The organism is Verrucomicrobiota bacterium, from assembly GCA_016200005.1.
GTDB lineage: Bacteria > Verrucomicrobiota > Verrucomicrobiia > Limisphaerales > PALSA-1396 > PALSA-1396.
The window spans coordinates 1-57,671 of record JACQFP010000019.1 but is presented as its reverse complement, the minus strand read 5'-3'; the positions used below and the strand labels follow the sequence as shown (position 1 = coordinate 57,671).

The following is a 57,671-nucleotide window of genomic DNA, read 5'->3' as shown; positions in this document are numbered from 1 at the left end:
AGCAGTGCCTCAAACACGGTGGCCAGATGCAGCGCGTCAACCTCGAAGATTTCATCCCGGCCAGCCCGATGCGAGCGGATGAATTGCTGGCCCTGGACGAAGCGCTGGAACGGCTGGCAACGGAGGATGCCGAGGCTGCCCGGTTGGTGGAGTTGCGGTTTTTCGCCGGACTGGGCCACCAGGAAGCCGCCGAGGTCATGGGCATTTCGCGTCGCGCGGCGGACGGGCTTTGGGCTTACGCGCGGACGTGGCTGTTCGCGGAGATGCGGCGTGATCGAGTTGAGAGTTGAAGGTTGGGGGTGCAAATGGTGAACCATCACTGTGACAAAGGAAGTTCGATGCCGGGTTTGGTAGGGCGCGTCACTCCGTGCGCGCCATTCGGTGCGACGATTGCCAATCTGCGGCGCGCACGGAGTGGCGCGCCCTACCAGCCGGCGTTGATCGAGTTTGGTTTGTCGGTGCAAACGGACGCGTGGCGTCGCTTTATCAAATGATGGGCGGGCAACAGAATGGACTGCGGCCATGAAAAAGCAGATTGAACAGAAGGCAACGAAGCCAACGAAGGAGAGCAGAATTCTTCGTTCCCTTCGTTTGCTTCTGTGGATCCGCGAAATGCAACGCTCAACTTCAACTTCTCGTCGCGCCAAAGTGAAACGGCGGCGGATGAACCTTCAACCAGAACCAATCGCATGAAAACACAAAACGCACTTCGGTTAGAATGGCTCGCCAGAGATTTGATGTCCGGGGGATTGATGGCAGTCCTGCTCGGCCTGACGGCAGCGCAAACCCATGCTCAGGCCATCCAAGCCTGGGTGCAGCGCTATGACGGACCGGCCAACAACCTTGACTACGCGACGCAGTTGGCCGTGGACACGAACGGCAACGTGTATGTCACAGGCGGCTCGCATGGCGGCGATCCGCTTTCCGGCGGCAGTGGCATGGACTACGCGACAATCGCCTATTCTAGTGCGGGGGTGCCGTTGTGGACCAATTACTACAACGGCCCGGCAAACAATTATGACCGGGCCTATGCCATTGCGGTGGAGGCGAGCGGCAACGTGGTCGTGACCGGCGGTGAGGGCTCTGCGAGCGGTTCCGTCGTCGCGACGATCAAGTATTCGAGTGAAGGGATCCCGTTGTGGACCAACCGGGCCACTTCTGGCCACGGATACGCCGTGGCGCTGGACGCCAGCAACAACGTGATAGTAATGGGCTTCCCCGCGTCCGGTTTAGGGTGCTTGACGATCAAGTATTCGAGCACCGGGGCTTTGTTGTGGTCGAGAACTTATAGTGATTACATCAGCGTCAGTGGCCCGATCACACTGGCTGTGGACGGCAGCAGCAATGTGTTTGTGGTAGGCAGCATATCCTCAAACGGCCAATACGCCGGCGAATACCTGACGATCAAGTATTCGAGTGCGGGAGCGCTGTTGTGGACCAGAAGGTACAAGGGGCCGGGAACCGGCGCGGGAAACTGGGCCAACGGCGTGGCAGTGGACGCCAGCGGCAACGTGTATGTGACCGGCCAATCGGCTGGGACTGGTGGCAGCGAACCCCATTATGATTTCGCGACGATCAAGTACTCAGACGCGGGCGTGCCGCTGTGGACCAACTGCTACAACGGGCCGGTAATTGCTGACAACGACTGTGCCATGGCCATTGCGGTGGACGCGAGCGGCAATGTAGTCGTGACGGGCTGGTCGGCTGGCGTCGGAGGTTTGGACTACGCCACGATCAAATACTCAAGCGCTGGGGTACCCTTGTGGACCAACCGCCTTAGCGGGGGATCGGATACCTCCGCCTTGGCATTGGACGCCCGCGGGAATGTCTATGTGACGAATCCCTCCGGTGGCGACTACCTGACCTTCGCGTATTCAAGCTCAGGGGTGCCGTTGTGGACCAACCGCTACAACGGCCCGGGAAACGACGAGGACAGTCCCTCCTCAATAGCGGCAGACGCCAGCGGCAGCGTCTACGTGACGGGCCGTTCGGGTGGCAGCGTTGGAGATGCGACTATGGCGGACTGGGCCACTCTGAAATATGTCACCCCGGCCATCATCAGCCGCCAGCCCCTCAGCCAGACCAACGCCGTCGGCACCGCCGTCAGCTTCACCGTCGAGGCCGCGGGCAACGTGCCGCTCGGTGGTTACCAGTGGCGCCGGCAGGGAACGAATCTGGTGAACGGCGGCAACCTCTCCGGCGTCACGACCACGAATCTCCTGATCGCCAATGTGCAACTTGCGGACGCAGCCGGCTACTCCGTCGTGGTCACGAACGTTTACGGCAGCGTGACCAGCAGCGTAGCCCAGTTGACGGTTTACATTCCGCCCAACCCCGGCCGGTTCACCAACTTCTCGTATTCGCCGGTCATGGGCTTCAGTTTCATCTTCCGCGACGGCACCGTTGGCCGGCCGTACCGAATCCAGGTCTCATCCTCGCTGGCGGGCGGTTGGCTTGACTGGCAGAGCTTCAATTACCTCGGCCCGGTCGGCTTCAGCGACCTGGGTGCGCTCGAAACCACGAACCGCTTCTACCGCGCGATCAGCCCCTGACCGTCCGCAACTGGATCGGGAAGTGAATCATGGAAACCCGGATTGAACAGAAGGCCGCGAAGGCAACGAAGCAGGAAAGGATTCTGCCGCCGACATTTAGTCGTCCCGCCTTCGTTCCCTTCGTTTGCTTCTGTGAATTCGGTGGATCGAGTTTGTCAGTGCAAACGGACGCGTGGCGTCCCTTTATCAGATGATGGCCGAACAACAGAATGAAGTGCGGGTGGTCTTTCTCGAAGCCTTGGCTCTGACCGCGCCGGACGAACGCGCCCGGTTTCTCGACGCGGCCTGCCGGGACAAAACCGATCTGCGCCAGCGGATCGAATCGCTCTTGCGCGCCCGCGAACAGGCCGGCGAATTCCTGACGCAGGACGCGCTGGGCGGAAACCTCGACTGCGATGCCCCGGCAATCACCGAAGCGCCCGGCACGGTCATTGGCCGTTACAAGCTGCTGGAACAAATCGGCGAGGGCGGTTTCGGCGTCGTCTTCATGGCCGAGCAGGTGGAACCCATCCGCCGTCGCGTGGCGTTGAAGATCGTCAAGCCGGGCATGGACACCAAACAGGTCATCGCCCGGTTCGAAGCCGAAAGGCAGGCGCTGGCGCTGATGGATCACCCGAACATCGCGAAGATTTTTGATGCCGGAGTTACCGGCGCTCCCGACTCTCAACTCTCAACCCTCAACTCTCAACTTGACAGCGGTCGCCCCTACTTCGTCATGGAACTCGTCCACGGCGTGCCGCTCACCCAGTTCTGCGACGCCAACGACTTGACCGCGCACGAGCGGTTGAAGCTTTTCCAACAAGTATGCGAGGCGGTCCAGCACGCGCACCAGAAAGGCATCATCCACCGCGATCTCAAGCCGTCGAACATCCTCGTCACGCTGCACGACGGGAAACCCGTGCCCAAGGTGATTGATTTCGGCACCGCCAAGGCCCTGCAACAATCGCTGACGGAAAAGACTTTGTTCACCGCCTACGGCAAGCTCATCGGCACGCCGCAATACATGAGCCCGGAACAGGCGGAGATGAGCGGGCTGGACGTGGACACCCGCGCCGACATCTACGGGTTGGGCGTGCTGCTCTACGAACTGCTCACCGGCACCACGCCATTCGAGGCCGAGCGACTGCGTGCCGCGGCGTTCGAGGAAATGATGCGCATCATCCGGCAGGAAGAACCGCCAAAGCCTTCGACGCGTGTCAGTACGCTGGGCGAACGCGCCACGGAGATTGCGAAGCACCGGCAGGTGGAGCCGGCGTTGCTGCGCCGCACGCTGCAAGGCGACCTGGACTGGATCGTGATGAAGGCGCTCGAGAAAGACCGCGCGCGCCGCTATGGCTGTACGGGTGACCTGATCAACGACATCCAGCGGCACCTGGACCACCAGCCGGTGGTGGCGCGACCGGCGAGTCCGGGCTATCGGTTCCAGAAGTTCGTGCGAAGGAACAAGATTGCGTTCGCCACCGCCAGCGCAGTAGCGCTCGCCTTGGTGTTTGGTATGCTCGGAACCACTTGGCAGGCATTGCGGGCGACGGTCGCCAGGCAGGAAGCGGTGCGAGCCGAGCAGAAGGAAGCTGCTGCGCGCAGGGCTGCGGAATCGGCAAAGGTCCTGGAAACGCGGGAACGCCAACTTGCAGAGGCGGGCGAGTATGCCGCGAACATGAACCTGGCGCAGGCCGCGTGGGACCAGAACAATGTACAACGTGTGAGGGAACTGTTGCGGGAAACGGCAGCCTATCCGGATCGCGGCTTTGAATGGTATCACTGGCAGCGCCAGTGCCACTTGGAGCTAAAGACGCTGCGCGGACACCTCGGCGACGTCGAGGCTGCGGCGTTTAGCCCGGATGGTCGGAATATCGTCACCGGCAGTTCGGATGGCACAGCCAAGGTGTGGGAAGCATCCAGCGGCAAGGAAATGTTCACGCTCCGGGGTCACAGGTCGGCGGTGGAGTCTGTGGCCTTTTCCCCGGACGGCCAGCGGGTTCTCACGGGCAGCTTTGATCAGACGGCCAAGCTCTGGGACGCCTCAAGCGGTCGGGAACTACTCACCTTTCGGGGACACACTGCGGGGTTGGAGTACGTGGGCTTTTCCCCAAACGGCCAGCGCATTGTCACCGGCAGCGATGACCTGACAGCCAAGGTATGGGAAACCGATACCGGCCGGGAGCTTCTCACCCTCAGAGGGCACCTCCGCTGGATCCTCTCCGCAGATTTTTCGCGGGACGGCCAGCGCATCGTCACCGGAAGTGGGGATGGCTTGGCCAAGGTGTGGGAGGCCGCCGGCGGTCGGGAGTTGCTCACTCTGAAGGGGCACGATGGCGGGGTAGCGGCCGCAGCCTTTTCCCCAGACGGCAAACGGATTGTCACCGGCAGCGGTGACCAGACCGCCAAGGTGTGGGAGGCCGCCAGCGGCCGGGAATTGCTCACCCTTAGGGGCCACAGTGCTGGAGTGAGGTCTGCGGGATTCTCTCCAGACGGCCAGCGCATTGTCACCGGCAGTGCGGATGGGACGGCCAGGGTGTGGGAGACAGCCAGCGGTCGGGAACTGCTTTCCTTCAAAGGGCACCACAGTGAAATTTGCTCGGCGATGATTTCTGCGGACGGCCAGCGGGTGGTCACCGCCGGCGCGGACCGCACGGCCAGGGTCTGGGATGTGGCCACCGGCGGAGGATTGCTCACTCTCAAGACCGGCAGTTCCGGCCCTTGCCCGGCGGCGCTTTCTCCCGAGTGCCAGCGCATTGTCACCGGCAGTGCGGATGGAACGGTCAGGCTGTGGGAGGCGGCCGGCGGTCGGGAGTTGTTTTCCTTCAAGGGTCACCACAATCGAATTCGCTCGGTGGCGTTTTCCGCGGACGGCCAGCGCATTGTCACCGGCAGTGCGGATGGGACGGCCAGAGTGTGGGAGGCGGGCAACGGCCGGGAATTGCTCGCGCTGAAGGGACACAGCGCCGCTGTTTGGTCGGTGGCGTTTGCTCCCAACGGCCAGCGGATTGTCAGTGGGAGTTGGGATCAGACAGCCCGGGTATGGGAGGCTGCAACCGGCAACGAGTTGCAGGTCCTCAAGGGACACAGCGCGGGTATAAGCTCGGTGGCCTATTCTTGCAATGGTCAGCGGATTGTCACCGGGAGTGCGGATGGCACGGCAAGAGTGTGGGAAGCCGCTGGGGGCGAGGAACAGCTGGTCCTCAGAGGGCACGGCCGGGGCGTTAGTTCGGTGGCGTTTTCTGCCGACGGCGAGCGGATCGTCACGGGCAGCCGTGATGGCACAGCACGGGTGTGGGAAGCTGCGACCGGTCGGGAATTGCTTGCCATCAAGGCGAACGGTAATGGGGTTTCTTCGGTGGCGTTTTCCCCGGACGGCCATCGGGTTGTCACTGCCAGTTCGGACGGCACGGTCAAGCTGTGGCAGGCGGCAAGTGGACGGGAATTGCTGACCCTTAAGGGATACTCTGGCGGGGTGTGCTCTGTGGCCGTTTCCGCTGATGGCGAACGGATTGGCTCTGGGAACGAGGATGGGTCGGCAAGGGTTTGGCAGGCGGCGACACCAGAGCAGGTTGCGTTCTGGGAACAGGAAGAACGCGCCGCCGCCGAGCAGCTTGCCGCCCTGGGGCGTCAGGACGCGGAGACCGCCGAACGCGAGCGCGCGCTTCGTGCGCAGGACACAGGCGCCCTCAAACAGTGGTTGGTGCTGGCCCCGCTCGAGTTTATGGATCATCAGGTCAGCGATATTGAACGGGCCTTGAATGAGGAACAACTACCGCTCGAAAGCCAACTGCGCCCGCGTGAGGGCGAGCGGATCACGATTGGCACGGGCGAGCGGGTGTGGCGGGCGGTCGAAACGGAAGATTGTGTGCTCGATTTCGGTGCCTTCTTGGGAGAGGCGAGCGAATGGAGCGTGGGTTACGCGGTTTGCTATATCAAGAGTCGAGCGGCTCTAGGCGAATTGGTGATTAGGCTTGGCAGCGACGATGGGTCCAAAGTCTATTTGAATGGCAAGGAGATTTATCGCCGCACCCTGCCGCGGGTATTCATCGCGGATGAGGATGCGGTGGCGGGCATTGAGTTGAAGGCTGGCCTCAACGTTATCGTGTTCAAAGTCGTCAACGGACCGGAGGATTGGTTGGGTTCGATCCGGTTCACCGACGCTACCGGTCAGCCGCTCAAAGGCCTCAGCATTACCCTGGACCCAGACGAACAGGGAACGCCCTGAACTCAAGCCGCGCTCTGACGAGATCAACCACGGAGGCTCATGTGGCTACAGTCGGAAGAGTGCGGCAAACTCGAGCAAACAAGTCAGCCGCGTCCATCCGTGGTCAAAAGATTTTCCAAAATTCCCCGTGCAAACCACTTCATGAAATCGCTTGGGACCATTGGAAGCACACGTGTGAATCCATCTACGAAAGGCAAAAATATGAAGACAACATTGAATACCGTTCGCTGGCCCGGGCTGCTTGCCGCAGATCGGGCGAATACCCCGAACACCCAAAAGCTCCCGCTCGCATTATCCGCCATCGCGCTGGCGGCCATCGTCGCGTTTTCCGATACGGCCTTGGCCGGCAAGCCGGCGCCCGTTCCTCCCTCGTACACGCTGACGCAACTCAGCGGGCTCCCGGGATTCACCACCTGCGACGCGGAGGATCTGAACGACTCCGGCCATGTCGTCGGTCGCATGCAGACGGTCAATGGCCAATGGCACGCCGTCGTCTGGGAGACTGCCACGGCCGCACCTACGGACTTGGACAACGGGTGTGACTACAGTGAAGCCTCCGCGATCAACAATTCTGGCCAGGTGGTGGGTCGATGCAGACTTAATACGGGCGCTTCACCGCGTCCGACGGTGTGGATTCCCGACGCGAACGGCTATGTCCCGACGGACCTGGTTGGGAACGCGTATCCCAATGGATACGCATATGACATCAACGACAAGGGATTCGTCGTGGGCTATTTCCCACTTAATGGCGTTGAGATGGGGTTCGTGATTTGCCCGGAGACGGACGAAAACGGGGTGCCCGTTACCTGGTTCCGCGACGGCAACAGCGACGGAATCAATGACCTGATGTTCGTGCTTGAACCCCATCCGAACGCCGATGGCATCGAGCCGTATGCGATCAATGACTTGGGATGGGTGGTCGGGCTTGATTATAAACTTTCTGGTTATGGCGCCTTCCTGATCATCCCGGATTACACGCTGCCCAACCCCTGGTTCGCGGATGAGAACGGGGACGGCATCAACGACTTGATGATCTACCTGGACGCCAGCCACGCACATGACGTCAACAACGCGGGGCAGATTGTCGGGAGCGATGACTGGTCGTGGGATTCGCGCATGTGGACGGTCGTTGTCGCGCCAAATGGCTCAGTCACGATCACGACGACGACCTTGCAGAAGCCGAACACGATGAAGCATGGGCCCTCCAGCGCCATCAACGACCGCGGGCAGGTGGTAGGCACCGGGCAAAACCGCACCAAGGATCTCGACAACCGTCCGCTCCTCTGGGAGCAGGGCAAGGGGACCATGCTGCTGGAGAGTCTATTGTCCGACCTGGACGGGTTCAGCGACTTGGACACTGCTTCGGCGATCAACGAACGAGGCCAGATCGTGGGCGAGGGCACCACCAGCGCCGGCCAGCGCGCATACCTGGCTACGCCCAAATGATGGCCCTCAACCGAGGCCGGGCGGGTGGGCCCGGCAAAACAGCGACTCAGGGCGGGCCGAAGCAACCTGCTTCGCCCGCCCTGAATCCGCATCCCGCGGGGGCAAAGAATCTTCCAAAATTCCCCGTGCAACCCGCCCCGGAAAATCGCTTGGACCCATTAGAACGGCATGAACAACGAAAAAAAGGAAATCATCATGAAGACAAGACAGAACCCAACACGCTGGCTGGGGCTGGCCCTGGCCTGCGGCGCACTCACGTTTGCCGTCACCACCCAGGCCGGCAAACCGGTCAAACCACCGCCTCACCCCAGTGTCGAGCCGGGCATCGTGTTCTACGCGCAGAACGGCTACGTCAAGATGGCCAACAGCGACGGCTCGGGCATCCAGAACCTGTTCGCGGTGTTGGACTGGCGCGAGTTCCCTCGGCCGAGCGACTTGTCGCACAGCGGTTGCTACTGGTTCTTGACGGTTCGGGACGACGGCAGCGGCCCCGTGCTGTTGGCGATTGCCGAGAACGGCGCCCAAGTGCGATTGAGCACTGGGCCCCCGGTGCAAGTCGTCAACTACCAACCCTCCTCTAACCAGCGCTGGCTCGTGAGCGACGGCAAGGTCGCCTTCATCGGCAGCGTCCCGGACCTGAGCACCGAGACGAATCTCGTCGTCGGGCTCTACCTCATGGACATTAATTGGTCATCGGGGCTGCCGGGGGCGGCTGGTGAGCCGCAGCTCCTAGCCTGGACGGTGGATATGGTTACCGCCGGTAGCTGGGCCTACAACGGCTGCGACTTCTCGGCGGACGGGAGCACCATCTACTTCTCGTTCAATCGTGACCTGTTCAAGGCCGAGGTAGCGACCGGCAGCGCGGTGGGGCCGCTCGCGTCGAATTTCGCAGGGCCGGAGCTCTCGGCCGATGGGAGCAAGCTCGTGGGCTACTGGACGCCGAACGGCGTGCGGACGATCAACGTTGACGGCTCCGGACTCACCACCGTGTTTCCGGGTTCGGGCAGTACGGTTTCGGGCCCCAGCGACAACGGGTTCTTCGCCTTTTGGTCGCCCACAGGACAGAGCATCGTTTTCACTCGTGACGTGTGGCTGAACAAGCGGCTCAATAGCATGAGCGAGCAGGTTACAATTGTCTCGGCCTCCGGGAGCGTGCTCGGCACGGTGGGCGACAAGCCGCAATTCACGACTACGCTCGGCTGGCGTCCGGCCCGGTAGCGAGAATCCGGGTCGCAGGGCGGGTGGACCGAAGTTACCCGTTCCGCCCACCCCGGTAACTCTTCCGGCTGATTTCAACCTGAGCCAATCGGAGAAAGAAATCCCATGAAACCGAACAATGTAAACCGACGATGCACAACCAGGCTTCCGGCGTTGCCAGGACTGTTAACCGCCTTGCTCTGGCTGCTGCCCACCCCTGCGCAATGCGGGTCTCTTTTTGCTTGGGGAAAGGAAGTGATACCATTGGTTCAACCTGACGCCCGGTTCAAGGCCATCGCGGCCGGTGGCTCTAGCAGCTTGGCTCTCATGTCGAACGGCACTGTTGTCGCTTGGGGGCAGAGTAACCGTGTCACACGCGCTGTGCCGGCGGGTTTGAGCAATCTGATGGCCATCGCGACGGGCGGAGGACACTGCTTGGCACTCAGGTCCAATGGCACTGTCGTGGCTTGGGGAATTAATAGTGATGGCCAATGCAACGTACCGGTCAATCTGACCGACGTTGTGCGTATCTCAGCGGGCGGGCGTCATTCTGTGGCCCTCAAGTCCAATGGCGCCGTCGTGGCGTGGGGATACAATTCGTCGGGCCAAGGCAACGTGCCGGCGGGTTTGAGCAACGTGGTGGCCATCGCGGCAGGCGCTGAATTCAACTTGGCCCTCAAGTCCAACGGCACCGTTGTGGCGTGGGGATACAATTCGTCGGGCCAATGCGATGTGCCGGCAGGTTTGAGCGACGTGGTGGCCATTGCGGCCGGTGCCTACCACAGCTTGGCTCTCATGTCGGACGGCACCGTCGTGGCTTGGGGGGAGAACTACTCCGGCCAAATCAATGTGCCGGCCGATTTGGCTGGCGTTGCGTCTATCTCAGCGGGTGGGAGTCATACTGTGGCACTCAAGTCCAATGGCATCGTCGTGGCTTGGGGGGGGAAACAACTGGTCTGGCCAAACCAATGTGCCGGCAGGTTTGAGCAACGTGGTGGCTATCGCGGCGGCCCAGCAGGGAAGCCACAGCCTGGCGCTCAAATCCGATGGAACCATCGTGGGCTGGGGAGATAAATCGTATGGCCAATGCCTGGCGCCAGGTAAGCCCCTCGTGGCTTTGGACGGGGGTAAACTGTCGCACAGTCTCGCCCTCGCTGCCGACGGCAGCGTCGTCGCTTGGGGAAGTGACAACTACTGGGGCCAACTCACGGTCCCCAGTGGTTTGAGCAATGTGGTGGGTATCGCGGCAGGGGATTTTCATAGCCTCGCGCTTAAGTCCAACGGGGCGGTTGTGGCTTGGGGAATTAATAGTGATGGCCAATGCAACGTGCCGGGCGGATTGAGTGGCGTCAGAGCCGTCGCCGCCGGCCGCTACCACAGCTTGGCGCTAAAATCAAACGGTACCGTCGTGGCGTGGGGATCTTGGTATACAAACGTGCCGGCCGGGTTAAGCGGTGTCGTCGCCGTCGCGGCAGGGGATGAGCATAGCCTCGCGCTAAAATAGAACGGCACCGTCGTTGCATGGGGCGACAACTACTTCGGCCAGAGCTTGCCTCCGCCCTGGCTGAGTGGAATCGTGGCGATCGCGGCAGGATATAACCACAATCTGGCGCTCCGATCCAATGGCACTGTGGTTGCCTGGGGACGCAATGAGTCCGGCCAAATTTACGTCCCACTTGATTTGACCAACGTGATCGCCATCGCCGCTGGTGATGACCACAGCCTTGTGTTGCAATCGAACGGAACGTTCGTGGCTTGGGGAGCGAATGACTATGGCCAATGCAATGTGCCAAGCGGATTGACCAACGTCTTCGCCATTGCGGCGGGATCGGATTTGAGCTTGGCGCTGGTGACGTGGCCGGTGGAGCCGCCAATATTGAAGACAAAATTGTCAGGGGCCGACCTCCTTCTTTCCTGGCCGGCTGTGGCGCAGAATTTCACGCTGCAAACCACCACCAACTTCGCCGATCCAACCGCGTGGGTCACGAACGCCAGCAGCATCACCGACGATGGCACCAACAAATGGGTGACCGTTCCGGCCACGAATGGCGCGCAATTCTTCCGGCTGAAGTCAGATTGAGATCGACCCGGGGGATGGAGACCTACATAAAACAGACAGCACTCGTTTTGACTACCCGCCGGCTACTCCGTCGTGATCACGAACGCCTACGGCAGCACGACCAGCAGCGTGGCCCAGTTGACGGTGGTCAACCCCGGCCGCTTTACCAACCTTTCGTATTCGCGGGAGACCGGTTTCAGCTTCATCTTCCGCGACGGCACCGTTTGCCGGCCCTATCGGATTCAAACCTCCACCTCGCTTGCCCCAGGCAGTTGGGTGGACTGGTTGAACTTCAATTACACCGGGCCGATGGCACTGACCGACCTGGGCGCTCTCGATGCCACGAACAAGTTCTACCGCGCGGTCAGCCTGTGATCGTGCCCACATGAACCGGGAACTGAACCATGAAGGACCGGATTGAACAGAAGGCAACGAAGGCGACTGAAGCTCTTCGTTCCTTTCGTGTGTTCTTGCGAACCCAAGAAACCCAACTCTCAACCGGCAACTTTCGACACTCAATCGAAATCAAACGTATGAAAATCAAAACCCCCGTCAGTCTCCTCGCACCGCTACGTGATGACCGGGAAGGGTCGCAACATCATCACCGCATTTTTGGCCGCGCGCCAGGCGGATGTCGAACAACTCACGGCACTTGCCGCGTGAAATAATCCTCTCAGAATGAAACGATGTCATGGGATAGCACTGCAAGGGCCGGAGCGCGGACAGCCTTGTCCGCCAGTCCAAGGCCGAGAGAGGAAACGCGCGGACATGGCTGTCCGCGCCACGAGTTTCAAAGCGATGGATCAAAGTCTCGACACAGAGTCTCCGCACCTTGGCATTTTTGCGCCTTGGCGTTGAATTCCGCTCGCGCCGCGGCGGCGTACCGGCCACGGCGGGGACGGGCTACGGAGTTAATCCAACGGACAGCAATTATGTTGGCTCGGAACTGGATTTGCTGGCCAGCTACGCCATCAAACCGTATGCAAACGCCCAAGTCGGCTACGGCCATTTCTTCGTGGGCGATTATGTGAAGAGTTCACTCTCCGCCATCGGTTCGAGCGACGCGGACTTTGTGTACGTTCAGGTTTTGTTCAATTTTTAGGATTTCGACGGTGGTGGGCCAATCGACCACACCTTGTGGGATGCCGATTGAGGCACGCCGTGACGTGCTTGGGCTTCAGGATTATTCGTCTGATGATTTTTCGACGGCGGACAATTCGCCCGCCAGTTCACGAATTTTGCGCAGGTCCAGTTTGCCGGTGCCGAGATACGGGATGGCTTCGACGCGGAAAAATTGATCAGCGCGCGGCTTCCACAAATTCGGCAAATCTACCTGGGCAAATTTTTCCAGGCTCGCCTTTAGTTGCTCGTCGGAAAGCTTGTGCAGGACAACCAATCGCTCTCCTTTCTTTTCATCGGGCACGCCGGTGACAACAAAAGTCTGCTCTGTCACGCCCGCTGTTTCGTGCAGCTTCTCCTCCACTTTGATGTGCGGCACCATCTCGCCACCGATCTTGCTGAACCGGCTCAGGCGGTCGGTGATTTGCAAAAAACCGTCCTCGTCCAGCGCCGCGATGTCGCCGGTGACATACCAGCCGTCGCGCAATACCTCCGCCGTTTTTTCCGGGCGACCGAGATAGCCTTTCATCACATTCGGTCCGCGGACGAGAAGCAGACCAGGTTGATTCACGGGCAATGGCTCGCCGGTCTGCGGATCGACGATGCGCACGCTGACTCCCGGCAGCGGATGACCAATCTTGCCACGCTTGGCGCCCACCTGCCGAAAGCCGGCGGCGCGAAAGTCGCGGGTGTTGACCGTCACGGCCGGCGCGCATTCGGTGCAACCGTAGGCTTCCAACGGCCGCACACCGAATCGTTCTTCAAACGCGTTGGCCACGCGTTCCGGCAATTTCTCCGCGCCAACCAGCACATATTGCACGCTTCCGAAATCTTCCGGCGAACAACCGCGGATGTACATTTGCAAAAACGTCGGCGTCGCCACCAGAAACGTGACGGCATAATCGCTGACGAGTGGGCCGATGGATTTCGCATCCAGCGGATTGGGATGATAGACCACGCCGACTCCATGAACCGCCGGCAATATCAACGCGCCGGTGAAACCAAACGAATGGAAGAATGGCAACACGCCTAAAATGCGGTCGCGACGGCTAAACGCGAACGTCTGGCCGAGTTGCTCGACATTCGCGCCGATGTTGTAATGCGTCAGCATCACGCCCTTCGGGTCGCCGGTGCTGCCGCTGGAAAAAATAATCGTCGCCAGATCGTCGAGCGTGAATTGCTTTTCGCGACCCAGCGCTCGTTCCAGCAAACCAACCGGCAACATCCAACTCATCAGCAGCGCGAGCAGTTTTTCAGCGACGGTTGGATTTGCCGCCAGTTCCTCCAAAAAAATTGTCCGGCACGGGATAGTGAGTTCGACCTTGTCCAAAAAAACTTTCGACGTGATCACCGTCTGGATCTCGCACTGGCGCACGCACGAGGCGAGGGTCTCGTCGGATACGGTGTAGTTGAGGTTCACCGGCACTTTTCCCATCAATAAGGCGGCGTAGTTGACGAGCGCGCCGGCGACCGATGGCGGCAATAGCAAGCCTACCATGCTCTGTCCGGACCAAGTTTTTCTCAAACGCCGGGCCAACAAAATCGTGCGGGTGAGCGCGGCGCCAAAGTTCAGTTTGCGAACCTGCGCATCGGCCATGGCGAAGCGAAACGGATGTCGTCGTGCCGAGGAAACAAATTCGCGGTGCAACGTTCTCATGCGCGGCTTGCGGTGTTCCCACGCCTTGGCCGTGAGTTCCTGCACGGCTTGGCGCACTTCGAACGCCGTCGCGCTGGCTGGCATCGGTTTCCCGAAATGTACCGTGACGGGATATGGAATCCGCCGCGGCCATTTCCACAGAAAGCGACCCTGCTCGAAGCTGAAGATGCTGCCCCAAACACCTTCGAGCGCCACCGGAACGATCGGCGCATCGACATCTTTCATGATCCGCTCGAAGCCGCGCCGGAATGGGAGCATTTGACCGATGCGCGTGATCTGGCCTTCGGCAAAGATGCAGACGACCTCCCCATTCTTGATCGCCTCGCTCGCCGTCTTCAAGGACTGGATCATTTCGCGCGGTCGCAGTTCTGACGAGATGGGAATGACGCCCAGGAGGCGCGCAAACGGTTTGATCCACGGCCGGTCATAAATTCCTTTGTACATCAAGAAGCGGATGCGCCGGTGCCCGGCCGCGAACAGCAGCATCGCGTCCGCCTGCGATAGATGATTGCAGACCAGCAGCATCCCGCCGGTTTCGGGAACGTGTTCGCGCCCGACGACTTTGATGCGATAGACCAGGTTGGTCAGCACCCACAAAACCGCGCTCAACACCCAACGCAAGAAAAACCAATCTCGTTGTTCAGGATTTTTCACAAGCAACCGTTACACTTGAAGTTTCTTTCGATGTTCGCGCGCAGTTTTCGCCGCCAACGTCAACCAGAGCGCGCCGCTCACCACCAGGGCCGCCGGCAGGATCAACACCGCTCGTTGCAGACTCGAATAATCTGCCAGCCAGCCGACAATTTCCGGCGACCAGACATCGCCGAACAAATGGATCATGAAAATTGAGAGCGCCATGGCGCTGGCGCGCAAATTCACCGGCACGGTTTCAATGATCAACGTGTTGACCGGCCCGGTGGACAAGAACAAGGCGAACATGGCGGCGGCGAGAAAGCTCATCGCCAGCGTCGTGTTCGCCGCCCAGAACGCGCCGACTGCCAGCGGTACCGCCAGCCACACCGAACTGGTCAGCAACCAACCGTAACCCGCGGGATTTCGTTTCTGCCAGGCAGTGGCCGCGAACCCGCCGAGCAAGGTGCCCACCAGTCCCGTAGCCACGAGCACTGACCCGAAGAAACGATTAGCATTGGCGTTGGAGAGATGATGGATTTTTTCGAGAAAGGTCGGTCCCCAGAAAGCGAATGCGCCAATGGCAAACGTGTACGCCACGTAACCCCAAATCACCAGCATGTAATTCAGGTTGCGAAACAGTTTGAGAAAATCGCGGAAAGTCGGTTTGGACAGCGTTTCGCCCGCTTTCAAATCCGCCTGACCGCGCCGGGGTTCGCGGAAGGGAAGCAGAATCAAGGCGAGGATCAGCCCTGGCAATCCGGCCCAGATAAATGCCTGGCGCCAACCGGCGAGTGCCTGGATTTCACCGCCGACGATATAACCCAGCGCCGAGCCGACCGGAATCGCCACGTAAAAAATCGTCAGCGCGTTATTGCGTTTGAGCGGGCCGAAAGTGTCCGAAATGAGACTGGGGCTGATCGTCGCATAACTCGCTTCACCGAAACCCACAAGGACGCGGAAACACAACAGCGTCGTGAACCCGCCGGCAAATCCGGTCAATACCGTGCCGAGACTCCAGACAAAAATCCCGACCGCAATCAGCCACTTCCTCGGCAGCCGGTCGCCCAAGTAACCGAAGAACGGCGACGTGACAAAGTAACCGATCATGAACGCCGTGAACGCGCGTCCCGATTCGCCGTAGGTCAGACCGAAATCCGTGGCCAGGGGCGTCCGCACCGCGCTGAGCACCGAGCGATCCAGATAGTTCAGCAGATTCAGCCCGGTCAGGATGAACAGCAGCCAGAATGGAGAGAGGCTTTTAGTCTGCATGGCGGCCAGCTTCACGCGACGTTGGTTTCATGCCGCGATATGTATCCGACCCGGCCCGCAATTGGAAATTGATAAAACTGGGCGCGGCATCGTTTGCTTCAATCAAAGCGTGCCCGGCGAACCTCTCAATTTTTTGCCGCCGTGCCGCTCCGCCAGATCGCAAACTTGCGCATGGAGCTGCCGCGCCAGTTCCTTGCGATCCGGTCCCGCCTCGATCGACGCCGCGTAAGCCACGTGCACCGTGACGCGCCGCTTGGACAGCAGATTCAAAGCGTGCAGACCAAAAGTCATGTCGCGCCAGTAACAAATCTCCTCCTCCACCAGTCCGTCCTCCAGCGAATAGCCGATCCACGTCGGCGTGATCGCCCACTGTTGTTCGACCGCCGGCGCCAGCACGGACGAGCGAAAGGGCAAAAGCGTGTTGCCACCGGTGCTGGTGCCTTCGGGAAAAATTGCCAGCACCAACCCCTGCTCCACCACCGTCGCGAACTGCGCATTGACGCGCGCCACGTCCGACTTCTGTTCGCGCTGGATGTACAACGTGCCGGCGCAGCGCGTCAGCCAGCCGATCAACGGCCAGTCGCGCACCTCGGCCTTGGACAGAAACACCATCGGCTGCGCCTCCGCCAGCACCAAAATGTCAAGGTAGCTGAGATGATTGCTGACCAGCAGACCGCGCGCGGGGGGCTGGCCGGAGCGTTGGATTTCCGCGTTGATATTGCGCAGGTGCCGGCGGCTCCAGCGTTGCAGCCAATCGGCGCGCGCGCGGGCCGAACTTGCCTTTCCTCTCAACCAGATGCAGAAAATGAACTCGAGCAGACACAGCAGAATGAGAACGGTGAAAACAAAAAACCGGCGCAGCACTCGCAACGGATGACGTTTCATACCTGTTCCAGCACGCTACTTCATTCCTCCTGGCCGCGACAGCGTTTGATTGAATCCTTGCCCATCCGTCGGAATCCGGCTGGACGTTTGCAACAGCCAAACTGTTTGAGGTCACCCAAGCCGGGCAATTTGGCCGCGCCACATCGCAAGCAGTTTCTTCATGCTCAGGAGCAACCCACTTGCTTCTACGACTTGGACCACTGCTTCAGTTTTCCATCCGGACCAAAGGTCAGTCGCAGGACATGGTCGCCGGTCGAACCGACCGGCGCCGCGACGCCCACACCCGTGCTGGTGCCCACGCCACCGCCATAGTGGCTGTAACCAGTGCCCACCCCAAGCGAGAGGCCGGACGATTTTTTCCTCGTAATCCAGTCGGCCACCGTCGAGCCGTCGGACAGCTTGGTGGATTTGTCGGGCGGTCCCAATTCCGCCACCGCCTGGTCGTAAGTGAAATTGCCGACGCGCGCGTTCCAATCGACTTTGGGAGCGGACGCGCAACCGGCGAGCATCCCGGCAAACAACAACGGCGTGATGAACACACCAACGCTATGGGCAAGGCGAATGTATGGCTTCATGAAAGGACTTTATCCGAACCCACAGTGATTGCAACCCTCAGAATCGATAGCTGATCGAGAGCATGTGCAGATCCAGTCCTGGATTGTGCTCGCTGATGCTCGCGTTGGACATGTGCTGAAAGCGGTAGCCGATGCTTAACTGCTTGTAAACGCGACAATCGAAACCAGCGTGACTGGTAAATTGAAACGGGATGCCGAAATTTTCAGATCCGAATTCATCGCGGCTCAGGATCGTCGGACTCGAACCCCCTTCAAATGTCAGGGGAAAATCTCCCTTGCCCAAGACCAAAGCCGGCCCCAACGTGCCGACGAAACCCTCCTCGCCGCGTCCGTGGAGGACGCCTGCGGACAAATCCAACCGTGTTTGCAAAAACCATCCGGAAGCCCACTCCCAGCGCCAGCGCAGGTTATGCGTCGCGAACGCCTCGCTTTGCCAGAAGTTATCGTTGCGACTGGTCGCCGAGAAGCCCGCCCGCACCCCGGCTGAACCCCAACCGGCGTCTTCGGCCCAACTCGACTGTAAACTGACCACGCCCAACAACACCACCAGCCAGATTGTTTTCATTCCCCATGCGCCCTTCAAATTATTCCGAAAACAGTTTCACGTTGAACTTCTCACCCAGCGCTTCGATTTCATTTCAAACCGCGGCAACGTTCCGGGCGAAACAGCCGTCACAGGTACACGCAGAGCGAACGCCTTGTCAAAACCTTTCTCCAATTTCCGCGCCAGAGCCGCAACGTCCCGGCAGTTCGCCACCGGCTCCATCTGGACACTGAGTTCCACCAATGAGTGGGCGGTGTTGATGTGCACCTGATACTCGGCCACTTCACCACTGGCCTGGACGATCTCTTCCACGGCGGTGGGATAAACGTTGACCCCGCGCACCACCACCATGTCATCCGTGCGACCGAGAATACCGCCTTCAAGGGCCAGCTCAATCCGGCCGCAAGCGCAGAGCGTTCCGTGCTCCGCATTCCGCGCGCCGCACTTCACGAGATCGCCCGTGCGGTAGCGCAGCAACGGCGAACCCGTGCGCCCGAGCGTCGTCAAAACGAGTTCGCCGTTCTGACCGGCGGAAACGTGACGCCCGCTGGCTGGATCAATCACTTCGGCGAAGTAGGCCGATTCGAGGACGTGCAGCACCCCCGGTCGTTGCGGACATTCGTAAGTCACCGGGCCGACTTCCGTCATTCCGTGATGATCAAAGATGCGCGCCCCGTGCCAAAGCTCCGTCAGCCGATTGCGCGTGGCCAGAATACTGCCGCCCGGTTCACCGGCGACGATAATCGTTTCCACTTTCGCCAGTGTGAGGTCGATGTTCTCTTTGGCGGCAACTTCCGCCAGACGCATCGCATAGGTGGGCGTGCAGCACAGCACGGTTGCTTGATTGTCAATCATCGCGCGCAACCTGGATTCACTGCTCAAGCCGCCGCCCGGCAGACAAAGACATCCGATCCGCGCCGCCGCCTCGAACGCCAGCCAGAAGCCGATGAATGGGCCAAACGAGAACGCGAAAAAAATCCGATCGCCGCGCTCAACGCCCGCCGCGTCGAAAATTTTCATCCAACTCTCGACCATCCAGTCCCAGCTTTCCGGTGTGTCCAGCCAGCGCAAAGGAACGCCGCTCGTGCCGCTGGTTTGGTGACAACGTGTGTAGTCCGCCAGCGGATACGTCAGGTTCGTTCCGTACGGCGGGTGATGGCGTTGGTCGCCCACCAATTCTTGTTTCGTCGTAAAAGGAAAACGTTTTGAAAAATCTTCGAGCGAAGCGATGTCGAAGGCGACGCCGGCCGCTTGAAGCTTTCGCGTGTAAAATGGATTGGCGGGAAACAATTCGGCGACGAGCGAACGGAGTTGCGCCAGTTGACCAGCGGCAATCTCCGCGCGAGAAGGGTGAGCGGCACCGGCCATTAATTCTCCTGGTGCGCAGCAGGCGAAACGGGCGCGGTTTGAGCGGCAACGGGATGCGGCTTGGGCGGAGGCGGTTTGTAGAAGGTAACGAGGCAGCCGCCGAGCGCCGCCAAAACAATGCCAAGATAAAATTGCGGTTTGATGGCGGCGAATCCTCCTTCCGGCGGATGCAGCATGATGGCGGTGACGGCGTTTACCACGGGCGCGCCGGCAAAGACAATCGACATGACCACGCCCGGCTTGCCATCCGCGCCAAACGCCAGCAGCACACAAAACGCGCCGATCGCGCCCACAATCCCCGCCAGCAAAGACCAGCCCATGCCCGCCGTTGGAAAACTCCAGTTGGACTTTCGCATCAGCAACATCCCCAGCGGCGCCAACACGGCCGTGAGGAAGTACGCCAGCCCGACAAAGAGAAACGATTTGTAAAGCGCGTTGCTCTTGTCCGCCATCGCGGTTTGTCCGTTGTGCAGAAAAATTCCGTAGAGTCCCCACGAAACCACCGTCATCAAAGCAAAGGTCAGCCAGTTCATAGTGCGCCAAGTTTAGTGCGGAGCGGCGCGGACTTCAAATGGTTTGTCGAATCAGGCTGTGGTATGTTTCCACTGAACTCTTGGATACAACGTCAGAAGAATCATGAAACATTTCAGCTACATTTTGTGGATGACGCTGGCTTTGACCGGCTGCGCCACCAGAACCGTTGAATCGCGTAAGCACGAACGGATGGCGGCTTATTCCAGCCTGTCGCCGGAAATGAAAAGCCTGGTCGATCAGAAGAGAATCAAGGTGGGCATGAGCATGGACGCAGTTTACATCGCCTGGGGCAAGCCTTCACAAATCTTGACCGGCGAATCATCCCAAGGCAACACCATCACCTGGCTTTACCACGGGACTTATCTCGAAGAGCATCGTTACTGGAGTTCCCGCCCCTATTTCCACGGCCATTATTGTTATCCGGAAACTTATTTGGAGAGTGACTTTTACCCGCGCAGTTATGTGCGCGCGGAAATCGTTTTTGAAAACGGCGTGGTCAAGGAGTGGCGCAGTTTGCCCCAACCGCAGTTTTGATTGTGTTCCACTTAAAACGCGTAGCTAAGCGACAGTGCAAAGCTATGGGTACGCGGCGACTTCAGCAGAAAGAGTCCATTGCCAGGATGCAAATCAGATCCCACCAAGTATCGGTAACCGAATCCGAGAGCGAGATGTTTGTTCAAGCCGTACTCAATGCCGCCTATGATCTGGTATCCGAATCCAAACTCACTATCAGACTGTTTCGGGCCGGCTGTTGTCTCCGCGTAAGTTTCAATTCCGCCTAGACCAATTCCAGCATACGGCTTGAAACGCGAAGAGTTAGGCCACGCCAGCTTAAGGTTGACCATGATGGGGAATTGGATGAAGTCATGTTGGCCAACATCCTCAAGCTTCGCGATAACGCAACCGAGTTCAAACTCTGACGAAAAATATGGCGTCAGACGATATCCAAAGTCCATGTCGGCGCGGAATCTGGATTTGACTTTAACGTCACCTAAAGGCACGCCCGACCTTTTCACGGGGATATCTTCAAGAAACGCAGGGCCAATATCAGCCATCATGTACCATCGCTGTGATTGAGCGACATTCTCGGCGTAACCCGCAGGTAATACACTCCCTAGACAACAAATAGTGAGACTTAGATGGGCCAATTTCTTCCACATATCGTGCCGCTTTAATTGGGACGGCGACATCTTATGACAACAACTCCGGCGGTGCCACCTCAATCTTGTCCGCCAGAGATTTGGGAATCGCCGTGGCAGCCATCTTGCCGTCGGAATGGCGCAGGACGCACACGACAGTCAATCTGCCGCGCGCCACTTCCAACACCGGTGACGTGTTCAACTTGCGAAAGCGAAACACGTAACTCAACGAGCGTGACTTCTTTTCGCTGACCAGCAGATGGATTTCGACTTCGTCCTCGAACCGTAGCGGATGCTTGTAATCGCACTCGGCATGGACGCGCGGCAAACCAAGCGGCAGTTCAAACTCATTCAGCAAGACGGAGAAACCGAGCGAGCGGAAAAAGGCGTGCTCCGCCGACTCCATGTAGCGGAAGAAATTCGAGTAATGCACGATGCCCACCATGTCGGTGTCGGAAAATTCGATCCGCCGTGTGACTTTGAATTCGTAGGCCATTCAGTGTGGTTGCAGGTTGAGCGTTGAAGGTTGAGTATTTTTCGCGGTCACGTCACGGAAGACGTCCGCCATTCCTGTGGCCATGCTTTCGGCGCTGAATTTTTCCAGCACCGCACGCCGGCCGGTTTCGCCGAGCTGGCGGACTCTTTCGGGCGACAAAAGCAATTGCTCAATGGCATCCGCCAACGAATTCACATCCCCAGGTTCGCACAGCACACCGCCCCCACTCGCCTCGAGTAACTCCGGGAACGCCGCGTGACGCGGTTGCACGACCGGCACTCCCGACGCCAGCGCTTCAATGACATACAATCCAAACGCTTCGCCGTAAAGCGCCGGCACGGAGAAAACAGAAAGTGAACGATAGAACTCAAGTTTCGCCGCTCGATCGAGGTTGGGATGAAACTCCACGTCGCCCAGAAGCCCGTTTGATTTCAATCGATCGCGCAAAGTTTCAACGAAAGGTTTGTCCGACGGCCCGCAGCCGCCGCCAATGCGCAACTTGAGATTCTTGACGCGATCCCGCTGCTTCAAAATGATGAATGCCTCGATGAGCGTATCGAGTCCTTTTTCCCGGCACATTCGCGCAAAGTAACCGAGCACGGGTGCGCCGTCGTGCCGCGCTTCGCGTTCCGCGTTCCGCACTTCGAAGCCCTCAAGATTGATTCCGTTGTGAACCACGCACACTCGGTCGGCAGGAATACCGAGACGTTCACCCATCCGACTGGCAAAGTATCGGCTCGGCGCGACGAACAAATCCGCTTCCGCCGCGCGTTCCGCGAGGGTTTTCCAAGTGAGATCGCGATGCGCTTCCGGCAGCGCATCGAGGAATGTGTCTTCGCCCTGCAACATGCAAACCACCGGCGCTTGGAGTTCCGCCTTCAAGCGGCGAACCAGGCCAATCAGAAGCGCGTTCGAGAGACAAATCACGTCCGGTTTCTCCTGCGTTTTCAACCAGCCGATCAGTTCTTCCAGTTCGCGGGCTTGATTGCCTTCCTCGCCGCGAATCATCGAGAGCGTGATTTCGCCGACGTCGGCGGCGCGCGTTTTGGCGGCGCTGCCGGCGGCCAGCTTGAGCAATGAGCGCGACGCCAGCAAATGATGCAACCACTGCGGTGCATGGCGGAATAACGACGATTTTTGTTCGAGGTAAACGTTGATGCCGCTGAAAAAAATGGGCGTGCCGGTGCTCTGGTCTTCCTCCTCCAGCGTCATCGGCAGATACAGCGGCAACATCAGCGTGTGATGTCCCAACTTGCGGAGTGCCGCGACGAGTGCGTTGTCGCGGAAACAATTCCCGCAATACATGCCGCCGGCGCCGGGAGTGATCTGAATGATGTTCACGTTCGTTCCTGCCCGTAACTAGTTGGTCATTCGCAAACAGGTCATCAGTAATGCCAATTGCATGAACCCAAGCTGGTCGAACGGGAGATAAAAATCAAGAGTTCCGGCTGAAGAGTTCAGAGAGGGAATTCCCGGAGCGAAATTGTCGGGCATTGAACCCTTGAACCCACCCCCAGCCCCTCCCACGAGGGGAGCAATGCACGGTCGCTTGTTCCCCGCTTGGGAGGGGTGAGGGGTGGGTTGGGTGAGCCGCGAGTTCAGGGGGAGGTTTATTTGGATTTTCGCCAGGGTGAGTGTAGGCTGAACGACACAGTTTGAACCATGCGCTTTGCGTCATCCATAGTCGTTCTCGCGGCCATTGTCATGGTGACATTCCATTACTGGCAGCGACTCGCTGAAGAGGTGGGTTCGCCCCATCGTCGCTGGCTCATCGCCTGGACGGTCAAAGGGGTCGGGGTGCCGCTTTTTGTGTGGATCATTTTCAACTCCGGGATCGTGCCGGGAGTGCCGTCCTTGATGACCGAGATTGAGCTGGCCCGCGCTCGTGGCGGCTTTTGGCTTCCGGCTTTTCTGCGCGTCATGGCGCCGACGGTGTTGGTGATCGGCACTTACTGGGCCGCGGTCAGTTTCGGTTGGATGGTCGCCGACATCGCCTCCAATGTCACTGGGGAGAATCGCGGAGAATTCATCGGGCTGATCAGTCTGGGCAGCTTCGTGCTCGTTCCCGTCGCCGCGCTGGTCTTGTATTCTAACGGGTGGGCCGCAGCCGGGTTGGCGGTACTCATCTGGCTTTTTCCACTTGCTCATTTCACCGTGCCGCTGGTGGTGACGAAGAAGCTTCCACCGATGTATTCCCGCGCCATCGCCAAGATGAAGTTCGGCAAATATAAAGAGGCCGAAATGGAGGTCATCAAGGAACTAGAAGAATGTGAGGACGATTTCGAAGGCTGGATGATGATCGCCGGGCTTTATGCGACGCACTTCCACGACATGACGACGGCAGGTCAGGTGATTCAGGAACTTTGTGAGCAGCCCAATCTCACTGGATCGCAGGTCTCGGTCGCGTTGCATCGGCTGGCCGACTGGCAACTCAAAGTGGGCGGTGATCCGACCGCGGCGCGCCGCGCGCTCGAAGAGATTCACCGAAGGTTTCCCGGCAGTCACGTTGATAAGATGGCCCGGCTGCGCATCAACCAGCTCCCGGCCAGTCGCGATGAATTGCGTGAGCGACAGCAAGGCAAACCGATTCACCTGCCGGCGCTGGTGGACATCTCCGACGAAGCGGGCGGGCGCCATTCAACGGAGATCAGCAAAGAGGAAGCAGCCGCGCGGGCCAATCAATATGTTGAAAAGCTCAAACAAAACCCGGACAACGTGCCGGCGCGGGAGGAGCTGGCCAGAATTTGGGCGGAACAACTTGGCCGTGTCGATCTGGCGGTTGAACAACTGGAATTATTGTCAGCCATGCCGGATCAACCGGCTCGAAAACTGGCGGAATGGCTGAGCCTGATGGCGGCCTGGCAAATCAGGTATCGTCCCGGTTCGGACACCGGCAGGAAACTTCTTGAACGAGTGATTCGTGAATTTCCGCAGTCGCCGCAAGCGTTCGCGGCTCAGCGACGCCTCAACTTGATGGACGTTGAACAGAAGTTTCGAAAAACAAGAACTGCGGCAATCAACCCGGCAGATGCTACCGACGTCGCGCCTCGGTCAGCGTGAACTGCTGGTGAAACTGTTCGCTCAAGCTGGCTGATGTTCCAGCGCTTCCTTCACCAGGGGTTTGCCGTAGGGCAACGCCTCCGGCACTTCGGCGAATTCTCTTATCCCTTCCCAGAGACGCGAGAAATCCTTGTTCACGTCGCCGGACAGACAATCGGTCACGTCGCCCGCAAGCTCAGGATGTTTGTCGGTCAACAGGCGGAAACTGAAGTTCGGATTGTAAAACGCGTAAACCAGTTTGCGCATGTTTTCAATTCCCTGTCGCAATGTCGTGGCATATTCCCCGAAGCGCGCCGGCGAAAAATCACCTGCGTCGAAAGCCTCATTCAGGGCGTCGCCAGCCATGACGCCGCTTTTGAGCGCCGGCATCAGACCGGATGAAAATACGGGATCGAGAAAGCAATAGGCGTCGCCGGCCAGCAGCAGTCCTTCCGTGCCGCAGTAACGCGCGTGATACGAGAACTCGCTCGTGAGATAGTAAGGCCCGATTTGTGTGCCAGTGGCGAGGTGATCTTTGATCCAAAGGTTCTGTTCGATTTCGCGTTTGAAAATCTGCTCCGGATCTTTCACGCGACCCCGCGAAAGATATTTTCCCTCCGCCACCACGCCAACGCTGACGAGGTCGTTGTGCAACGGAATGTACCAGAACCAACCTTTTTCCGGAACGAACGCAACCGTGGTGGCGCCCGCGTCGATGCCCGGGTCGCGCTTGGCGCCGTTGTAATAAGTCCAAACCGCGACCTTGTGCAGTTCCGGGTCGCCGACACGCCACGCGTTCCGCACCGCCGCAAATGCTTCGCGACCGGAGCAATCCAGCGTCATCGGCGCGCGATATTCGGTGCTCCGGCCGATCTTGTCCTCAGCGCGAACACCGACCACGCGCCCGCCTTGCTTGATCAATTCCTTTACCGTGACTTCTTCTTTGATCAGCGCTCCTTTGTCGCGCGCGTGATTCATCAACATCAAGTCGAACTCCGAGCGCAAGACCTGCCAGGTTTGGGCGATGGTGTCGCGGTCGTAGCGGTCAAAAAAGTAAAACGGCTGACTGGCCTTGCCCGACGGCGAAACGAACTGGACGCTGTACTTCTTGACGAACGCCGACTGGCGCATCTTGTCGATCAAGCCGAGTCGTTGCAGCGGTTGAAACGTGAACGGCAACATCGACTCGCCGATGTGATAACGCGGAAATGTTTCGCGTTCCAACACCAGCACGCGCCGTCCCTTCTCCGCCAGGATGGTCGCCGCGCTGCAACCGGCCGGCCCGCCGCCGATGATGATGATATCGCAATTCTTTTGCTCACTCATGGCGTCGCACATTCGGAATTTGAAAGTTGAAATCTGTCATCATGTCGGGCGCGGTGGCGGCGGTAATATTTCGAAGATTTCAGCAAGGGAATTGCCCTGCGGATCAAGGAGTGTGTTGCGCCGCCCGTAGAGCACGTGGGCGCCGGCGAGTTTCAGTGCATCGTTAATCAGCGGGTCAGACGCCACGCGGAGAAAGGCGCGCGGTCGGCTGCTGTGGGGAATCCGGCATTCCTCCAAAATATGTCCGAGCGGGCGGCGTTCTTCCAGGATTTGATGGCACGCCGCCGGGGGAAACAAACCGAGGTTGATCTTGATGGCGCCGAACTCCACGGGCTGATCGTTGCCATCCAATAGCAACACCACTTCGCGAAAATACTCGTCCCCATTCCGCCGCCGCCCGATGACCCGCAAATGAATGCTCTGCTGATGAAATTTCTCCAGCGTCGGCGTCATGTCGTTTTGATGGACCAACAGCGTCTTAAACGGCTCCGGCACCGCTTCGCCATCGACTTCATTTAAGGGCGGCAACGGCTGGCCGGCGCGTGCATAAAAATCGTCGAGCGGATGAACGAGCGAAAATCCATTCGCCATTTTGTCCGCCGCCAGCCGCGCGGTCAGAGTTGGATTTTTGTCAGACATAACGCGTGGTTTGATGTTGCGGCAGAAAGAATTCATGGAGCAGCCGGTCCACTTGCAACAGCCCTTCGCGATTCAGCAGCACAAGATCGCCTTCGATGCTCAGGAAACCCCAGTCCTTCAATCGCCGCAATGGCCCGGCAAAACGTTGCTGCGGGTCCACGCCAAACTTGTTGCGGAAATACGCAAGACTCAAGTGGCCGAGCTTGAGTTGCAGAATGAACTCGCGGATCAGCCGCTCATCGTCGTTCGGCGTGAGTGCGCGGTAGATCGGCAGCTTCCCCTGCTGGATTTGGGCCACGTACGGATCGAAGTCCGCATGGTTCTGATAATGCGTACCGCCGATGTGACCGAAGGAAGCGACGCCGAGCGAAAGCAAATCCGCACCCGCCCATAAAAGATCGCGGTAAAGGAATTTCGTCTGCTGCGGATTCTTGACCGCCGTGTAAGCGCTGGCGACCGTGTAACCAACTTTCTCCAGTTCCTTGAACGCATAGTCAACCCACGCTCGCTTCGTCTCCCAATCCGCCACCGGCGCCACCAGTTTCCCTTCCGCCTTCATCTTTTGATAGATGGTGGTGTTGTAAGGGATTTCCATTTCGTAAACCGTGACGCTGTCGGGCGACATCTGGATGGTTTTGCGGACGCATTCGCGCCAATTCGCCTCCGTCTCCTCGACCATGCCGGCGATGAGGTCGATGTTGATCTGCGGAAAACCGACTTCGCGCGCGAAGTTGTAGGCGCGGGTGATCTCCTTGCTGTGATGGGCGCGCCCGTTGATTTCCAAAATGTGATCGTCGAAATTTTCCACGCCGAGACTGAGGCGTGTGACGCCGAGGTCACGAATCGCCCGGAGCTTGTGATCGGTCAACGTCCCCGGCTCGGCTTCGAACGCGACCTCCTCCGCTTCGTCCCACGGCAACAATGCTTTCAGGCCATCGGTCAAATGTTTGAGCTGGTCAACGGAAAGATATGACGGCGTGCCGCCGCCAAAATAAATGAAGCGCGGTTTGCGTCCGCCGATGAATGGCTTGCCCGCATAAATGGCGAACTCCTTGAGCACCGCGTCGATGTAGCCGCGGATGGCTGCCGAATCCTTGTCGGTATAAACCTTGAAGTAACAAAAGTGGCAGCGCTTCCGGCAAAACGGAATGTGGACGTAGAGGCCGAGAGGAAGGGTTGAGAGTTGAGAGTTGAGAGTTGAGGGCGGACGTTCGAGTGCGGCGAGAATGTCCGGCACGAACTCCGGTTTCCAGAACGAGAACGGCGGATAGTTCGAGACAAAGTAGTTGCCAACCGTCGTCTGCTTTTCCAGCGGCGGGGCTTTCGGAGTTTCGGATTCAACAATTGCTGTGCTCATTACGAACCTATCAATCTCGAAATTTGGCTTTATTCTGTTCGAACCAATTCAAAAACGGTGACCAACTCCGATATGAGACTTTCCCTTCAGAAGTGTTTTCAAAGCAGTCGCCATCTGATTTCGGAGCATTGGTAAGACTTTCCAAAGTTCTTAACGCTTCATCTCGAACTGTGAAACGCAGTGGCCCGCCCATTCCCATAGTTTCCGAAAAGGAAGGATCACGACGGAATTCAAAAAGTTTCGAATACTCGGAACGACGAAGAAATATCGACGAACACTTTAGAGCAGTTTCGCGAACTTCTTCGTAAGGGTGAGAGAGTAATTTGATGCATGTGTCGCGATAGTCAGCGCGACGATTGCCCCAAAAAACAAAAATCAAAACGACTTCGGCGATAATTTTTGCGTCGGAATCAGGAATGCAGTCTGCAATGGCATCGGCGGCTCGTTGTCGTAAATACTCGGGAATCCGATTTTGCTGTCCCTCCCAAACAAAAGAACTTAACCGGAAGAGCACTTCCGAATCAATTGGACGCTCTTTGAGTTTCGTCACTATCTTTTCGAAATCGGAATCGGTGTAAGTCTGCGCCACCACTTCACGACTGCTCAAGCCACGCACGTTTGATTGATCGTTGCGTTCCAAGTGCTCGCGCATTTTCTCGTAGATTTCGTTCATTTCCTACGTTCTCCAAAACAATACACGCTCCCATCATCGCTCCCAACGATCACCTTGCCGTCGTCCACCGCCGGTGAACTGCCGACCGGCTGTCCGATTTCATACGACCAAAGTTCCTTCCCCTCCTTCAGCGAGACGATATACAGCCTTCCGTCGTCCGAACCCACGACCACTTTGTCGCCTACGACCACCGGCGAACTGTCCACTTTACCGCGCGTCGCAAACGTCCACAGACTTTTGCCCGTGTCACGCTGGACGCAATGCAGCAGTTTGTCGCGTCCGCCGAAGAGGACGCGGTCGCGCGTCACCGCCGGTGACGAAAAGAACGGGAACGCGCGGTCCTTGTAAATCCAGACGTTCGTTCCCTTCTCCAAGTCAACGCAGTGAAACTCATTTTCCATGTGGCCAAAATAAGCGCAGTTGTCCACGAGCGCGACCGACCCGGCGACATACGCACCGGCGTCCACCTCCTTGGTCTGCTTGCCGTCCGCCAGGGAAATCACGTGCAGCATCGCGTCGCAACCGCCGAAGACGGTGACGCCGTTGGCGACGGCGGGCGAGCCGTTGATGAAATTGCTGGTTTCGTAAACCCAGTTGGTCTTGCCGGTTGTGGCGTCAAGGCAGTGCAGCTTGAAATCGTAACTGCCGACGAGCACCCACGTCGCATCTCCTTTCGGCGATTTCACCCAATTCGGCCCGCCGAGAATTTTGTCACCAGTCTGGTATTTCCAAATGAGCTTTCCATGGGTTGCATCGAGCGCATAAAGCCAGCCGTCGGTTGAACCCACAAAAATCTTACCATTCAAGACGAGAGGTGAAGACTCGACGCCTCCATCGGTTTTGTAAGACCAGATTTTTTTTCCGTTGGTCAGGTCCAGCGCATAAACATTTCCATCATCCGACCCTATAAAGACGCGCCCATCGACGATGGCGGCAGAAGATTTGACCGGCCCACCCGTTTTGAAACTCCAGAGCAACGCCGGCTTGTCGGGCAACTGGCCAGCCGCCACGCCCGACAGCGACGCGTCGCCGCGAAACATCGGCCAGGCCGCCGACGCCGGCAGCGTCGCGTCCGCCACGAGCAAAATACAAACAAGGTAATGCCGCGCGTTCATCAACGGATGAAGTTGTTTTTCAACGACGAAACTATCGTGCACCCCAAACGGCTTGGCAAACGAATAATACTTATACGTATAATCCCAAACCGGCAACTCGTGAATAAGTAATTAACAACTTTTCCCACGAACAACTTGATTCGCGGATTTCGCCCCTCTAAGCTGGGTCGAGTATAAAAAGAAAGCTACCCAATCGCATCCTCGTCACTTGTCGGGAGTCCGTTAAAACGCACGCCACGTCTGGTTCTCGAGTGCATGTGGATCGCTCTCGCAAACCATTGTCGGCGTTCACACTCATCGAACTTTTGGTGGTCATTGCCATCATTGCGATTCTGGCTGGGCTGTTGTTGCCGGCCCTGGCCAAAGCCAAAGCCAAGGCGCAGGCCATCGCCTGCCTGAACAATATGCGGCAGTGGAGCATTGGTTACCGGCTCTTCGCTGACGACAACAACGACGAAGTGCCGGAGGAAGGGAACACGGTTCTGCCCATTGTCGATCCGGCAAATGCAGAGGCTTGGTATAACCAGGTTTCCACTTTCATCAGCCAGCCCACGATGGTTTACCTCTATACCAATGTTCCGCCCCTCGCTCCGCTTCCGAATACCAAGACCCTCTACTCCTGCCCGACCGCGCCCAATCCAGTTTCGCCGCCCAGCAAGTTCAAAGCCTATTTCATGTATGGCGAGAACGGACGCATCTGCATCAACCGATCGACCCGCGACTCCGGTATCGGCCAGACCAAATTCTCCACCGTGAAGAAACCCACAGACACAATTCTTGTGGCCGAGGCGGACGGCAACTCCCCCACCGCAGGGCCGGCGCAATCCAACGTGACCGGCCAGTATGCCGTGGGGCGGCATGATCGGCGCGGCAATTTCGCGCTGGTCGATGGCAGCGCCCGCCCCACCCGCACCAATGACTTTATCCGGACATCAACCGAGTCAAACAACGCGGCCGAGGAATGGAGATTCCCGCGGGCGATTTATTGGTATCCTTCCGATAGCACGCCGAACTGACGCACTTGATTTGGCCGATCGAATGAAAACTCTGATGACAGAAACGGGAAGACATTTAACTTGAAAACCATGTCTGCATGATCTTATCCACAATAATTGCGGATTACGTTTCAGAACGTAGAGAACTGAAGAACGCCACGCTCAATTTCATCCGGTTCAACTCCCTGCAACCCTCAATCAAAACTGCCTCATGAAAAAAACCATCCTCACCATCCTTACGGTCAGTGCATTAACAACCGGCACCCGCGCAGCCATCGTCCTCAACGAAGATTTTAACGGCTATACCAACGGGCCAATCGTCGGTAATTCGGGCAACACACTCTGGGCAAGCCATAGCGGAACGTTGAAGCAAATGCAGGTGCTCAATCAGCAGCTTTCCGTTTTGGGTTCCCAATCTGAGGATGTCAACGCCACCTTTACTCTCAATCCTCCGTACGACACCACGAATAACCCGACGGTTTCTGCCTTGTATGCGAGTTTCACGGCCAAGTTCACCTCTACACCCAATGGCGCAGGTAATTACTTTGCGCATTTTAAAGATGATGGCACCGTGAATTTCCGCGCCCGGATATTTGCATTAACCAATGGCGCAGCCGCCGGAAAGTTTCGTTTGGGAATCGCCAGCACCAATTCTGCATCAACCACGGCGGGGTTTACGAATTATCCGGTGGATTTGGATCTCAACACTACCTACACAGTGGTAACTCGTCTTGACCTCACGAACGGCATCTCAACTTTATGGATCGATCCCACCAACGAAACCGATCTCAGTGTCACGGCCACGACCAGCATCTCAAATGTTTTGGCCGTCAGTTCCTACGCCTTCCGCGAATCCGGCGGTGAAGGAAACAAACTAATTGACGATCTCGCCGTCGGCACGCTGTTCAAAGATGTGGCTGGCACCAACCGTCCGCCATCGATTACAGCCATTCCCAACCAAAACATCGCGGCGAACTCTGCAACGGCTGCCATTCCGTTTACGATTCAAGACAAAGAAACACCCGCCACGAGTTTGGTGCTTTCCAGTAATTCATCGAACACCCTCCTCGTGCCGGACGAGAACATCGTGATTGGCGGTAGCGACAGCAATCGCACCGTCACCGTCACCCCGGCAGCCGGGCAGCAAGGGGTCACCACCATCACCCTTTCCGTCAGCGACGGCGACAACGTCACCACTACGTCATTCCAGTTGACGGTTGGCGCGCCAACGATTTCTGCCATTCCTAATCAAAGCACGCCGACCAATACGCCAACCGCAGCGATTCCGTTCACGATCAGCGACGCCGAAAGCCCGGCCAGCAGTTTGACGTTGAGCGCGAGTTCGTCCAATCCCACGTTGATCACCAACATCGTATTCGGCGGCAGTGACTCCAACCGGACCGTCACCCTCACACCAGAACCTGATCAGGCGGGCATTTCCACCATCACCATCACTGTTAGCGACGGGACCAACACCGCCAACACCAGTTTTGTGATCACGGTGTTCCCGATCTTGGGCATTGTTCTCGCCGATAATTTCGACAGCTACTCGGACGGTTCACTCTATCTCGCAGCGGGCAGCCCCTGGCAACATCATAGTCCAACCGCAACGAACTTTGGCGACATTCAGGTCATCGGCGGCCGGATTCAACTCAGCCAGTCGCTCTTCGAAGACCTCAACGCCGCGCTCACCTACAGCCCCTTCGCCCCCAACAGTGGAGTCATTCTCTACTCCGGTTTCAACATCAACCTCAGCGCGTTGCCCTCGCCCTCCGCCTTGGGAAATTACTTTGCGCACTTCAAGGATTCGGGAAACGGTTTCCGCGCACGCGTCTTTGTGAGCACGACCAACGCGGCGGCCGGAAAATTCCGCGTCGGCATCGCCAACCAGGGCGGTAACTTCAGCGCGCAGGTTCCCACCGACTTGAGCACCAACACCACTTACGGGGTGGTCACCCGCTACAACGTGGGCACGGGCGAAAGCCGGATCTGGCTCAATCCCGCGGTGGAATCCGATCCCAGCTACGACGCCACCGACAGCAAATCAACGGCAACGATTACTTCCTACGCCTTCCGCGAGGACCTCAACATCGGCACCAACAACATCGACAACCTCAAGGTGAGTACTGCGTTTGCCGACGTTGTCCCGCCGATTCCGACTGTGACGCAACCCAACATCACCAGTATTCAAATCGTCGGCGGCAACGTGCAGATCGACTTCACGGCTGGCGCGGGTGACACGACCGGTTTGTTCACGTTACAAAGCGCCGGCACGGTCAATGGCACTTACGGAGATGTGGGCGCCGTCATCAGCCAGCTTGGGCCAGGTTCCTTTGAGGCCGTCATTGCGCCCAGTGGCGACACGCAATTCTATCGCATCAAACGGTAAGCATCTCCAGCAATCTCACCGAGGCATCCGTTTGGTCGGGTGCCTCTTTTTGTTTTCCAACCCACTTTTGAGTTTTCATTTCACCCGTCCCTCTCTATCAATCAGCGATTGAATCGAAACCTGCACCATGCCGTTTTCCTCGATCGCGATGGGACGCTCATCGAGGAAAAGGAATATCTGCATCGCCCGGATGACGTGGTGATTTTTCCGGGCGTGGGCCAGGCGTTGAAACGATTGCAGAACGCGGGCTTTCTGCTTTTCATCGTCACCAACCAATCCGGCGTGGGGCGTGGCTATTTCACGATGGCCGAGGTTGAAAAGGTTCACGCGCATCTGCTCAAGCAACTCGCTCGCGATGGTGTGCGAATCACGAAGATTTACATCGCGCCCGAAGCGCCCGATCAGCCGAGCCGTGGACGCAAACCTTCACCGCAATTTCTGTTCGACGCGCGCGACGAGTCCGGCCTTGACCTTTCGCAAAGCTATCTGATCGGTGACAAGCTGATTGATTTGGAATGCGGCTGGAATGCCGGCTTAAAAAAATGTCTGCTCGTGCGGACTGGCTATGGCAAGGAATGGGAACAGCAAGCCGCCGATAAACTTGGCAGAGCCGTGATTGTAGATGGTTTGGTTGCAGCAGCGGAGGGGATACTGAAAGCGTCCGTTTAGTTGGTGGGTTGAAATTCCTAGCGAGCTCTGATTCTAGAAACAGTCCCAACCGCATGTCAGGACTCGACAGCGTCTCGCCCAACCGCGAATGAAATGACAGGAATATTCTCGCCATTATTTCACCGCTTGCGGGCGGGTAGTGTTTGAGATAAAAGTATTTCCATGAGCGCAATCACTTTGAAAGCTCACTTTGACGGAAAACAAATTTGCCTGGACGAGCCTTACGAACTCCAACGCGACTCGAAGTTGATGGTGACGGTCCTTCCTGAATCGGAAGAAACCTTCGACGAAGAAAGAGCTGCCTGGCTCGCGTTCAGCCAGCAGTCGCTCGCGCGCGCTTACGGCGAAAATGAGCCGGATTATTCCCACTGCATCGGCAAAATGCCTCCGTCCGAGTGAAGCCGGGCCATATCATCATAGCGGCGTTGGCACAGGCCGACAGGCAATCCAAGCCGCGTCCGGTGCTGATTCTCCGCGAAGCAAAACCATTTGGGGATTTTCTCGTTTGCGGTGTCAGTACCCAACTCCGTCATTTCGTGCCGGAAGTGGACGAGTTCATCCGCCGGGCCGATGACGACTTTGCCGGAAGCGGATTGGTGGAAGATTCTCTCATTCGCATCGGATTTCTGGCAACCATTTCAAATGCCGCCGTACGCGGTTATGTTGGGCGGATCAGCAATACAAGATTGCAACGCCTTCTGTCGCGGTTAAGCCAAACTTTACAACCACAGCCTGCGGAAATTCGACGCATCCTCGGCATCATCCCCGCCCGCTACGCCTCGACGCGTTTTCCCGGCAAACCGCTCAAGTCCATCGCCGGCAAGCCGCTCATCCAGCACGTCGTCGAGCAATGCAAGAAGGCCAAGTCGTTGAGCGAAGTCATCGTGGCCACGGATGACACACGCATTCGCGACGCGGCGCAGAAGTTTTGCCGCGTTGAGATGACGCGCGAAGATCATCCGAGCGGCTCGGACCGGATCGCAGAAGTCGCGGCGCGTTGCGATTGCGATGCCGTGGTCAACATCCAGGGCGACGAGCCGTTGATCGAACCAGCGGTGATTGACGCCGTCGCGGCGGCGCTGGCCAATAACGAGATGTCCACCGCCGCCACCTGGATCAAGAACTCCGCCGATTATGACAATCCGAATGTCGTAAAAGTCATTGTCAACGCCTCCGGTCGCGCCCTATACTTTTCCCGGCGCACGATACCGTATCTGCGTGAGGCCGCAAGTCGTTCGGTCAGCGAACAGTTGGCGGCGTTTCCTTTTTTGAAGCACCTGGGCATTTACGGTTATCGGCGCGAGACGTTGTTGCGGCTGGTGAAATTTCCGGTTTCGCCGCTGGAAGCAGCGGAAAAACTGGAACAATTGCGCGCGTTGGAAAACGGCATTCAAATCGCGGTCGTGAAGGTTGATTACGATAGCGTCGGCGTGGACACGCCGGAGGATGTTGCGCGGGTGGAAAGAATTTTGAAAACATGACTTGCGGGGCGAAAAGCTGAGGGGAAAGGGAGAAAAGGAGAAAGGGGGAGGCATTACCATCTCCCTTTCTCCTCTGCTCCCTTTCCCGGTCGCTTACTCCAAAGACTATGAAGACAGCATGAAATTCATTTTCGTCACCGGCGGTGTGGTCAGTTCGTTGGGCAAGGGCCTGACAGCCGCCGCGCTCGGCACGTTGCTTGAAAATCGCGGCCTCAAGGTCGCGCTCCAGAAGTTTGATCCCTACCTCAACGTCGATCCCGGCACGATGAGCCCTTATCAGCACGGTGAGGTTTACGTGCTCGACGACGGCGCGGAGACCGACCTCGACCTCGGTCATTATGAGCGCTTCACCAACGTCAAGCTCACGCGCATCAACAATCTCACCAGCGGCCAGGTTTATCAGACCGTCCTCAATAACGAGCGCGAAGGAAAATACCTCGGCAAAACCGTGCAAGTCATTCCGCACGTCACCGACGAAATCAAGAATCGCATTCACCTGCTGGCGGAACAAACCAAGGCCGACGTCGTCATCACGGAGATTGGCGGCACGACCGGCGACATTGAAGGGTTGCCGTTCCTCGAAGCGATCCGCGAATTCGCGCTCGAAGTCGGCTACAACAACGCCATCTTCGTGCATCTGACCTACGTGCCGTTCATCAAGGCCGCGGGCGAATTGAAGACGAAACCCACTCAGCAAAGCGTCGCCAAGCTGCGCGAAATCGGCATCGCGCCGCATATTCTCGTGTGCCGTTGCGAGAAACCGCTCGACAAGGAATTGCGCCAGAAGATTTCCATGTTCTGCAACGTGCCTTACGACGCGGTCATCGAGGAGCAGGACGTGGAGCACAGCATTTATGAAGTGCCGCTGATGCTGCAACGCGAGCGGCTGGACGATTTGATCTGCCGCCAGTTGCACCTCGACACGCCGCCCGCCAACATGACGCACTGGCAGGAAATCATCCGCAAACTCATCGCGCCCCGGCATCGCGTCCGCATCGGCGTCGTCGGCAAATACATCGAGTTGAACGACGCTTACAAGTCGGTCTATGAGGCGATCATCCACGGCGGCGTGGCCAACGATTGCGGTGTGGAGTTGCAAAAGGTGGACGCCGAGGACCTCGAACGCGACGGCGCGGAGAAACTATTGAAGGGACTTGGAGGAATCCTTGTGCCGGGCGGTTTTGGCGAGCGCGGCGTGCAAGGGAAGATTTTGGCCGCCAAGTACGCACGCGAAAACAAGATTCCCTATCTCGGCCTTTGCTTGGGAATGCAGATCGCGACCATCGAGTTTGCGCGAAACGTTTTGAAACTGGAGAAGGCGCATTCGACAGAATTCGACCCGACCACGCCACACCCCGTCATCGCGCTGCTCGACGGGCAGACCAAGGTGACGAAGAAAGGCGGCACGATGCGGCTGGGCGCGCAGCCGTGCCAGTTGGTGATGGGCACGAAGGCAGCTCAACTTTACGGCGCGTTTGTCGTCAACGAGCGACATCGCCATCGCTACGAATTCAACAACGCCTATCGCGAGCGATTCGAGAAGGCGGGAGTTGTGTTCAGCGGTTTCACGCCGGATGGCAAACTGGTCGAGGTCATGGAACTGGCCGATCACCCGTTCTTCATCGCGAGCCAGTTCCATCCGGAGTTTCACAGCAAGCCGCACCAGCCGCATCCGTTGTTCAAAGGTTTCATCGCTGCCGCGCACCAGCAAATTCATCAGAAGCCGCTGTGATTCAGGGATGACTTTGAACCGGTCATGAAAAAGCGGTCGATTCTGTTGCTTCTTTGTGTGCCATTGGCCGCTGGACTGTTCATGTGTTTCGTAACATCCCGTCCGAAGCCAAAGCTACTGATTCAAGGACGTCCGATTAGTGATTGGGTTAGAGATGTAGAGCTTGGTGCTTTCCCCGGAGAAACGAATGTGGCTTTCGAGGTTCTAATCTCGACTGGACCGCGAATCATGCCGGACTTGTCGAATATTTTGCTTGCCTCCGAAGCGTTGAAAGACATCGCCATTCGCCTGCCCATTACATTCGTTCCAGCCGGAACAAAAAATCGCCGCGCAAACGAATCGGAAATACTTGTTTTGAAAGCCAAGGCGGCGAATGTAATGGGAGCCATCGCCTACCGGAATTCAGACACTCCGGAAGTGAGAGCTTCGATCCCGTCGCTGATTGCAGCGCTTCATAGCGGCAGCCGGGAAGTTCGAGCATTGTCCGCCCAGGCGTTGGGCGCAATTGGCAAGGGAGCGAGCAATGCGATTCCTGCATTGATCTCCAAAACGACTGACGAAGATTCCGGCGTGCGGATGAGTGCAGTGGATTCGATTGGGCGCATAGGGCTGAACACTCCAGCCGCTATTGGCGCAATCACGCAGGCGTTATCAGACACCAATCGCGACGTTAGCGTAACCGCTATTAGGAGTCTGCAAACGCTTCAGCGAATTACGCCAAGTGGCAGGTTGAACAAATGACCTACGCCGACGACATTCAATTCCTCTACGACCTGCGCTGGTTCGGCGCGAAGCTGGGGCTGGAGAACACGTTCAAGCTCGCCGCGCTGGCGGGCAATCCGCAAAACAAACTCCGCTTCATTCACGTCGCCGGCACCAATGGCAAAGGCTCGACGTGCGCGATGCTGGAAAGCATTTATCGCGCGGCAGGCTTGCGCGTCGGGTTGTTCACATCGCCCCACCTCGTCTCGTTCAGTGAACGGATTCAGGTCAATCGCCAGCTCATTGCTGAATCGGAAGTGGCGCGGCTGGTTGAGGAGATGCGCGGAAAATGTTCGGAGTTCCGCCTTCAGGCGGCATCGGAGCCGGCTAGAGCCGGGACTCCAAACGCAGACGATGCTCACCCTACGTTCTTCGAGGTTGTGACCGTCATGGCGCTGCGTTATTTCGCCGAACAGAAATGCGATATCGTCATCTGGGAGACCGGCATGGGAGGGCGGCTTGATGCGACGAACATCGTCACCCCGCTCGCGTGCGTCATCACCAACGTGCAGCTTGATCACCAGCAATGGCTGGGGGAAACGGTGGAAGCAATCGCGTTCGAAAAAGCCGGCATCATCAAACCCGGAGTCCTGGTCAGCACTGCGGTTGACACCACGGAAACCCTCAAAGTCCTGCTTGAGGTCGCGCGCGAAAGGAACGCGCCGCTCAATCTGATCACGTGGACTCAAACGGAGCGGCAGCCGATGGGTGACTTGGAACTTCCGTTGTTGGGCGAACATCAACGCCTCAACGCCGCGCTTGCCGTCAACACCGTGCGCAAGCTCGCCGCGCAGATTCCGGTCTCCGACGAAACGATTCGCCAAGGACTGAGGTCGTTGAGCTGGCCGGGCCGGCTGCAATTGATCAAGAGAGATTCCGGACGGAACATTATTCTCGACGCCGCGCACAATCCCGCAGGCGCGGAATCGCTGGTGGCGGCGTTGCAAAAATATTTTCCGTCAACCCAGCCCACTTTGATCCTCGGCGTCTTGCGCGACAAGGATTGCGCGCGGATGTGCGAGATTCTCGTGCCGTGGGCCGGACGCGTGTTGCTTGTGCCGGTCAAAAGCGAGCGCAGCGCCACGCCGTGGGAGTTGATCACATTCTGTCAGCAGGCAAATCCACAGGCCGAAGTGAGGGCGTGTTGCTCACTCGACGAAGCGTTGCGCCTTGCTGCCGACGATGCCTTCACTGTCATCACCGGTTCGCTTTATCTGGTGGGCGAAGCGATGGAGTTGTTGAAACTCGCTGCCGCACCGTCCGGCGATGAGAAGGGCTTGAATGAGTGGAGCGGCCAGCGGTGAGGGCGGGCAACTTTCATGAAAGAATACAGACCATCATCCCTTGGGCAAGCAACTTTTTCACGGAGACGCTTTTCCGGCGCGTGCGCGAGGAGTTCGGAATTGATTTCTGGGGCTTTTGGATGCTCGGGGGCATGGCGGGCGGCGGCATGGGTTTCATTTTCGAACCGGAACACAAAGCCCGTGCGCAGGAGCGGCTGCAAATCATCATGTCGGAGACCAAACGCGAGTTGCAACACGCCTTGCCGTTCGCGATGGAGCCGGTTGTTTATGATTTTGCCATCAATGCGCGGGCAGCAGCTCAAGGATCAGGCCCAACTCGATGGCTGGCTGCGCGATGGCTCGGCGGCCTACGTCGAGTCGCTGTGTGAGTGGACGTAGGCGCGGGCAGTAGGGAGCATGATTTCAGATGCGGCGCATTGGTTGTTCGAGAGACCGACCGGAGTGATTTGAGTTCAGAAGTTCCCCCGATCCAGTGCCACGCCGGCAACTTCCCGCTCTGGCGGTGAATTACGCCAGGTCCATTGTGAACGAACTGAGCGTGCAAGCTGGCCTCTCGACCACCAACCTTAGCGGCAAGCTTCAGGAAACCGGAACGGGAAGCGATCCAGAATAATTGGGCGGCGCCGTCTGGCTCGCCATAAATGCGGCGATGACATTGTAAGCGAACCGCAGTTGCAGCTTGAACTTGGCGAAGTTTTCTGTCTCAATGACAGAGAGAGAAATGACCACAGTGCGATTTGGCCGTTGCGCAGGAATTTTCCTGGTGGCGCTTTCGTTCTGCGATGGGCAGGTTTTAGCCGCCCCCTCGAATGACAACTTTGCAAATCGGCTTGTGCTTTCGGGTCATTCTGCGGCGGCGACCAATAGTAATTTTGACGCGACCATCGAGCCGGGCGAACGAATTCCAACGAAGGGCATGGCCAAAGCCTCGCTCTGGTACGAGTGGACCGCGCCGGTTGATGGATTCGTGCGCATGATCGCCCAAGGCGATGGCTTCGTCCCGGTCATCTCCGTTTATCAGGGCAGTTCGCTCAACGGACTCAAGCGGGTGGTGAATTCGCTGGCGATGAGGGAAACGGCGAGGGTCTTCTGCTCTTTCCTGGCCACGGCGGGAAGCACCTACGTCGTTTCCGTGGACGGACTTTTTTCTGATGCACGAGGCACCATCGTCTTTGGGATTGATCTAACGACACTGCGAATCATCAATCCACTGGCCAGCGCAACCATCAGTGCGGCGGACCCTCCACCGTTCCAAGTGAACCTGCCGCAGGCGTCGGTGGATGGAGTGTTGCAATCCGTGGGATTGCTGGCAGTCCAAATGAACGGGGTACAATGGCCGGTAGGTTTGTCAACGGCGTCGCCATTCGCTGTCGTTCCAACAAATCTTCCGTTGGGACTCATCACCTTCTATGCGCTGGCGACGAACACTCTGGGCGAGCCGCGCGTGTCCCCACCGCTGCTGGTGAAAGTGCGGGCGGGAAACGATGATTTCGCCCAACGCCAGACGCTCGAAGGTTATCAATGGGAAGCGTTCGGCTACACCGCGCAAGCAAGCCGGGAACACGGCGAACCCAACCACGGATCGGCCTCCGTCTGGTGGACGTGGACGGCGCCGTCCAGTGGCGAGATGGAGATTGAGACGCAATTGGGCGAAGAAGCCAGTGCGTTGCGCAAACGGAAATTCGTCGTCTATACCGGATCGGATGTTAGTCATCTTACGCGAGTGCCCTGGACGAGCGTCATCGATTATCCGGATGCCTCCAAGTATTACCATTTCAACGCAGTTGGCGGAACGGTCTATTATCTTGTGGTCGCTGCGAAGAAACCGGACCTGGATCCGGGAACGTGGCCGTTCGTGCTAAGGGGAAAGCTGCGTAGCGTGACTTTGGTTCAACCCACCTTTACGGACATCACCGAACCGGTTGATGTCCCGCTGGCCATTTCGACGACGGAATCCCCCAGTAGCATCCAGCGCGTGGAATTTTATGCGACCGACGGATTCGCCGGCGCGCAACTCATTGGCAGCGTCACCGCACCACCGTTCACGATGGTTTGGAGCAACGCACCTTCCGGAAACTACATGCTCGACGCTCGCGTCGTGAGGTCGGACCTGCTGACTTCGCTGCCGAGCTTGCCCAAGGGACTGACCATTCATCCGATCAACGACAACTTCACCAACCGCATCGTGCTCCACACCAATTTCGCGACCCTTGCCCGACGAATTACTGGCGGAACCGCCGAACCTGCGGAGCCGAATCACGCCGGCTGGTTCGTGACCGAGCCATCGATCTGGTGGTCATGGACCGCGCCGGCTGATGGGCGGCTTTTCATCGGCGAACCGGAGGTTCGGAACCTTCCCCCCACGGTGGCGGTTTACAGCGGCAACGCCCTCACAAACCTCCAACTGGTTGCCAACAATCTTGGTAGGCTCTACATCCCGAATGAGGTCGCTCTTGACACAAAAGCTGGCACGACTTACCAGATCGCGGTGGCGACAGAGTCCGAAGCGGCAGTGGATCTGCGCCTGCGGTTTTACACACCACCGGTCAACGATGACTTTACCAACCGTATCGCTGTTGACGGTCCTTTGGCCGTGCTTGAAGGACACACCGTGGGGGCCACGCGCGAGTCCGGGGAGCCGGATTATGCGGGCTACAACCTATCCCACTCAGTGTGGTGGAGTTGGAATGCGCCGGGCCGCGGTTATGTCACCTTGCGGCAAAGCGACGGGACATGGTTGCTCGGAGGAGTTTATACCGGCAATTCACTGGATTCACTACAAACAATCTTATCGTTCGGAAGCCTGCTCCCGCCGGCAGTTTTTGAGGTCACTGCCGGGACGACATATCAAATAGCGCTCGCCACCTACTGGGGCGATGAGGAACACATCCGGGTGGATTTGGATTTTACGCCGACTGCCATGAACGACCAGTTCGCCGATCGGGCGTCGCTAGCTGCCAGGGGGCCGGGTGGAGACGACCTAGTGCTGCGTTTGGATGAAAGCGTGACTGGTCAAAAGGCAGTCGAAGCCGTTGTTGAATCGAAAGCACCCGGCCGATTGGCTGATGGGAGTTTCAACTTTTACATCTCTGGCCCCGCCGGAAGCCGCTATGTCGTAGAGTATTCGTCAAACCTGTTCGACTGGTATGTATTACAAACCGGCACATTGTCCGGTCCGAAAAAGAATATTGTAGATCAGGGGTGCACGAACGCACCAGTGCGTTTTTATCGGGTCAGATCCTTTTGATCGGATAGCTCCCTACTCCCGTGCGAACATTCAAAGGCCATCAATGGCCGATGGAGCCGCTTGTCATCAGTTCAAATTCTGTTACCTTTTAGCCGTCCTTTTCGTCTGTATCGTCATTGTTGGTACAAGTAAATTGCGAATACTATGAACGATTGTCTTTGCAACCATCGGATGCGACCAGAGGAGTTTTGTTCCCGCCGTGATTTCCTGGCCCGTTGCGGTTTGTGCTTGGGCGCGCTGGGCCTGGCCAGTCTGCTTTCCGATAATTTTTTTGCTGCAGCTACGCCGGCGGCGACGGCAAAACCGACGCAATTCCCGGCCAAGGCGAAACACGTCATCCACATTTTTGCCCAGGGCGCGCCATCGCATGTGGACACTTGGGACCCGAAACCGGCGCTTGCCCAGTACGCAGACAAATCCCTGCCGGATCTCAACGGCGTGGCGATGCCCTCGCCGTTCAAGTTCACCAAGCACGGTCAGTCCGGCATTGAAGTCAGCGAAGTTTTCCCGGCGTTGGGCGAACATGTGGATGACATGGCGATCATCCGCTCGATGTACACCGACATCCCGGCGCACGACGTCGCCACCGTGTTCATGAACACGGGATCGTTGCGGATGGCCAAGCCGAGCATGGGGGCGTGGGCGCTTTACGGTCTGGGCAGCGCGAACGAGAACATGCCCGGCTACATTTCGCTGCGACCGGGCGGCGGCCCACCACCGGGCGGCGCGATCAACTGGGGTTCGTCGTTTCTTCCGGGCGATCTGCAAGCCACAAGCATCAACACGTCGGCCTCGACCGTCGAGGGGATGCTGCAAAACATTCACAACGAATATTTTTCGCAGAAGGAGCAGCGCCGTCAGCTCGATCTCGTGCAGAATCTCAATGCGGTCCACAGCCGAAGCCTGCAAAAGGATCCTCAGCTCGAAGCGCGCATCCATGCGTTTGAAATGGCGTATCGGATGCAAATGGAAGCGACTGACGCCTTCGACATCGGCAAGGAACCGCAGACTGTCCGCGATCTTTATGGCAACACGCCACAAGGAAAGCAGTTGCTCATCGCGCGGCGGTTGGTCGAGCGTGGCGTGCGCTTTGTGCAAGTGTGGGCCGGCGGCTGGGATCATCATCAAGACCTCGAAGACCGGTTGCCGGCGAGCGCGGCGGAGATTGATAAACCCGCGGCGGCTTTGCTCGCCGATCTCAAACAACACGGGCTGCTCGACAGCACGTTGGTGATCTGGGGCGGTGAATTTGGCCGCACTGTCACGCGCGACCGCAACGGAAATGATAATCCAGGCCGCGACCACAACAACCGCGCCTTCAGCATCTGGTTGGCAGGAGGCGGCGTCAAAGGCGGCACGATTTACGGCGCAACGGACGAGTTCGGCGCGCGCGCGGTCGAGAACAAAGTGCACATCCACGATTTGCATGCGACGATCCTGCGCCTGCTCGGTTTCGACCACGAGAAGCTGACGTATCGTTACAACGGACGTGATTTCCGGCTGACGGACAACTTTGGAAAAATTGTAAACGGAATCATCGCCTGACATGAGAAGCTCCAAATTCCAAGCTCCAAGCTCCAGAGAAATTCCAACTTCCAAACACCGAGTGACTGCGCTGCGAGGATTGATGTTTGGTGCTTGGTGCTTTTTTGGAGTTTGGATGTTGGCGCTTGGATGTTTGACTGCCGCCGCCGAACCAAGCAAAACGCAGCTCGATTTTTTTGAGAGCAAGGTTCGCCCGATCTTCACGGAGAATTGTTACAAATGCCACAGCCCTGGCCGAGGCAAAGTCAAAGCCGGGCTTGAACTCGATTGGAAAGGCGGTTGGGAAAAAGGTGGTGATTCCGGTCCGGCAATCATCCCCGGTGAGCCGGAGAAAAGTCTGCTGATCAAGGCGGTTCGTTACACCGATCCCGATCTGAAAATGCCGCCGAAGGGCGACAAGCTCTCGGCCGCGCAAGTCAACGACCTTGTCGCCTGGGTAAAAATGGGCGCGCCCGATCCGCGCGCGACCCGTCCGGCGGCCGAGAAGATCGAATACGCCGGCGATTCGAAGGATCATTGGGCGTTCAAGCCGGTGAAGAAGCCGGCCCCGCCGACCGTGAAGAATGAAGCCTGGGTCAAGAACGACATCGATCGCTTCATCCTCGCCAAGCTCGAAGAAAAGGGAATGAAACCCAACGAGCCAGCGGAGAAACACACGCTGATCCGCCGCGTTTATTACGACCTCATTGGTTTGCCGCCGACGCCCGAGGAAGTGAGCGCTTTCGAAAACGACAGTTCATCCGATGCCTATGAAAAAGTCGTGGACCATCTGCTGGTCTCGCCGCATTACGGTGAACGTTGGGCGCGCCATTGGCTGGACGTCGCGCGGTACTCCGATTCGAAAGGCCAGTTCGACCGGCGGCGCGAAAGCTCCATCTATCCTTACGCTTGGACCTATCGCGATTATGTCATCAAGGCTTTCAACGACGATAAACCTTACGACCGGTTCATCATCGAGCAACTCGCCGCCGACAAATTGAGCTTGAGCAGCGACAAGAGCGCGCTGGCGGCGCTCGGTTTTCTCACCCTCGGCGACCACTTTAACGGCAACCAGAGCGACATCATCAACGACCGGATTGATGTCACGTCAAAGGCGTTTCTTGGCCTGACGGTTTCCTGCGCGCGTTGCCACGATCACAAATTTGATCCCATTCCGCAGGCTGACTATTACTCGCTACACGGCATTTTCGCCAGTTCCCAAGAGCCGCCCCTACGTCCGGAGATCGGTGATCCGAAAGCGAATCCCAATTACGAAGATTACCTCGTCAAACGTCGCGAGCTGGACACGCGTATCCAAACCGCACGCGCGGAAAACATGAACACGGTGTTTGGCGACTACAAGCGGCTGGGCGGCGTTTATCTTTATGCCACGCAGATGCCCGTCAAAGAGCGCGCCGCTTATCTCGCCAAGACCGGCGCAGACGCGGATGTGCTCAAGAACTGGCAGCAGGTGACACGCGGCGGCGGTCGTCAGGCGGCTTCGGTTTTCGGGATTTGGAACGCGCTGGCGAGAATTCCCGAGGGCAATTTTGCGGCGCAAGCACCGCGCCTGATCGCCAACCTGGAGCGAAGCGAGCGGGCGCGCGAACTGAATCCCTATGTGTTGCAAGCCTTCAAGGCCAAACCACCGCACACGCTCGCGGAGGCCGCCGCCATCTACGGCGCCCTGTTCGTAAAAAACGATCCGGCATGGCAGAACACCCTCGCCATTTTGCTGAATGACGCCATGTTCCGCTTCCTCTCCAACCGGCAGCGTGGCCAGTTTTTTGCGCTACGCGAGCAGAGCGACATGCTGGAGATGGTGCATCCCGGCACTCCCGCCCGCGCTCCGGCTCTGGTGGACGGCCCGGCGCCAAAAGATTCACCGATCTTCATCCGTGGTGAATTGGAAAACCCCGGCAATATTGTGCCCCGTCGGTTTCTCGAAGTGTTGTCCGGGACGAGCCGACCAACGTTCAAGAACGGGAGCGGACGGCTCGAACTCGCGCAAGCCATCGCGAACAAGAACAACCCGCTCACCGCGCGCGTGATGGTCAATCGCGTCTGGCAGCACCACTTTGGCGAAGGGTTCGTCACGACGCCCGACGATTTTGGCAATCAATCCACGCCACCAAGCCATCCAGAGTTGGTGGATTATCTCGCCAGCCGGTTCATGGACGACGGCTGGTCGCTCAAGAAACTGCACAAGTCGATTCTCCTTTCCGCAACGTATCAACAGAGCACGAAGAACAATCCGACCTATGCCGAGAAAGATCCGTTCAACCGGCTGTTGTGGCGGGCGAACGTGCGTCGGTTGGAGTTCGAACCGTTGCGCGATTCGATTCTCTATCTTGGCGGTGAACTCGACTTGACGGTGGGCGGCCATCCTGTGGATCTTTCTGAAGGCACACACAAATCCCAGCGGCGCGGTCCGGCCATGAACCGGCCCGGCGCGTTCCAATTACCCACGGCCCCTCGCCGCAGCATCTACGGTTACATCGACCGTGCCGATCTGTTGGAGGCGCTGAACACATTCGACTTCGCCAATCCTTTGTCCTCGATGGGCAAGCGTTACGAGACGACCGTCCCGCAGCAGGCGCTTTTCCTGATGAACAGCCCGCTGGTCATCGAACAGGTCCGCCGCGTGGTCAACCGCGACGAGTTTCAAAAACAAAAGACCGCGGAAGGCCGCGTCCGTTTTCTCTACGAACTTTTTTTCCAGCGCCCGCCCACGCCGGAGGAGATTCGTTTCGGCGTGGAATTTGTTTCAGCGCCCCAGCCGGAAGAGAAATCGGACCTGCGATTCCCAGAGTTTCAAACGGTTGCCAACGTCGTCGGGCAGGTAAACAAACCTCGGCGACCCAACCAAGCCAAGCCTTCGCCGGTGCGTCAAACTCCCAAGACGCTGAATCGCTGGCAGGAATATGCCCATGCACTCCTGCTCAGTAACGAAGCCTCGTTCGTGAACTGAGGAGACGCGGACTTTCTTTGAACGTCAAAGAACTCAGCATTGCCCCCGCCGCCATTTTCCGTGTAAATAGAGCGCGTGCCTATCTCCTGGAACGAAATCCGCCACAACTCGATCAAGTTTGCCCGCGAATGGGCGGGTGTCAAAAGCGAGAGCGCCGAGAAACAAACCTTCTGGAACGAATTCTTCCAGGTTTTCGGCATCAAACGCCGCGTCGTCGCCAGCTTTGAAGAAGCGGTAAAGAAAATTTCGGGCGACTATGGGCGCATTGATCTTTTCTGGCCAAGCATCCTCGTGGTCGAACACAAATCATTCGGTGAAGACCTTCACAAAGCAGAGACTCAGGCTTTTCAGTACATCCGCGATCTGGCCAACGACCCGGCACGGCACGACGAAATCCCGCGCTACATCATCGTCTCCGATTTCGCGCGCATTGCGTTGCACGATCTTGAGCCGGAAGACCAACGCGACCTGCCGCTGCTCGACAGGAAGCGCGGCGTCACGCACGAATTCCCGCTCGCCGAATTTCACCGCCACGTCCAGCACTTCACCTTCATTCCCGGCTACAAGCAACACACGCTTCAGGAGGAAGACCCGGTCAACCTCGAAGCCGTCCAGATCATGGGCGACCTTCACGATGCGCTCGAAGCCGGCGGCTACACCGGGCACGACCTCGAACGCTTTCTCGTCCGAATCCTGTTCTGCCTCTTCGCCGAGGATACTGGCATCTTCGAGCGCGAGTCCTTTCACCTGTTCATCGAGAACCGCACCAAGGAAGACGGTTCGGACCTCGGCCAATGTCTCGCCCGCCTGTTCGAGATTCTCAACACACCGCCGGAAAAGCGTCAGAAAAACCTTGATGAGACGCTCGCCGCCTTTCCCTACGTCAACGGCGACCTGTTCGGTGAACACCTTGGCTTTGCCGATTTCAACCGCGACATGCGCAACGCGCTGCTCGGCTGCACGCGCAAGGATTGGTCGCGCATTTCGCCGGCGATCTTTGGCTCGCTCTTTCAATCCATCATGGAGCCGAAGGAGCGACGGCAGATCGGCGGCCATTACACGAGCGAAACGAACATTCTCAAAGTTGTCCGCTCGCTGTTTCTCGATGAGCTGCGCGCGGAATTTGAGAGCATCAAGGCCGACCGCTCGACCCGACGCCGCGCGCGGCTGGAGGAGTTTCACGCCAAGCTTTGCCGCCTCCACTTTCTCGACCCGGCCTGCGGCTGCGGCAACTTTCTGGTTATCACCTACCGCGAACTGCGTCAATTGGAGTTGGAGGTGCTCATGGAACTTTTCCGCGGCCAGCGGGAATTGACGCTCGACGAAATCAACCGGCTCTCGCAGGTGGACGTGGACCAGTTTTACGGCATCGAGATTGGCGAATGGCCGGCGCGCATCGCCGAAGTCGCGCTCTGGCTGATGGACCACCAGATGAACCTGAAAGTCTCCGAAGCCTTCGGCCAGCTTTACCAGCGCCTGCCGCTCAAGAAATCGCCGACCATCAAATGCGGCAACGCACTGCGGCTCGACTGGAAAACCGTTCTGCCGCCGGACAAATGCAGCTACGTCCTCGGCAATCCGCCGTTTGTTGGAAAACAATTCATGTCCAAGGAGCAAAACGCGGACATGGAAATGATTTGCGGCGATGTTAAAGGACACGGGCTTCTCGACTTTGTAACTGCGTGGTATTTCAAAGCGGGGCAATACATTCAAGGCACGCGTGCTGTGGTTGGGTTTGTTTCAACCAACTCCGTAACGCAGGGCGAGCAGGTTGGCGTGTTGTGGAACGAGTTGTTTGCGCGCTACCATCTGAAAATTCATTTTGCACACCGGACATTTGCATGGGAAAGCGAAGCGCGTGGCAAAGCGCATGTTCACGTCGTCATCGTTGGTTTTGGCGGTTTCGACAAAACCGGCAAGCGCATCTATGACTACGAGGCTGGGTTTGCGCGAACAAAACAAGCGGAGCAAAAGCGGGCGACTGAAACGGTTGTCGCCGTCAGAGAAGCGCCAAACATCAGCCCCTACCTAGTTGCCGGGTCAGATGTTTGCATTTCTGCGCGGAGCAAACCGCTTTGCGCCGTGCCGGGAATTGTGTTCGGCAGCATGCCGAACGATGGCGGCTACTTGCTGTTCACGAGATTTTCTAAAGAAGATTTTCTCAAGCGACAGCCTGACGCCGCCAAGTTTCTGCGACGATTCGTGGGAGCGGAAGAATTCCTGAATGGCACGGAACGATGGTGTCTTTGGTTGCACGGTGTAAATCCGGGAGAATTTCGCCCGATGCGAGCGGTCATGGATTGCGTTGAGGCAGTAGCGATTCACCGCAAGAACAGCCGCCGTGAAACAACAAAGAAGTTGGCTACGTCTGCCGCTTATTTTGGCGAGAACCGTCAGCCGGAAGTTCCCTATTTGCTCATTCCATCCGTTTCCAGCGAACGTCGTCGTTATATTCCGATTGGCTTCCTGCGGCCAGACATCATCGCTAGCAACCTTGTTTTGCTCGTGCCCGGAGCGAAACATTATCACTTCGGCGTGCTTTCCTCAGCGATGCATATGGCTTGGGTGCGTCAGGTTTGTGGGCGATTGAAGTCGGATTACCGCTACTCGAACAAGATAGTTTACAACAATTTTCCATGGCCGGACGGTGTGAGCGATGAGCGCTGGGTGCGCATTGAAGAATTGGCACAACGCATTTTGGATCTGCGCATTGAACTTGGCGATGGCCGGGCAGGATTTCTTCCCGCCAACAAGAAGGATCATCCCTCTGCCTCACTGGCAGACTTGTATGATGGCCAAAGCATGCCGCCCGAATTGCTCAAGGCGCACACGGAACTGGATCGCGCTGTGGAGAAATGCTATCGCCCCGAACCGTTCCACTCCGACCGCGAGCGCGTGGAATTCCTTTTCTCGCTCTACGAAAAACTCACCGCGCCGTTGCTGCCTGTCACACCCAAGACCAAAGGCCGGCGGTCACGGACCGCCGCGATAACAAAGCAGGCGGGCAAACAAAAGACGCCGGGATTGTATGCCCAAAAGATCCCGCCCGGCAAAAGCACCCCGGAATCCGAAGCCAACGCCGCACATTTTTATTCCGCCAAGGAAGAAGCACCGAAACAGGAATAAAAAAGCGGTCTGACTGACGTGCCGGGCAGCGGTTCAACGCCGCCCAGCCATGTGATCAACGCAGGGCTAGGGCAACAAGAGCCGGAAAAACCGCTCGGGCTCGCTCACGTCGAAAAAGTTTGTGAAACTGAACACGCCGAGTTGATCGAACTGGTTTGTCCGAATCGGTGTCCAGGCCGCCAAAGGCGTGACGATATTGGTTGCGGTCAAAAGAACAAAATTGCTGGCGGTCATGCCTCCTGCGCCGCTTAGAAACAGATTCGTTCCCGAGATGACCGGCTTACAGAGTATCAACCCCGTTGAGACGCCGAGGCCCGTCAGTTGATAAGTTCCCGTGCCTGTTGGGCCGCTGCTGCCGCCCCCACCATCAGCCACCAGCACCGCGAAGGTGCCATTGTTCGCCGCCGTGAACGCATACTCGTCCACACCGCCTGTCGCTCCGTTGTAAATCAACACCCCGTTGGGATCATACACTCGCATCCATGCCGCAAATCCGTTCGTTGCGCTCAACTGCGTTCGTTGCAGTGTAATTCCGTCTCCTTGGCAGGCATTGAATGACCAGAGGTCCATGTCTCCTAGAGAGATAGTCCCCAAGGAGTTTACAGCATCTGCCAGCGCGCCGCCGTTGTCGCCCGGTGGAATGATGAACGCACCGGGCAGCTTGACGAAGTGAAACTGGTAGGTGCCCGTCCCCATCGGGCCGCTGCTGCCGCCCCCACCATCAGCCACCAGCACCGTGAAGGTGCCGTTAGTCGCTGCCGTGAAAGCGTATTCTCTCACGCCGCCAAGCGAGGACGTGACCAGCAGCGTGCCATCGGGAGCATAGACCCGCATGGAAGCCAAGTAACTATTCGTCTCGCAAGTCGCAACACAATCCGTTCCTCGTTGGTCGCCGAAAAAGTCCACAGGTCCAGATCGCCCAGTTCCCCGATCACACCGTTGGTCGCACCACCGCTGCCGGACAGTTCGCCGCCGTCATCGCCCGGTGGAATGATGAAGGCACCGGGAAGCTTGACGAAGTGAAACTGGTACGTGCCCGTCCCCATCGGGCCACTGCTGCCGCCGCCACCATCAGCCACCAGCACCGTGAAGGTGCCGTTGGTCGCCGCCGTGAAAGCGTATTCCCGCACCCCGCCAACGAGTCCGGGCGTGTACAGCAGCGTGCCATCGGGAGCATAGACCCGCACGCAAGTCGCAACACAATCCGTTCCTCGTTGGTCGCCGAAAAAGTCCACAGGTCCAGATCGCCCAGTTCCCCGATCACACCGTTGGTCGCACCACCGCTGCCGGACAGTTCGCCGCCGTCATCGCCCGGTGGAATGATGAACGCACCGGGAAGCTTGACGAAGTGAAACTGGTAGGTGCCCGTGCCCGTCGGGCCATAAGTCACGCGCACCGTGAAGGTGCCGTTAGTCGCTGCTGTGAAAGCGTATTCTCGCACCCCGCCAGCAAGCCCGGGCGTGTACAGCAAGGTGCCATCGGGTGCATAAACCCGCATGTAACCGGAACCGTTCGTCGCACTCAACTGCGCCCATCGCAGCACGATTTGCTCCCCGTTGGTAGCTAAGAAGGTCCAGGTGTTAGTTTCTCCCGGTACGGAAATACTGCCGTAGTAAACACCGCCGCTCGCAAACTGCGCACGGGCAGTGCTGTTGCAGAGCAACATAAGGCAGAGCAGGAAAAGGATGCGGATGGCAGGTTTTAAGCGGCGGGCGGCCGAATGCGGTTGGCCTGCGTGCGTTGACGATTCCGTGGAGTTTCGATGTGTCTGCATATTAATAGCCTTTCGCTGAATTTGGCGGTTGTGCTGGCTTCATCCTTCAGTGCGACGTGGCGGCGGAAAACCCTTCAAGAAAGATGAAAAAGTTTCCAACCAGCAGCAGGCGAGAGCAGGCTTTGACTTTTTTTCGTTAAACAGGCGCATCTCGACAGCCGGGTGCTGAAGCGGCCTGAAGGCCGCGCGCCGGGAACTGGGCCGCGATGCGCCGCTTGAGAATTGAGCGGACAGACGTCCGCTGCTATGATTATTGATAAGGGAGCTTCTATGGATTGGGAACGACGGCTGGCTTCTGGCGTTCGCCTTGGTCGAACTCGGCCAGCTTCTGTTTCCACTCGGCGGCCTGTTTTGCCTGCCCCGTTTCCTCGTAGAGTTGCACCAGTTGCTGGAGCACCTGTTTCAGAGTCCCCTCGTAACTGACCGGGGACTGGTCGCCTCGCTGTTTGATGCCCTCGTAACCGGCGAGCAGCAAGGGTTCGGCTTCTTCATATTTTTTCTCTGCGAGCAGGATGCCGCCCAACTTGATCCGGTTGGAGAAAGTCTCCCAACTTCCGGGAGCAATTTTGTCGAAAATCGCCAGCACTTCGCGAACAGCGGTTTCGGCTTCGGGCAGTCTCCCTTGGGCTTTGAGCACATTGGCCAAGACCGAGAGGGCTTGGGCGGTCTCGCGATGTTGATCGCCGAAGACTCGCCTCCGACCCGCCAATACTTCGCGACTGACTGCCTCTGCCTCGTGCAACCTGTTCTGGCTGATTAGGAATCCCGACAAATCGAAAAGGCCTCCGCCAATAGTGGTTCTTTCCACTTCCGGCAATTGCATCCGCAGTGTTCCCGCTTCACGGATGACGGACTCGGCCTCGGCGTACTTGCCTTGGCGCATTAGGATTCCGCGCAAGCGCCCCATTATTCTGAGGATTTCGTGGGGCTCATTGTCCGATGCCGCGCGCCGGGTTTCCAGCAGTTCGCGCGTCAAACGCTCGGCCTCGGCATACAGCGTGACGGCTTCAGCAGACTTGGCTCCGTCCTGACCGGCCAGCACGCTCGCAAGACGGTGGAGTGATCTGGCAACATCAGGATGGTTTGTATCAAGCAGTTTCCGACGTATGGCCAGGGCTTCGCGAAACAAGCTCTCGGCCTCGGCATACCGGCGTTGCCGCTGGCGCAGATCCGCGAGGAAGTACAGCGAAACCGCAACATCCAGGTGCTGGTCGCCATGCACTCTCTTGCGCAAGTTCAGCGCCCGCTCGTACATCGCGGCAGCATTCGTGTAGTCGTCCAGATCAAGATAGATCTGGCCCAGCACTGCGCGCAGGTCGGCCTCCACGTCGGGCTGACTTGCCAGTTCCTTTTCCAGCCTGCCTGCCGTTCGATCCAGAATTTCCCGCAGGATCGTGGTGTCGCGGCCTTGGGCGATGGCGGGACTCGCGCCGCCCAACATATCTTTCAGGAATTTCGCCACTTGTGCGCTGCGGGCGGCTTCCGTCTGGGCGATTTGCTGTTGAGCTTTCGCCTGCCTTTCCGCTGCCAGTGCCCGGTCCCGTTCTTGCCTTGCTTTTGCAAATCCGATCACTGCAAAGACCAGACCCACTATCAGCGCCGCCGCAACGCTCGCCGCAAAGGCCACCTGAATCCGGTTGCGCCGGGCAAATTTGCGGAAGCGGTAAAGGTTGCCGGGCGGACGGGCGACGACAGGTTCGTGATTCAAGTGCCGCTGTAGATCCATCGCGAGGCCATTGGCTGTTTCGTATCGGCATGCGCGGTCTTTCTCCAGGCACTTCATCACGATCCAATCCAGGTCGCCACGGACGAAACGGATCGTTTCCTTCAGTTGTAGGAGCCGACGTGAGGAGGCCCTGACTTCCTCTTCGGATTTCGGGGTAGGGCGCGTCACTCCGTGCGCGCCATCAGATATGCTTTCATCCGACGACGACGCGCGCGGAGTGACGCGCCCTACCTTATCGGCTGCTACGAGTTCCTGGGTGAGTCGCGTGGAAGGTGGGGGCGGGTCGGTCTCGCGGATCAGCCGCCGGATTTCATCCAGACCGGCTTTGCGCAGGGTCTCCGCATCAATCGGCGGTGTGCCGGTCAACAGTTCATAAAGCAACACGCCCAGCGAATAGATGTCGCTGCGCGTGTCCACATCCTGCCCGCTTAACTCGGCCTGCTCCGGACTCATGTAGGCCGGCGTCCCAATCAACTGGTCGTAGCGGGTGAAAAGGGTTTTCTCCGTGAGCCGTTGTTCGATGGCTTTGGCAACGCCGAAGTCAATGACCTTGGGAACAGGCTGCCCGTCCAGCATCGTGATCATCACGTTGGAGGGCTTGAGATCGCGGTGAATGATCCCTTTCTGATGGGCGTGCTGGACGGCCTGACAAACCTTGATGAACAATTCGAGGCGCTCGCGGGCGTTGAGCTTTTTGCGGTCGCAGAACTCGGTCAGTGGAATCCCTTTGACCAGTTCCATCACGAAGTAAGGCCGGCCCGTGTCCGTCTCGCCGGCGTCGAAAACGCGTGCGATGTTCGGATGATCCATCATCGCCAGGGCCTGCCGCTCGGCTTCAAAGCGGGCGATCACCTGTTTGGTGTCCATCCCTGCTTTGATGACTTTGAGGGCGACCTTGCGTCGGATGGGTTCGTCCTGTTCGGCCATATAGACGATACCGAATCCACCTTCACCGATTTTCTGGAGAACCTTGTACGGGCCGATGCGGGTGCCGACGGTTTCCGGATCGTCTGTGGAGGTTTGGACAAATGGAGGTTCGAGAAAATCTCCCAGCTTGAGCTGATCGGCGAGGAAGGATTCCACCTGCGCACGCAGCGACTGATCGCCTGCGCAGGCTGAATCGAGATATGCGGCACGCTCCGCCGGCGAAGCCATCCCGGCGGCTTCTGTGAAAATCGCTTTTACTTTCTGCCAGTCCATAAATCGTGACGCTTCAATTGAATCCCCAACGTCTAAACCAAAGGAGCGCGGCATTCATGCCGCCTCACCGTTCACAGAGAAAGGCGTGCAAATCCATCCTGATGCTTCGTTCCGGACCGCAGTTGAAGCGGCATCAATGCCGCGCTCCGACCCCCACGGAAGATCATTTCATTCAAGCGCCCTCGGAGTATCCCATTCTAACGTGCGATGTATGGGGCATTTTCCCTTCACAAAAACGCGCGATTCTTCAGTCCTTCACTCCTCGGCCGCCGACTTGTTCAAACAGCCAGACTCGACTGAAAGCCCAGGAGCGCTCGACGCTCGTCAAAGAGATACCCAGCGCCTCGGCAATTTGCGGGTGCGTCAGGCCGGCGAAAAAGCGCAACTTCACTATTTGCGCACCCGTAGCATCCAATTGTTCCAGTTGACCCAAGGCTTCGTTCACGGCCAGCAGTTCTTCGGAAGGCATCCCACAAGCCACCTCGACTTCATCAACGTCAACCCGTTGGAGGCCGCCGCCGTGCCGGAGACGGTTCTTGCGGCGGGCGTTTTCAACGAGAATGCGGCGCATGGCCTCGGCTGCGGCCGAAAAGAAGTGGCCCCGGCCATTCCAAGACGATTCAACTGGACCGATCAACCGCAACCACGCTTCGTGAACGAGCGCGGTGGCCTGGAGGGTTTGTCCCGGCCTTTCGCGAGAAAGTTTTTGGGCAGCCAGTTGCCGCAGTTCATCATAGACCAGCGGGAGCAGGTCGGCAGAGGCATGTTTCTCGCCCTGCTCAATCGATTCGAGAATGCGGGTCACTTCGCTCATAAAGAGAGGCAAATTCGAAGACCTCGCCTGGCGCCTTGCCTGAGTTGATGGCCGCCAGGATCGGCGCAAGAGTCAACCCGGACGGACGGACCCGATGGTGCAGACTTAATCACCGATCTCTCGTACCACCATCTGACTCAATCCGAACCAGTCCCATTATCACCGCGTGGAGGCTGGAGTTATTCCTGCAAGAACCGGAAGAACCTTTTCGGCTCGGTCGGGTTGAACACGTTGGTGATTGTGATGTTGAACACGCCGAATGAGTCGAGTTGATTTGTCAAAATCGGCGTCCAGGATGTCACCGGAATCGTGAGGTTCGTGTGGGTGAACACGACATAAGTGGCATTGGAAATTCCGCCGACGGCGCCGAGGTTGACGTTCATACCAGAAATGATCGGGGTGCAAAGTCTCAACTCATCGGAAAGGCCGTTGCTGGTCAGACGGTACGTGCCGGTGCCACTGAGGGCACCATTGCCGTCGCTGACAATTGCAATGAATGTGCCGCTGTTGGTCGCGGTCACGTTGATTTGCGCGGTCGTCGCCCCGCTAACCGATCCCAGCAGCGCGCCGCCAGGACCGTAGAGCCGCAACCAAGGAGTAAAATTGCCGCTGGTGTCGGTCAGTTCATCAAGCTGCAAGGTGATGTGCTCTCCTTTGCAGGTCGTAAACGCGTAAACGTCCAGATCACCAATATTGATCACCCCTTCTGGATTGATCCCGTTGCTCATCGATCCGCCTTCGTCGCCGGGAGCAACCGCAAGGCTTGCACCCGTCTTGGCCAAGGTCAGACGGTAAGCACCTGATCCGCTCAATGCGCCATTGCCGTCACCCACCACCACGATGAACGTTCCGGTATTCGTTGCCGTTACCGCGACTTCTCCCGCGACGGCTCCAAATCCAGAATCCAGTAGCGCGCCGCTCGGACCATACAAACGTATCCAAGGCGTGAACGTGTTGGTGTCGGAAATCTCACCGATCCGTACCACGATGCCTTCCCCGATTTGCGCCGTGAACGTCCATAGATCCAGATCGCCAGTCAGAATCGCACCCGTGTGCAGCACCCCGTTGGTCATCGGCCCGCCATCATCCCCCGCGGACACCACGACCGGATCGCCCGTCTTGGCCAGCGTCAGACGGTATGTACCCGATCCACTCAAAGCGCCATTGCCGTCACTGGCAACCACGATGAACGTCCCGCTGTTGGTCGCTCGGGTGGACACCTCGCCCACCGACGCACCGAAGCCTGAACTCAACAGTGCGCCATTCGGACCGTACAAACGCAACCAGGGCGTGAACGTGTTGGTATCGGTGATCTCACCCACTCGCACCACGATACTGTCGCCGTTGGTGGCCGTGAAAGTCCACATGTCCAGATCGCCGGTCAGAATGGCACCGGTGTGCAACACCGCGTTGGTCATCGGCCCGCCATCATCCCCCGCAGACACCACCACCGGATCACCCGTCTTGGCCAGCGTCAGACGGTAAGTACCCGATCCGCTCAATGCACCGTTGCCATCTCCAACAACTACAATAAACGTGCCGCTGTTCGTCGCCCCTATCGACACTTCGGCTGCCAAGCTTCCAAAGCCGGAATCCAGTAACGCACCGTTCGGACCATACAAGCGCAACCAGGGCGTGAACGTGTTGGTATCGCTGATCTCGCCAAGCCGCACAATAAGGTTGTCCCCGTTGTTGGCCGTGAACGTCCACATGTCCAGGTCGCCGGTCAAAATGGTTCCAATGTGCATCACCCCGTTGGTCAACGGCCCGCCGTCGTCCCCCGCAGACACCACCACCGGATCGCCCGTCTTGGCCAGCGTCAATCGGTAATTGCCTGAGCCGCTCAACGCACCGTTGCCATCTCCAACAACGACAATAAATGTCCCACTGTTGGTCGCCCGTGCGGACACTTCGCCCGCCAACGCGCCAAAGCCCGAGCTTAGCAACAAGCCACCCGGACTGTACAAACGCAACCAAGGCGTGAACGTGTGTCGTGTAGCAAACAAAGTTGGAAAAGAGTGTGCGATCAAAGTTGGAATGGATTCAGAACACTGGGCAATGGAGCAGAACGATGGGTTTGGCTTCTGGGTCTGGAGCGTGGCGGAGGTAGTAAATGTCTCCATCGGGG

At 58.0% G+C, this 57,671-nt stretch carries 44 protein-coding genes and 2 pseudogenes (1 of these 46 running past the window's edge); 26 read left to right on the top strand and 20 right to left on the bottom strand.

The genetic code is table 11. The annotated features are described in order from the left end of the window. From HY298_06015 to HY298_05965, 11 genes are all read left to right on the top strand, one after another. On the top strand, window positions 1-290 hold the 3' portion of the coding sequence (locus tag HY298_06015) for a sigma-70 family RNA polymerase sigma factor (protein MBI3849831.1). 277 nt of this gene lie to the left of the window's left edge; 290 of the gene's 567 nt are visible here — the last part of the coding sequence; the start codon falls outside the window, past its left edge; it ends in the stop codon at window positions 288-290. Window positions 291-338: 48 nt separating this feature from the next. After that, window positions 339-494 carry a hypothetical protein gene (locus HY298_06010; GenBank protein ID MBI3849830.1) on the top strand — a complete coding sequence of 52 codons (156 nt, stop codon included), beginning with the start codon at window positions 339-341 and terminating at the stop codon, window positions 492-494. 195 nt (window positions 495-689) lie between these two features. Beyond that, complete coding sequence (locus tag HY298_06005; protein ID MBI3849829.1) at window positions 690-2,552, top strand: SBBP repeat-containing protein; 1,863 nt, start codon at window positions 690-692, stop codon at window positions 2,550-2,552. Between the two features lie 172 nt (window positions 2,553-2,724). Beyond that, window positions 2,725-6,759 (top strand): protein kinase, encoded by a 4,035-nt coding sequence (locus HY298_06000; GenBank protein MBI3849828.1) that lies wholly within the window; start codon window positions 2,725-2,727, stop codon window positions 6,757-6,759. Window positions 6,760-6,960: 201 nt separating this feature from the next. Beyond that, a complete protein-coding gene (locus tag HY298_05995) occupies window positions 6,961-8,205 on the top strand; it encodes a hypothetical protein (GenBank protein MBI3849827.1) in 1,245 nt (414 codons plus the stop codon). A 168-nt stretch (window positions 8,206-8,373) separates the two neighbouring features. Further along, complete coding sequence (locus HY298_05990; GenBank protein ID MBI3849826.1) at window positions 8,374-9,423, top strand: PD40 domain-containing protein; 1,050 nt, start codon at window positions 8,374-8,376, stop codon at window positions 9,421-9,423. A gap of 306 nt (window positions 9,424-9,729) precedes the next feature. Further along, on the top strand, window positions 9,730-10,476 hold the full coding sequence (locus HY298_05985; protein ID MBI3849825.1) for a hypothetical protein: 747 nt from the start codon (window positions 9,730-9,732) through the stop codon (window positions 10,474-10,476). Then, a complete protein-coding gene (locus tag HY298_05980; protein MBI3849824.1) occupies window positions 10,460-10,906 on the top strand; it encodes a hypothetical protein in 447 nt (148 codons plus the stop codon). Before HY298_05985 ends, HY298_05980 begins: the two co-directional genes overlap by 17 nt. A 72-nt stretch (window positions 10,907-10,978) precedes the next feature. Further along, window positions 10,979-11,482 (top strand): hypothetical protein, encoded by a 504-nt coding sequence (locus HY298_05975; protein ID MBI3849823.1) that lies wholly within the window; start codon window positions 10,979-10,981, stop codon window positions 11,480-11,482. A gap of 72 nt (window positions 11,483-11,554) precedes the next feature. Further along, entirely contained in the window at window positions 11,555-11,836 is a 282-nt protein-coding gene (locus tag HY298_05970; GenBank protein ID MBI3849822.1) for a hypothetical protein, read from the top strand. A gap of 457 nt (window positions 11,837-12,293) precedes the next feature. Then, window positions 12,294-12,563, top strand: coding sequence for an alginate export family protein (locus HY298_05965; protein ID MBI3849821.1), 270 nt, complete (start codon window positions 12,294-12,296; stop codon window positions 12,561-12,563). 81 nt (window positions 12,564-12,644) lie between these two features. Here the strand turns inward: HY298_05965 and HY298_05960 are convergent, their stop codons facing one another. The 7 genes from HY298_05960 to HY298_05930 all read right to left on the bottom strand — a co-directional run bounded on the left by HY298_05960 (window position 12,645) and on the right by HY298_05930 (window position 20,044). Beyond that, window positions 12,645-14,891, bottom strand: a complete 2,247-nt coding sequence (locus HY298_05960; protein ID MBI3849820.1) for an AMP-binding protein — start codon at window positions 14,889-14,891, stop codon at window positions 12,645-12,647. A 9-nt stretch (window positions 14,892-14,900) separates the two neighbouring features. Beyond that, on the bottom strand, window positions 14,901-16,139 hold the full coding sequence (locus HY298_05955) for an MFS transporter (GenBank protein MBI3849819.1): 1,239 nt from the start codon (window positions 16,137-16,139) through the stop codon (window positions 14,901-14,903). Between the two features lie 102 nt (window positions 16,140-16,241). Then, window positions 16,242-17,024, bottom strand: a complete 783-nt coding sequence (locus HY298_05950) for a 1-acyl-sn-glycerol-3-phosphate acyltransferase (GenBank protein MBI3849818.1) — start codon at window positions 17,022-17,024, stop codon at window positions 16,242-16,244. 185 nt (window positions 17,025-17,209) lie between these two features. Further along, on the bottom strand, window positions 17,210-17,599 hold the full coding sequence (locus HY298_05945) for a hypothetical protein (GenBank protein ID MBI3849817.1): 390 nt from the start codon (window positions 17,597-17,599) through the stop codon (window positions 17,210-17,212). A gap of 37 nt (window positions 17,600-17,636) precedes the next feature. After that, window positions 17,637-18,164, bottom strand: a complete 528-nt coding sequence (locus tag HY298_05940; protein MBI3849816.1) for an acyloxyacyl hydrolase — start codon at window positions 18,162-18,164, stop codon at window positions 17,637-17,639. Between the two features lie 36 nt (window positions 18,165-18,200). Next, a complete protein-coding gene (locus HY298_05935; protein MBI3849815.1) occupies window positions 18,201-19,511 on the bottom strand; it encodes an AMP-binding protein in 1,311 nt (436 codons plus the stop codon). Further along, window positions 19,511-20,044 carry a hypothetical protein gene (locus HY298_05930; protein MBI3849814.1) on the bottom strand — a complete coding sequence of 178 codons (534 nt, stop codon included), beginning with the start codon at window positions 20,042-20,044 and terminating at the stop codon, window positions 19,511-19,513. The genes HY298_05935 and HY298_05930 overlap by 1 nt, the downstream gene beginning before the upstream one ends. Window positions 20,045-20,147: 103 nt before the next feature. On the opposite strand from HY298_05930, the gene HY298_05925 reads away from it, so the two are divergent. Then, on the top strand, window positions 20,148-20,579 hold the full coding sequence (locus HY298_05925) for a hypothetical protein (GenBank protein ID MBI3849813.1): 432 nt from the start codon (window positions 20,148-20,150) through the stop codon (window positions 20,577-20,579). 11 nt (window positions 20,580-20,590) lie between these two features. Here HY298_05925 and HY298_05920 read toward each other — a convergent pair whose 3' ends face one another. From HY298_05920 to HY298_05910, 3 genes are all read right to left on the bottom strand, one after another. Beyond that, complete coding sequence (locus tag HY298_05920) at window positions 20,591-21,103, bottom strand: porin family protein (GenBank protein ID MBI3849812.1); 513 nt, start codon at window positions 21,101-21,103, stop codon at window positions 20,591-20,593. Window positions 21,104-21,236: 133 nt separating this feature from the next. Beyond that, the gene (locus HY298_05915) at window positions 21,237-21,680 is read right to left on the bottom strand and encodes an acyl-CoA thioesterase (GenBank protein MBI3849811.1); all 444 of its coding nucleotides are present in this window, start codon (window positions 21,678-21,680) and stop codon (window positions 21,237-21,239) included. Further along, the gene (locus HY298_05910; protein ID MBI3849810.1) at window positions 21,681-22,985 is read right to left on the bottom strand and encodes a glycosyltransferase family 4 protein; all 1,305 of its coding nucleotides are present in this window, start codon (window positions 22,983-22,985) and stop codon (window positions 21,681-21,683) included. It lies immediately after the preceding gene. A 357-nt stretch (window positions 22,986-23,342) separates the two neighbouring features. Here HY298_05910 and HY298_05905 point away from each other — a divergent pair, with 357 nt between their 5' ends. Further along, window positions 23,343-24,740 (top strand): tetratricopeptide repeat protein, encoded by a 1,398-nt coding sequence (locus tag HY298_05905; protein MBI3849809.1) that lies wholly within the window; start codon window positions 23,343-23,345, stop codon window positions 24,738-24,740. A gap of 21 nt (window positions 24,741-24,761) precedes the next feature. Here the strand turns inward: HY298_05905 and HY298_05900 are convergent, their stop codons facing one another. Genes HY298_05900 through HY298_05880 form a run of 5 tightly spaced genes read right to left on the bottom strand, consistent with a single transcriptional unit; the run spans window position 24,762 to window position 29,829 of the window. After that, a complete protein-coding gene (locus HY298_05900; GenBank protein ID MBI3849808.1) occupies window positions 24,762-26,045 on the bottom strand; it encodes a tryptophan 7-halogenase in 1,284 nt (427 codons plus the stop codon). Between the two features lie 39 nt (window positions 26,046-26,084). Further along, the gene (locus tag HY298_05895; protein ID MBI3849807.1) at window positions 26,085-26,684 is read right to left on the bottom strand and encodes a hypothetical protein; all 600 of its coding nucleotides are present in this window, start codon (window positions 26,682-26,684) and stop codon (window positions 26,085-26,087) included. Continuing rightward, window positions 26,677-28,041 carry a coproporphyrinogen III oxidase family protein gene (locus tag HY298_05890; GenBank protein ID MBI3849806.1) on the bottom strand — a complete coding sequence of 455 codons (1,365 nt, stop codon included), beginning with the start codon at window positions 28,039-28,041 and terminating at the stop codon, window positions 26,677-26,679. The genes HY298_05895 and HY298_05890 overlap by 8 nt, the downstream gene beginning before the upstream one ends. A 10-nt stretch (window positions 28,042-28,051) precedes the next feature. Further along, a complete protein-coding gene (locus tag HY298_05885; protein MBI3849805.1) occupies window positions 28,052-28,714 on the bottom strand; it encodes a hypothetical protein in 663 nt (220 codons plus the stop codon). Beyond that, window positions 28,711-29,829, bottom strand: a complete 1,119-nt coding sequence (locus HY298_05880; GenBank protein ID MBI3849804.1) for a PQQ-binding-like beta-propeller repeat protein — start codon at window positions 29,827-29,829, stop codon at window positions 28,711-28,713. The genes HY298_05885 and HY298_05880 overlap by 4 nt, the downstream gene beginning before the upstream one ends. A 251-nt stretch (window positions 29,830-30,080) precedes the next feature. On the opposite strand from HY298_05880, the gene HY298_05875 reads away from it, so the two are divergent. The 13 genes and pseudogenes from HY298_05875 to HY298_05815 all read left to right on the top strand — a co-directional run bounded on the left by HY298_05875 (window position 30,081) and on the right by HY298_05815 (window position 49,861). After that, window positions 30,081-30,845: a type II secretion system protein gene (locus HY298_05875; protein MBI3849803.1), complete on the top strand. Its 765-nt coding sequence runs from the start codon at window positions 30,081-30,083 to the stop codon at window positions 30,843-30,845. Window positions 30,846-31,035: 190 nt separating this feature from the next. Beyond that, complete coding sequence (locus HY298_05870) at window positions 31,036-33,213, top strand: hypothetical protein (GenBank protein MBI3849802.1); 2,178 nt, start codon at window positions 31,036-31,038, stop codon at window positions 33,211-33,213. 108 nt (window positions 33,214-33,321) lie between these two features. Then, window positions 33,322-33,882 (top strand): HAD family hydrolase, encoded by a 561-nt coding sequence (locus HY298_05865; GenBank protein ID MBI3849801.1) that lies wholly within the window; start codon window positions 33,322-33,324, stop codon window positions 33,880-33,882. Window positions 33,883-34,044: 162 nt separating this feature from the next. After that, on the top strand, window positions 34,045-34,281 hold the full coding sequence (locus HY298_05860) for a hypothetical protein (GenBank protein MBI3849800.1): 237 nt from the start codon (window positions 34,045-34,047) through the stop codon (window positions 34,279-34,281). Then, a complete protein-coding gene (gene kdsB / locus HY298_05855; protein ID MBI3849799.1) occupies window positions 34,278-35,363 on the top strand; it encodes a 3-deoxy-manno-octulosonate cytidylyltransferase in 1,086 nt (361 codons plus the stop codon). Before HY298_05860 ends, kdsB begins: the two co-directional genes overlap by 4 nt. A gap of 118 nt (window positions 35,364-35,481) precedes the next feature. Further along, on the top strand, window positions 35,482-37,095 hold the full coding sequence (locus HY298_05850; GenBank protein ID MBI3849798.1) for a CTP synthase: 1,614 nt from the start codon (window positions 35,482-35,484) through the stop codon (window positions 37,093-37,095). 24 nt (window positions 37,096-37,119) lie between these two features. Next, on the top strand, window positions 37,120-37,836 hold the full coding sequence (locus tag HY298_05845; protein MBI3849797.1) for a HEAT repeat domain-containing protein: 717 nt from the start codon (window positions 37,120-37,122) through the stop codon (window positions 37,834-37,836). Beyond that, window positions 37,833-39,161 (top strand): bifunctional folylpolyglutamate synthase/dihydrofolate synthase, encoded by a 1,329-nt coding sequence (locus HY298_05840; GenBank protein ID MBI3849796.1) that lies wholly within the window; start codon window positions 37,833-37,835, stop codon window positions 39,159-39,161. Before HY298_05845 ends, HY298_05840 begins: the two co-directional genes overlap by 4 nt. A 23-nt stretch (window positions 39,162-39,184) precedes the next feature. Further along, window positions 39,185-39,445, top strand: a pseudogene (locus tag HY298_05835) (hypothetical protein). Window positions 39,446-39,882: 437 nt separating this feature from the next. Beyond that, window positions 39,883-42,408, top strand: coding sequence for a hypothetical protein (locus HY298_05830; GenBank protein ID MBI3849795.1), 2,526 nt, complete (start codon window positions 39,883-39,885; stop codon window positions 42,406-42,408). Between the two features lie 144 nt (window positions 42,409-42,552). Continuing rightward, complete coding sequence (locus tag HY298_05825) at window positions 42,553-43,953, top strand: DUF1501 domain-containing protein (protein ID MBI3849794.1); 1,401 nt, start codon at window positions 42,553-42,555, stop codon at window positions 43,951-43,953. 61 nt (window positions 43,954-44,014) lie between these two features. After that, on the top strand, window positions 44,015-46,903 hold the full coding sequence (locus tag HY298_05820; protein MBI3849793.1) for a PSD1 domain-containing protein: 2,889 nt from the start codon (window positions 44,015-44,017) through the stop codon (window positions 46,901-46,903). Window positions 46,904-46,978: 75 nt separating this feature from the next. Continuing rightward, window positions 46,979-49,861: pseudogene (locus HY298_05815) on the top strand (class I SAM-dependent DNA methyltransferase). A gap of 234 nt (window positions 49,862-50,095) precedes the next feature. Here the strand turns inward: HY298_05815 and HY298_05810 are convergent. The 5 genes from HY298_05810 to HY298_05790 all read right to left on the bottom strand — a co-directional run bounded on the left by HY298_05810 (window position 50,096) and on the right by HY298_05790 (window position 57,549). Further along, window positions 50,096-50,863, bottom strand: coding sequence for a hypothetical protein (locus HY298_05810; protein ID MBI3849792.1), 768 nt, complete (start codon window positions 50,861-50,863; stop codon window positions 50,096-50,098). Window positions 50,864-50,960: 97 nt separating this feature from the next. Then, a complete protein-coding gene (locus HY298_05805; protein ID MBI3849791.1) occupies window positions 50,961-51,803 on the bottom strand; it encodes a hypothetical protein in 843 nt (280 codons plus the stop codon). A gap of 268 nt (window positions 51,804-52,071) precedes the next feature. After that, complete coding sequence (locus tag HY298_05800; GenBank protein MBI3849790.1) at window positions 52,072-54,729, bottom strand: serine/threonine protein kinase; 2,658 nt, start codon at window positions 54,727-54,729, stop codon at window positions 52,072-52,074. 247 nt (window positions 54,730-54,976) lie between these two features. Beyond that, window positions 54,977-55,543, bottom strand: a complete 567-nt coding sequence (locus HY298_05795; protein ID MBI3849789.1) for a sigma-70 family RNA polymerase sigma factor — start codon at window positions 55,541-55,543, stop codon at window positions 54,977-54,979. A gap of 179 nt (window positions 55,544-55,722) precedes the next feature. Further along, complete coding sequence (locus HY298_05790; protein MBI3849788.1) at window positions 55,723-57,549, bottom strand: hypothetical protein; 1,827 nt, start codon at window positions 57,547-57,549, stop codon at window positions 55,723-55,725. Window positions 57,550-57,671 lie beyond the last annotated feature (122 nt).

Coding starts and splice junctions, on each gene's coding strand:
- HY298_06010 (MBI3849830.1), top strand. CDS start 339: ATGCCGGGTTTGGTAGGGCGCGTCACTCCGTGCGCGCCATTCGGTGCG.
- HY298_06005 (MBI3849829.1), top strand. CDS start 690: ATGAAAACACAAAACGCACTTCGGTTAGAATGGCTCGCCAGAGATTTG.
- HY298_05995 (MBI3849827.1), top strand. CDS start 6,961: ATGAAGACAACATTGAATACCGTTCGCTGGCCCGGGCTGCTTGCCGCA.
- HY298_05990 (MBI3849826.1), top strand. CDS start 8,374: ATGAACAACGAAAAAAAGGAAATCATCATGAAGACAAGACAGAACCCA.
- HY298_05985 (MBI3849825.1), top strand. CDS start 9,730: ATGTCGAACGGCACTGTTGTCGCTTGGGGGCAGAGTAACCGTGTCACA.
- HY298_05955 (MBI3849819.1), bottom strand. CDS start 16,139: ATGCAGACTAAAAGCCTCTCTCCATTCTGGCTGCTGTTCATCCTGACC.
- HY298_05950 (MBI3849818.1), bottom strand. CDS start 17,024: ATGAAACGTCATCCGTTGCGAGTGCTGCGCCGGTTTTTTGTTTTCACC.
- HY298_05945 (MBI3849817.1), bottom strand. CDS start 17,599: ATGAAGCCATACATTCGCCTTGCCCATAGCGTTGGTGTGTTCATCACG.
- HY298_05940 (MBI3849816.1), bottom strand. CDS start 18,164: ATGAAAACAATCTGGCTGGTGGTGTTGTTGGGCGTGGTCAGTTTACAG.
- HY298_05935 (MBI3849815.1), bottom strand. CDS start 19,511: ATGGCCGGTGCCGCTCACCCTTCTCGCGCGGAGATTGCCGCTGGTCAA.
- HY298_05930 (MBI3849814.1), bottom strand. CDS start 20,044: ATGAACTGGCTGACCTTTGCTTTGATGACGGTGGTTTCGTGGGGACTC.
- HY298_05925 (MBI3849813.1), top strand. CDS start 20,148: ATGAAACATTTCAGCTACATTTTGTGGATGACGCTGGCTTTGACCGGC.
- HY298_05920 (MBI3849812.1), bottom strand. CDS start 21,103: ATGATGGCTGATATTGGCCCTGCGTTTCTTGAAGATATCCCCGTGAAA.
- HY298_05915 (MBI3849811.1), bottom strand. CDS start 21,680: ATGGCCTACGAATTCAAAGTCACACGGCGGATCGAATTTTCCGACACC.
- HY298_05910 (MBI3849810.1), bottom strand. CDS start 22,985: ATGTATTGCGGGAATTGTTTCCGCGACAACGCACTCGTCGCGGCACTC.
- HY298_05905 (MBI3849809.1), top strand. CDS start 23,343: ATGCGCTTTGCGTCATCCATAGTCGTTCTCGCGGCCATTGTCATGGTG.
- HY298_05900 (MBI3849808.1), bottom strand. CDS start 26,045: ATGAGTGAGCAAAAGAATTGCGATATCATCATCATCGGCGGCGGGCCG.
- HY298_05895 (MBI3849807.1), bottom strand. CDS start 26,684: ATGTCTGACAAAAATCCAACTCTGACCGCGCGGCTGGCGGCGGACAAA.
- HY298_05890 (MBI3849806.1), bottom strand. CDS start 28,041: ATGAGCACAGCAATTGTTGAATCCGAAACTCCGAAAGCCCCGCCGCTG.
- HY298_05885 (MBI3849805.1), bottom strand. CDS start 28,714: ATGAACGAAATCTACGAGAAAATGCGCGAGCACTTGGAACGCAACGAT.
- HY298_05880 (MBI3849804.1), bottom strand. CDS start 29,829: ATGAACGCGCGGCATTACCTTGTTTGTATTTTGCTCGTGGCGGACGCG.
- HY298_05870 (MBI3849802.1), top strand. CDS start 31,036: ATGAAAAAAACCATCCTCACCATCCTTACGGTCAGTGCATTAACAACC.
- HY298_05860 (MBI3849800.1), top strand. CDS start 34,045: ATGAGCGCAATCACTTTGAAAGCTCACTTTGACGGAAAACAAATTTGC.
- HY298_05850 (MBI3849798.1), top strand. CDS start 35,482: ATGAAATTCATTTTCGTCACCGGCGGTGTGGTCAGTTCGTTGGGCAAG.
- HY298_05845 (MBI3849797.1), top strand. CDS start 37,120: ATGAAAAAGCGGTCGATTCTGTTGCTTCTTTGTGTGCCATTGGCCGCT.
- HY298_05840 (MBI3849796.1), top strand. CDS start 37,833: ATGACCTACGCCGACGACATTCAATTCCTCTACGACCTGCGCTGGTTC.
- HY298_05830 (MBI3849795.1), top strand. CDS start 39,883: ATGACCACAGTGCGATTTGGCCGTTGCGCAGGAATTTTCCTGGTGGCG.
- HY298_05825 (MBI3849794.1), top strand. CDS start 42,553: ATGAACGATTGTCTTTGCAACCATCGGATGCGACCAGAGGAGTTTTGT.
- HY298_05810 (MBI3849792.1), bottom strand. CDS start 50,863: ATGCGGGTCTATGCTCCCGATGGCACGCTGCTGGTCACGTCCTCGCTT.
- HY298_05805 (MBI3849791.1), bottom strand. CDS start 51,803: ATGCAGACACATCGAAACTCCACGGAATCGTCAACGCACGCAGGCCAA.
- HY298_05800 (MBI3849790.1), bottom strand. CDS start 54,729: ATGGACTGGCAGAAAGTAAAAGCGATTTTCACAGAAGCCGCCGGGATG.
- HY298_05795 (MBI3849789.1), bottom strand. CDS start 55,543: ATGAGCGAAGTGACCCGCATTCTCGAATCGATTGAGCAGGGCGAGAAA.